Origin of the sequence: Mucilaginibacter galii (genome assembly GCF_014635825.1) — a bacterium.
GTDB lineage: Bacteria > Bacteroidota > Bacteroidia > Sphingobacteriales > Sphingobacteriaceae > Mucilaginibacter > Mucilaginibacter galii.
In genome coordinates this window covers 518787-576457 of record NZ_BMDO01000001.1, presented here as the reverse complement: position 1 = coordinate 576457, position 57671 = coordinate 518787, and the positions used below count along the sequence as shown (strand labels likewise).

48 protein-coding genes and 5 tRNA genes (2 of these 53 cut by a window edge) are annotated in these 57671 nt (G+C 42.6%); 40 read left to right on the top strand and 13 right to left on the bottom strand.

What is annotated here, in order from left to right:
• From murG to IEV61_RS02475, 8 genes are all read left to right on the top strand, one after another.
• Positions 1–781 carry the 3' portion of an undecaprenyldiphospho-muramoylpentapeptide beta-N-acetylglucosaminyltransferase gene (gene murG / locus IEV61_RS02510; RefSeq protein WP_188413470.1) on the top strand. It extends 359 nt beyond the left edge of the window, so the window shows 781 of its 1140 coding nt (coding positions 360–1140); its start codon lies beyond the left edge, outside the window; it ends in the stop codon at positions 779–781.
• A 107-nt stretch (positions 782–888) separates the two neighbouring features.
• Positions 889–2253, top strand: coding sequence for a UDP-N-acetylmuramate--L-alanine ligase (gene murC, locus IEV61_RS02505; RefSeq protein ID WP_188414413.1), 1365 nt, complete (start codon positions 889–891; stop codon positions 2251–2253).
• Positions 2243–3115, top strand: a complete 873-nt coding sequence (locus tag IEV61_RS02500; protein ID WP_188413468.1) for a cell division protein FtsQ/DivIB — start codon at positions 2243–2245, stop codon at positions 3113–3115. Before murC ends, IEV61_RS02500 begins: the two co-directional genes overlap by 11 nt.
• A 6-nt stretch (positions 3116–3121) precedes the next feature.
• Positions 3122–4468 (top strand): cell division protein FtsA, encoded by a 1347-nt coding sequence (gene ftsA / locus IEV61_RS02495; protein WP_188413466.1) that lies wholly within the window; start codon positions 3122–3124, stop codon positions 4466–4468.
• Positions 4469–4669: 201 nt separating this feature from the next.
• Positions 4670–6289, top strand: a complete 1620-nt coding sequence (gene ftsZ / locus IEV61_RS02490; protein ID WP_188413465.1) for a cell division protein FtsZ — start codon at positions 4670–4672, stop codon at positions 6287–6289.
• A 163-nt stretch (positions 6290–6452) separates the two neighbouring features.
• Positions 6453–6872, top strand: a complete 420-nt coding sequence (locus IEV61_RS02485; protein WP_188413463.1) for a hypothetical protein — start codon at positions 6453–6455, stop codon at positions 6870–6872.
• Positions 6873–6941: 69 nt separating this feature from the next.
• Positions 6942–7544 (top strand): hypothetical protein, encoded by a 603-nt coding sequence (locus IEV61_RS02480; protein ID WP_188413460.1) that lies wholly within the window; start codon positions 6942–6944, stop codon positions 7542–7544.
• 168 nt (positions 7545–7712) lie between these two features.
• Positions 7713–9116 carry a serine hydrolase domain-containing protein gene (locus IEV61_RS02475; protein ID WP_188413458.1) on the top strand — a complete coding sequence of 468 codons (1404 nt, stop codon included), beginning with the start codon at positions 7713–7715 and terminating at the stop codon, positions 9114–9116.
• A 92-nt stretch (positions 9117–9208) separates the two neighbouring features.
• Here IEV61_RS02475 and IEV61_RS02470 read toward each other — a convergent pair whose 3' ends face one another.
• Positions 9209–10009, bottom strand: a complete 801-nt coding sequence (locus IEV61_RS02470) for a lysophospholipid acyltransferase family protein (RefSeq protein ID WP_188413456.1) — start codon at positions 10007–10009, stop codon at positions 9209–9211.
• Positions 10010–10366: 357 nt separating this feature from the next.
• Here IEV61_RS02470 and IEV61_RS02465 point away from each other — a divergent pair, with 357 nt between their 5' ends.
• Positions 10367–11611: an aminotransferase class I/II-fold pyridoxal phosphate-dependent enzyme gene (locus IEV61_RS02465; protein WP_188413454.1), complete on the top strand. Its 1245-nt coding sequence runs from the start codon at positions 10367–10369 to the stop codon at positions 11609–11611.
• A 416-nt stretch (positions 11612–12027) separates the two neighbouring features.
• Entirely contained in the window at positions 12028–12210 is a 183-nt protein-coding gene (locus tag IEV61_RS02460) for a BF3379 family histone-like protein (RefSeq protein ID WP_188413452.1), read from the top strand.
• Between the two features lie 266 nt (positions 12211–12476).
• Here IEV61_RS02460 and dapA read toward each other — a convergent pair whose 3' ends face one another.
• From dapA to ligA, 3 genes are all read right to left on the bottom strand, one after another.
• Positions 12477–13361 (bottom strand): 4-hydroxy-tetrahydrodipicolinate synthase, encoded by an 885-nt coding sequence (gene dapA / locus IEV61_RS02455; RefSeq protein ID WP_188413450.1) that lies wholly within the window; start codon positions 13359–13361, stop codon positions 12477–12479.
• Positions 13362–13452: 91 nt separating this feature from the next.
• Positions 13453–15903 (bottom strand): DUF5686 and carboxypeptidase regulatory-like domain-containing protein, encoded by a 2451-nt coding sequence (locus IEV61_RS02450; protein WP_188413448.1) that lies wholly within the window; start codon positions 15901–15903, stop codon positions 13453–13455.
• A 240-nt stretch (positions 15904–16143) separates the two neighbouring features.
• Positions 16144–18159, bottom strand: a complete 2016-nt coding sequence (gene ligA / locus IEV61_RS02445; protein ID WP_188413446.1) for an NAD-dependent DNA ligase LigA — start codon at positions 18157–18159, stop codon at positions 16144–16146.
• Positions 18160–18422: 263 nt separating this feature from the next.
• Between ligA and IEV61_RS02440 the strand changes: the two genes are divergently transcribed.
• The 6 genes from IEV61_RS02440 (at position 18423) to IEV61_RS02415 (ending at position 22965) form a co-directional block, all read left to right on the top strand.
• Positions 18423–19061, top strand: a complete 639-nt coding sequence (locus IEV61_RS02440; RefSeq protein ID WP_188413444.1) for a tlde1 domain-containing protein — start codon at positions 18423–18425, stop codon at positions 19059–19061.
• Entirely contained in the window at positions 19042–19479 is a 438-nt protein-coding gene (locus IEV61_RS02435) for a hypothetical protein (RefSeq protein WP_188413442.1), read from the top strand. Before IEV61_RS02440 ends, IEV61_RS02435 begins: the two co-directional genes overlap by 20 nt.
• Before the next feature lie 314 nt (positions 19480–19793).
• Positions 19794–20273 carry an RNA polymerase sigma factor gene (locus tag IEV61_RS02430; RefSeq protein WP_188413440.1) on the top strand — a complete coding sequence of 160 codons (480 nt, stop codon included), beginning with the start codon at positions 19794–19796 and terminating at the stop codon, positions 20271–20273.
• Positions 20257–20841 (top strand): hypothetical protein, encoded by a 585-nt coding sequence (locus IEV61_RS02425; RefSeq protein WP_188413438.1) that lies wholly within the window; start codon positions 20257–20259, stop codon positions 20839–20841. The genes IEV61_RS02430 and IEV61_RS02425 overlap by 17 nt, the downstream gene beginning before the upstream one ends.
• A gap of 2 nt (positions 20842–20843) precedes the next feature.
• A complete protein-coding gene (locus IEV61_RS02420; RefSeq protein ID WP_188413435.1) occupies positions 20844–21053 on the top strand; it encodes a hypothetical protein in 210 nt (69 codons plus the stop codon).
• A gap of 61 nt (positions 21054–21114) precedes the next feature.
• On the top strand, positions 21115–22965 hold the full coding sequence (locus IEV61_RS02415; RefSeq protein ID WP_188413433.1) for a M1 family metallopeptidase: 1851 nt from the start codon (positions 21115–21117) through the stop codon (positions 22963–22965).
• A 146-nt stretch (positions 22966–23111) separates the two neighbouring features.
• Here IEV61_RS02415 and IEV61_RS02410 read toward each other — a convergent pair whose 3' ends face one another.
• Both IEV61_RS02410 and IEV61_RS02405 read right to left on the bottom strand, forming a co-directional pair.
• Positions 23112–24308, bottom strand: coding sequence for a cation:proton antiporter domain-containing protein (locus tag IEV61_RS02410; protein ID WP_188413431.1), 1197 nt, complete (start codon positions 24306–24308; stop codon positions 23112–23114).
• Positions 24309–24396: 88 nt separating this feature from the next.
• The gene (locus IEV61_RS02405; protein WP_188413429.1) at positions 24397–25095 is read right to left on the bottom strand and encodes a dienelactone hydrolase family protein; all 699 of its coding nucleotides are present in this window, start codon (positions 25093–25095) and stop codon (positions 24397–24399) included.
• A gap of 143 nt (positions 25096–25238) precedes the next feature.
• Here IEV61_RS02405 and IEV61_RS02400 point away from each other — a divergent pair, with 143 nt between their 5' ends.
• The 3 genes from IEV61_RS02400 (at position 25239) to IEV61_RS02390 (ending at position 27667) form a co-directional block, all read left to right on the top strand.
• Entirely contained in the window at positions 25239–26288 is a 1050-nt protein-coding gene (locus IEV61_RS02400; protein WP_229747006.1) for an NADH:flavin oxidoreductase/NADH oxidase, read from the top strand.
• Positions 26289–26334: 46 nt separating this feature from the next.
• Positions 26335–26757 (top strand): OsmC family peroxiredoxin, encoded by a 423-nt coding sequence (locus tag IEV61_RS02395; protein WP_188413425.1) that lies wholly within the window; start codon positions 26335–26337, stop codon positions 26755–26757.
• 322 nt (positions 26758–27079) lie between these two features.
• Positions 27080–27667: a DUF4230 domain-containing protein gene (locus tag IEV61_RS02390; RefSeq protein WP_188413423.1), complete on the top strand. Its 588-nt coding sequence runs from the start codon at positions 27080–27082 to the stop codon at positions 27665–27667.
• On the opposite strand, the gene IEV61_RS02385 is transcribed toward IEV61_RS02390, so the two are convergent.
• The 3 genes from IEV61_RS02385 to IEV61_RS02375 all read right to left on the bottom strand — a co-directional run bounded on the left by IEV61_RS02385 (position 27660) and on the right by IEV61_RS02375 (position 31088).
• Positions 27660–28778 (bottom strand): AI-2E family transporter, encoded by a 1119-nt coding sequence (locus IEV61_RS02385; protein ID WP_188413421.1) that lies wholly within the window; start codon positions 28776–28778, stop codon positions 27660–27662. The two genes, IEV61_RS02390 and IEV61_RS02385, sit on opposite strands and share 8 nt — an antisense overlap.
• A gap of 46 nt (positions 28779–28824) precedes the next feature.
• Entirely contained in the window at positions 28825–29493 is a 669-nt protein-coding gene (locus IEV61_RS02380; RefSeq protein WP_188413419.1) for a hypothetical protein, read from the bottom strand.
• A gap of 113 nt (positions 29494–29606) precedes the next feature.
• A complete protein-coding gene (locus IEV61_RS02375; RefSeq protein ID WP_188413417.1) occupies positions 29607–31088 on the bottom strand; it encodes a glycine--tRNA ligase in 1482 nt (493 codons plus the stop codon).
• A 173-nt stretch (positions 31089–31261) separates the two neighbouring features.
• Here IEV61_RS02375 and IEV61_RS02370 point away from each other — a divergent pair, with 173 nt between their 5' ends.
• The 20 genes from IEV61_RS02370 to rpoC all read left to right on the top strand — a co-directional run bounded on the left by IEV61_RS02370 (position 31262) and on the right by rpoC (position 51839).
• The gene (locus IEV61_RS02370) at positions 31262–31789 is read left to right on the top strand and encodes an adenine phosphoribosyltransferase (RefSeq protein WP_188414411.1); all 528 of its coding nucleotides are present in this window, start codon (positions 31262–31264) and stop codon (positions 31787–31789) included.
• Positions 31790–32058: 269 nt separating this feature from the next.
• Positions 32059–32949: an ABC transporter ATP-binding protein gene (locus tag IEV61_RS02365; RefSeq protein WP_188413415.1), complete on the top strand. Its 891-nt coding sequence runs from the start codon at positions 32059–32061 to the stop codon at positions 32947–32949.
• 12 nt (positions 32950–32961) lie between these two features.
• On the top strand, positions 32962–36531 hold the full coding sequence (locus tag IEV61_RS02360) for an ABC transporter permease/M1 family aminopeptidase (protein ID WP_188413413.1): 3570 nt from the start codon (positions 32962–32964) through the stop codon (positions 36529–36531).
• 160 nt (positions 36532–36691) lie between these two features.
• A complete protein-coding gene (gene rpsU, locus IEV61_RS02355; protein WP_188413411.1) occupies positions 36692–36886 on the top strand; it encodes a 30S ribosomal protein S21 in 195 nt (64 codons plus the stop codon).
• 71 nt (positions 36887–36957) lie between these two features.
• Positions 36958–37851: a tyrosine-type recombinase/integrase gene (locus IEV61_RS02350; protein ID WP_188413410.1), complete on the top strand. Its 894-nt coding sequence runs from the start codon at positions 36958–36960 to the stop codon at positions 37849–37851.
• 14 nt (positions 37852–37865) lie between these two features.
• The gene (hpf, locus tag IEV61_RS02345) at positions 37866–38216 is read left to right on the top strand and encodes a ribosome hibernation-promoting factor, HPF/YfiA family (protein WP_188413409.1); all 351 of its coding nucleotides are present in this window, start codon (positions 37866–37868) and stop codon (positions 38214–38216) included.
• 159 nt (positions 38217–38375) lie between these two features.
• A tRNA-Thr gene (locus IEV61_RS02340) sits at positions 38376–38448 on the top strand.
• A gap of 98 nt (positions 38449–38546) precedes the next feature.
• Positions 38547–38627 (top strand) — tRNA-Tyr (locus tag IEV61_RS02335).
• A gap of 110 nt (positions 38628–38737) precedes the next feature.
• Positions 38738–38810 (top strand) — tRNA-Gly (locus IEV61_RS02330).
• A gap of 88 nt (positions 38811–38898) precedes the next feature.
• A tRNA-Thr gene (locus IEV61_RS02325) sits at positions 38899–38970 on the top strand.
• A gap of 57 nt (positions 38971–39027) precedes the next feature.
• Complete coding sequence (gene tuf, locus IEV61_RS02320; protein ID WP_188413408.1) at positions 39028–40215, top strand: elongation factor Tu; 1188 nt, start codon at positions 39028–39030, stop codon at positions 40213–40215.
• Between the two features lie 155 nt (positions 40216–40370).
• Positions 40371–40441, top strand: a tRNA-Trp gene (locus tag IEV61_RS02315).
• Positions 40442–40461: 20 nt separating this feature from the next.
• Positions 40462–40656: a preprotein translocase subunit SecE gene (gene secE, locus IEV61_RS02310; RefSeq protein ID WP_188413407.1), complete on the top strand. Its 195-nt coding sequence runs from the start codon at positions 40462–40464 to the stop codon at positions 40654–40656.
• Between the two features lie 14 nt (positions 40657–40670).
• Positions 40671–41213, top strand: coding sequence for a transcription termination/antitermination protein NusG (gene nusG / locus IEV61_RS02305; protein ID WP_188413406.1), 543 nt, complete (start codon positions 40671–40673; stop codon positions 41211–41213).
• Between the two features lie 131 nt (positions 41214–41344).
• Positions 41345–41785, top strand: coding sequence for a 50S ribosomal protein L11 (rplK, locus tag IEV61_RS02300; protein WP_188413404.1), 441 nt, complete (start codon positions 41345–41347; stop codon positions 41783–41785).
• Between the two features lie 28 nt (positions 41786–41813).
• Complete coding sequence (gene rplA / locus IEV61_RS02295; RefSeq protein ID WP_188413403.1) at positions 41814–42512, top strand: 50S ribosomal protein L1; 699 nt, start codon at positions 41814–41816, stop codon at positions 42510–42512.
• Between the two features lie 2 nt (positions 42513–42514).
• Positions 42515–43036: a 50S ribosomal protein L10 gene (gene rplJ / locus IEV61_RS02290; RefSeq protein WP_188413401.1), complete on the top strand. Its 522-nt coding sequence runs from the start codon at positions 42515–42517 to the stop codon at positions 43034–43036.
• 62 nt (positions 43037–43098) lie between these two features.
• Positions 43099–43479 carry a 50S ribosomal protein L7/L12 gene (gene rplL, locus IEV61_RS02285; protein ID WP_188413399.1) on the top strand — a complete coding sequence of 127 codons (381 nt, stop codon included), beginning with the start codon at positions 43099–43101 and terminating at the stop codon, positions 43477–43479.
• 149 nt (positions 43480–43628) lie between these two features.
• Positions 43629–47432: a DNA-directed RNA polymerase subunit beta gene (rpoB, locus tag IEV61_RS02280; protein ID WP_188413398.1), complete on the top strand. Its 3804-nt coding sequence runs from the start codon at positions 43629–43631 to the stop codon at positions 47430–47432.
• A 117-nt stretch (positions 47433–47549) separates the two neighbouring features.
• Positions 47550–51839, top strand: a complete 4290-nt coding sequence (gene rpoC / locus IEV61_RS02275; RefSeq protein WP_188413396.1) for a DNA-directed RNA polymerase subunit beta' — start codon at positions 47550–47552, stop codon at positions 51837–51839.
• A 611-nt stretch (positions 51840–52450) separates the two neighbouring features.
• On the opposite strand, the gene porN is transcribed toward rpoC, so the two are convergent.
• Positions 52451–53635 carry a type IX secretion system ring subunit PorN/GldN gene (porN, locus tag IEV61_RS02270; protein ID WP_188413394.1) on the bottom strand — a complete coding sequence of 395 codons (1185 nt, stop codon included), beginning with the start codon at positions 53633–53635 and terminating at the stop codon, positions 52451–52453.
• Positions 53636–53719: 84 nt separating this feature from the next.
• Positions 53720–55096: a T9SS ring complex lipoprotein PorK/GldK gene (porK, locus tag IEV61_RS02265; protein WP_188413392.1), complete on the bottom strand. Its 1377-nt coding sequence runs from the start codon at positions 55094–55096 to the stop codon at positions 53720–53722.
• A 523-nt stretch (positions 55097–55619) separates the two neighbouring features.
• On the opposite strand from porK, the gene rfbD reads away from it, so the two are divergent.
• Entirely contained in the window at positions 55620–56483 is an 864-nt protein-coding gene (rfbD, locus tag IEV61_RS02260; RefSeq protein WP_188413390.1) for a dTDP-4-dehydrorhamnose reductase, read from the top strand.
• Here rfbD and miaA read toward each other — a convergent pair.
• Both miaA and IEV61_RS02250 read right to left on the bottom strand, forming a co-directional pair.
• Entirely contained in the window at positions 56458–57378 is a 921-nt protein-coding gene (gene miaA, locus IEV61_RS02255; protein WP_188413388.1) for a tRNA (adenosine(37)-N6)-dimethylallyltransferase MiaA, read from the bottom strand. The genes rfbD and miaA overlap by 26 nt on opposite strands.
• A gap of 127 nt (positions 57379–57505) precedes the next feature.
• Positions 57506–57671 carry the final stretch of an IS1096 element passenger TnpR family protein gene (locus IEV61_RS02250; protein ID WP_188413386.1) on the bottom strand. The gene runs 491 nt beyond the window's last position, so 166 of the gene's 657 nt are visible here — the last part of the coding sequence; its start codon lies off the right edge, out of view; its stop codon occupies positions 57506–57508.

Genomic DNA, 57671 nt, shown 5'->3' with positions numbered 1-57671 from the left:
GTACGCGGCTTCGGGCAAGGGTATACCAACGCTTATACAAGAGCAAAACTCTTACGCGGGCATCACCAATAAATGGCTGAGCAAAAAGGCGAAAAAAATATGCGTGGCCTTTGATGAAATGGATAAATTCTTCCCGGCCGATAAGATCGTTAAAACTGGTAACCCGGTGCGCAAGCAATCGGTAGATACGGCGGGTAAACGTGAAGAAGCTTTACGAGAGTTTAAGCTTTCGCCCAATAAAAAGGTCATACTGGTAACAGGTGGTAGTTTGGGCGCACGTACGCTGAACCAAAGCTTGATGGCCGGGCTTGATAAATTGATTGCTGCAGATGTGCAGTTGATATGGCAAACCGGTAAAGTATACTATGCAGGTATTTTGGAAAAGCTGGGCGAAAACTATCACCCAAACATCCGTATTGTGGAATTTTTAAATCGCATGGATTTGGCTTACGCAGCGGCCAATATCATTATATCGCGGGCCGGTGCCGGTACCATTGCCGAGTTGTGTATTGTAGGCAAACCGGTTATCCTGGTTCCTTCGCCCAATGTGGCCGAAGATCACCAAACCAAGAACGCCCTGGCGCTGGTGCAAACCAATGCCGCAGTTTTTGTAACCGATGCCGAGGCCGGCGCCACATTAGTGCCTAAGGCGCTTGAACTTTTAAATAATAAAGAAGAACAGGAAACACTGGGCAATAATATTAAAAAACTGGCCCTGCCTAATGCCGATGAGGTGATAGCACAGCATGTGATTGATATAATAAAAGAGAGTAAAAAGTAAACAAAAGCAGCCCCTCCTAAATCCTCCCCGGGAGGGAGGACTTTAAAATTAACAAGCTCCCTCCCTGCCGGGGAGGGCTGGGGAGGGGCTTAGAGAAATAGAAAATGATGGAGTTACGCAACATACAGCGGGTTTATTTGATTGGTATCGGGGGTATAGGCATGAGTGGCCTGGCCCGATATTTTAGTCATTTAGGCTGTATGGTATGCGGCTATGATAAAACAGAAACCCCATTAACCGATGCCTTGCAAGCAGAAAGTATGCAGATAGTTTTTGAAGATAATGTTAACCTCATCCCGGCGGAGTTTACCCAACCTGATGAGCATACGTTGATAATCTACACGCCTGCTATTCCTAAAGATTCGGCTATACTGCATCATTTTAAAAATGCCGGGTTCGAGTTGTTTAAGCGTTCGCAGGTTTTGGGCTTAATTAGCCAAAGCATGTTTACGGTAGCTGTAGCGGGTACGCATGGTAAAACCACTACCTCCAGCTTAATTGCGCACATTTTAACCGAAGCCGGTAAAGACTGTACGGCGTTTTTAGGCGGCATTGCTACCAATTATGAGAGCAACGTGCTTTACGGAAAATCGAATATCGTAGTGGTGGAAGCTGATGAATATGATCGTTCTTTTTTGACACTGTACCCCGATATTGCGGTGATCACCTCTATGGATGCCGATCATTTGGATATCTACGGCAGTCACGAGCAATTGACCCAATCGTTCCAAATGTTTGCTTCGCAGATCAAAGCAGGAGGGAAGCTCATAGCTAAACAAGGCTTGCCTTTAGCGCACACTTTCACCAGCTATACCATTAAGACCGAAGCGGCCGATGCCATTGCACATAATATCCGTGTTGAGAACGGCAGTTTCTATTTCGATTTCGAAAGCGGTGATACCGTTATTGATGATATTGAAATAGGTATTCCCGGCATGCACAATATAGAGAATGCCGTAGCCGCTATACAGGTAGCTTTGTTCATGCAAGTTGAAGGTGAGGTTATCAAGCAAGCATTAGCCTCATTCAAAGGGGTTAAGCGTCGCTTCGAGTACATCGTTCGTAACGAAAAAAACATCTACATAGATGATTACGCACATCACCCTGAAGAATTAAAAGCCTGCATTGCATCGGTAAAAAAGCTGTTCCCTAACCGGAAGTTGACTACCGTGTTTCAACCGCACCTGTTTACCCGCACGCGCGATTTTGCCGATGGTTTTGCCGAGGCTTTAGATATGACCGACGAGTTGCTGATGCTGGATATTTACCCCGCACGCGAGTTGCCTATTGTTGGTGTTGATGCTCATACCATTTTAAGCCGGATGAAAATGCAGGATAAACACCTGTTAAGCAAACAAGCCGTAATAGAACACGTACAAAGGCACCAGCCCGAGTTGCTGCTTACCGTAGGTGCCGGAGATATTGACCAATTAGTTAACCCTTTAAAACAAGCATTAAGCCATGTGGAATAAAATAGCGTGGAAGCGAATTGGGATAGCGTTTGGCTGGCTGGTTAGTTTAGCCGGATTAATTGTGCTCATGAGTTTCATTAGTGCAAAAAAAGCAGGCGTAGTTTGTACCGGGGTAAAAGTTTACATACCGGGTAATGAGTATTTTATTGACCAGGCCGAAGTTGACAATATTTTGCAGGTAAGCAGCCATACGCTGGTTGGTCGCAAAATGGAAAACATCAATATTCAGGATCTGGAAAAGAAGTTGCAAGCCAATCCGTTTATCGAGTCGGCTAAGGTGTATATGGATATGGATGGGGTCATACAGGTGGAGATTAGTCAGCGCCATCCGGTATTACGCATACTGAACCGTTTTGATCAGGATTTTTATGTAGACCAGCATGGGTTAAAAATTCCGCTGTCTAACAACTTTACGGCGCAAGTACTGGTGGCTAACGGCAACATTGATGAGATGTTTACCAACCGTATAGACACCCTGCATACCGGTTTGGCTAAAGATATTTACCGCACAGCGGAGTTTATAAGGAAAGACACGTTATGGAATGCACAAATAGCACAAATTTATGTAAACCAAGCACGCGAAATTGAGTTAATACCACGGGTAGGCAACCATAAAATTCTCTTGGGCCGCGCCGACTCGCTATCAACAAAGTTTCACAACCTCCAGATATTTTATAAACAGGCCATTCCACAGGTGGGCTGGGATAAATACAGGGTCATTAATATTAAGTATGCCAACCAGGTAATTGGCATTAAAGCAGAAGGCTACGTGGATAGTGCCGCTATAAAGCGCCCCGTGCCCGCAAAAATAGATACAGCAATAAAGAAACAAGCGTTAAAAGATACATCATCCCAATTTTAAATAGTTATGGAAAAAAGCATACCGCAGGAAAAAAGCTCTCCAATAGTAGTTGGATTGGACATTGGTACCACAAAAATTTGTGTTATTGTTGGCCGCAGGAGCAAGAACGGAAAGATAGAAGTGTTAGGAATTGGTAAGGCCGAATCGGCTGGTGTTACCCGTGGGATGGTATCAAACATAGATAAAACTGTGCAAGGCATATTACAGGCTGTTGATGTGGCCGGTTCGCAATCTAACGTAGAAATACGTATTGTGAACGTGGGCATTGCCGGTCAGCATATAAAAAGTTTACAGCACCGCGGCTTAATTACCCGTCGTGATTTGAATACCGAGATTGGCCGCAAGGATATTGATAAGCTCATAGAAGATATGTATAACCTGGTGATGCCTCCGGGCGAGGAGATCATTCATGTGTTACCGCAAGAGTTTACGGTGGATAATGAGCCGGGCATTAAAGATCCGATCGGGATGTCGGGTGTTAGGCTTGAGGCAAATTTCCATATCATATCGGGCCAGGTAACGGCTATTAAAAACATTGTTAAATGTGTAACCAAAGCACAGTTGGAAAGCCAGGAACTAATCCTGGAGCCACTGGCATCGTCAGAATCCGTATTGAGCGATGAAGAAAAAGAAGCCGGCGTTGTTTTGGTTGATATTGGTGGTGGTACTACCGATGTAGCCATTTTCCATGAAGGTATTATCCGCCATACGGCAGTTATCCCTTTTGGTGGTAACAGCATTACCGAAGATATCCGCGAAGGCTGTTCTGTAATGCGCAATATTGCCGAGCAACTGAAAGTAAGATTTGGTTCGGCCTTGGCAGATGAGAACAAAGAGAACGAAATTGTATGTGTACCCGGCTTGCGTGGCCGCGATGCTAAAGAGATTTCGGTAAAAAACCTGGCGTATATTATCCAGGCCCGTATCGAAGAAATTATTGAGCATGTATACTACGAAATTAAATCATCGGGTTACGAAAAGAAACTGATTGCCGGCATCGTGATTACCGGTGGTGGTGCACAGTTAAAGCACTTATCGCAACTGGTAGAATACGTAACCGGTTTGGACTGCCGCATTGGTTACCCTAACGAGCACCTGGCTAAAAACGAGGTGTTACCTAAAGGTACTTACGAAGAGCTGCAAAGCCCAACATTTGCTACAGGTATTGGTTTATTGATAAAAGGTATTCAGAAAATGGAATACAACAGCCTGGGCGTAGCACAACAACCTGCTGCCAAAACCGAGAAAGCAAAATACACCGACGAGCGTAAATTTGGCCTGCTTGGCAAAATTTTAGAAACCGGTAAAAAATTCATTAAAGACGACATTAAAGACGAAGACTTTTTGAAATAGAAGCCCCCTCTAAATCTCCCCCCGGGAGGGGGAGACTTTCAAATAATATTAAAAAGCCCTCCCTACCGGGGAGGGTTTGGGAGGGGCTTTATTTTATTAACAATTGCGAAAAATTGATAAAATATCAGCTAAAAAAGTCTTAATATTACATGGCGTAAAATTAAATATCCATCATTACACATACCCCTGAAAATAAGTATCATGCAGTTTGAGATGTTAAAAGAAAAATCGTCGATCATCAAGGTAGTTGGTGTTGGCGGTGGCGGCGGCAACGCGGTAAACCATATGTACAAGCAAGGTATTACCGGTGTCGACTTCATCATTTGTAACACAGATGCGCAGGCGCTTGAGCTTAGCCCTATCCCTAACAAGGTGCAATTAGGTGCAAGCTTAACCGAAGGTATGGGTGCGGGTTCTATCCCCGAGGTAGGTAAAAACTCGGCTATAGAGAATATTGAGGATGTGAAGCAAATGCTGGGCAGCAATACTAAAATGCTGTTCATAACCGCAGGTATGGGTGGTGGTACCGGTACCGGTGCAAGCCCTATTATTGCCAAAGCGGCCCGCGAAATGGATATCCTTACTGTAGGCATCATCACTACGCCATTCTCTTTTGAGGGCAAGCGTCGTAAAATGCAGGCCGAAGAAGGTTTAGAAGAACTGAAGAAATATGTGGATTCGTTCCTGGTGATTTCTAACGATAAAATGCGCCAGATCTTTGGTAACTTAACCTTAGGTTCGGCATTTGCCCAGGCCGATGATATACTGACCACGGCCGCCAAAGGTATTGCCGAGATCATTACACATCCGGGTTACATCAACGTGGATTTTAAGGATGTGCGTACCGTGATGAAAGACAGCGGTGTAGCCATTATGGGTAGTTTTTCGGCCGAAGGCGAAACCCGCGCTTCTAAAGCGGTAGAAGGTGCTTTGTCATCTCCATTGTTAAAAGACAACCAGATAGAAGGTGCCCGTTATATCCTGTTAAACATCAGCTCGGGTACCGAGCAAGAGGTTACTATGGATGAGGTAAGCATTATTACCGATTACATACAGGAAGAAGCCGGTTTAGCGGCCGACCTGATTTGGGGTAACTGTATTGACGAGAGCTTAGGCAATAAAATATCGGTAACTATTATTGCTACCGGTTTTCAAACTAAAGACGAACGCGAAAAAGAGCAAAGCACCAAGAAAGTAGTTTCGATGCTGATGCCGGAGAATGCGCCTTTGGTAAAGCCCGTTAACGAGTTTGTAAAACCATCGGTTAAAGAAGATGTAACCTCAAAAGTAGTTACCTCGGCACAAAAGCAAAACGGTCTGTTCGACATATTGGCCCAAGCCGACGAAGAAACCAACAGCAATGTGGTAAGACACAGCTTAATGATGAATGAGCCTGAAGCAGAGCCGGAAACCGAACAAGAACCGGATGGTTTGGTGTTCAAGGTGACAGAAACTGTAATGAGCTTTGAGCAACCATTACAACAGCCTGCTCCTGCACCAGCACCGCAGCCACAAGCCCAGGTACAGCAGCAACCCGAGCCGGTTGTAAGCCCTGACGAAAATAAAACGAACGAATCTATAGAAGAACAACTGCGTAAATCGCGCGAGCGCATTATGCGTTTGAAAGACTTGAGCATGAAGCTGCGTAACGGCAACATTCAGGAATTGGAAAACGTACCGGCCTACAAACGCAAGGAAATTTCCCTGCAACAACCCCCGGCCAGCAACGAAAGTTCGATCTCTAAGTTCTCGCTATCTGAAAATGACGGTACTACGGAGATTCGCAAGAACAATTCGTTCTTGCATGATAATGTAGATTAAGTATAATAGAATTATATTGAAGCCCTTACGTGAGTAGGGGCTTTTTTTGTGAAGTAGTAATGTTCATAAGCTAATTAATTCATATATAATGGGTATAAGATCTAAACTTTTTGTGTTAGGTGATAATAAGATGAGGTACCAATTTGGAGAGTATGCTCTACTTATGTACTACGCAAAACAACTAAATGAAGCAAGAGCTAAAAAGCTTTTTTATGCAACGACTAGAGAATATTACTACAGGGTACTTAACGACTTGAATACGGAGGGATATAGTGACGTTGATGATACTGCTCATTATGAACCGCAAGACATAATAGATGTAATTAAGTTCATTGAGGATGAGTTAATACCTGCACTGAATGCTGAGCCTACTAACCTGCTTGCAAAGTATGGAGGAATGGAGAATTTTGTCAAGCTGTATGAAGCAGAAGAAAATTTTTTAGACGCTTTGGGCTTGAATGATAATGAATATTACGTTGATGAGCCGGAACAAGTGGCTTATGCATTAGAGGTCTTTAAAAATGAATTCCTGCAAAAATCACTTGATAGTGGAATACCTATGGAAAGTATTTTAGAACACTAATATATTCAACCTTTGATTGGTGTTATTACCGCACCATATGGTGATTAGCTGATGTTATTTAAGTCGTTTATGATAGTTGCTATCACAAAATATACTTACCTTCATTGCTCTATACTCTTTCCAGCTTCATTCGTATTTATGGGCTTTGGTGCTAATTTGTTTTTTGTATTCATCCTGATTCCAGGCACTTTGATTATGCTTATCGCTTGGATCTTCACCAGAAATATACAAATTGGCAGGCTACTGCTGTTTGGCTGGGCTTGTGTTATTGCACTTGTAATTTTGGACATAGTTGTTAGAGTTTTCACGGAGAAGAAACAGCTTGAGCGTGATGATATCTACGGAACCTACGTGATCGACCGATCCAAATTTCCGGGTAAACAAGCTGACTGGCAGTATAATCACTATTGGTTTGCAATAACTAAAGATGGTAAATTAAATTTTCACATAACTAACAAAGCTCGGGTAGTTAAAACCTATCAAGGTTTTGTAAGTTTTAAAGAGGATTATGTAAACCCAAGGCTTGTTATCCAACTACCTGAGCCGCATCATCACATTATGGAAGTAGAGCCCACGCTTTATCGAGATGTTTTTTCTTTCTATTATGTTTTTAAGTCACCGAGATTTGGCAATGTATTCTTCACCAAAGGAGAATGGAAGCCGATTGATTGAAAGTAAATATTTGCATTTTTTACTATTTGTACAACGCTTACTAAGGCTTTGTTCAATAAGCGCCATACTGTTACAGGGCTATGCCCTGTGGTAAGGTAATTAAGCATTTATAAAATGTGTAACAACGCTCAAATTTTTGCGTCTGTTAAGTAAATCACAAAAATTATCATGCGCTTCTTTCAAATAGGTTTGTTAGCTTTCCTGGTGTTGGTATTACAAATAACCATTATAAAGGCACAAAATAAACTCAATTCTATTAATGATTTTGTTAAGTCGGAGATGCAATCCCGCGGTATACCGGGTATGCAAATAGCAATCATAAAATCAGGAAAGATTGTAATGCTCAAATCATATGGCTTGGCTAATATTGAGCATGGGGTAAAGGTTGATGCCAATACATTGTTTTCTATAAATTCTGCCACTAAAGCTTTTACAGGTGTTGCAATTATGCAACTGGTAGAGGATGGCAAGCTTAATTTAGAGCAGCCAATTTCCACCTATATAGACAGCCTTCCTTTAGCCTGGCAAAAAATACCTGTACGCAGATTGTTGGATCATACCTCTGGTATTCCTGATTTTTTGGATGTTAAAAATGGAGGGTATGTATACGGACTAAGTTTTAATAGGGCTTGGCTCAAAATACGCGAGGAACCTATGGAGTTTGTTCCAGGTGAAAAAACCTCTTACAACCAAACCAATTATGTGCTGTTGGGGCAAATAATAGAGCACCTTAGTGGTATGACGTTTGAACAATTTGTTCATGACCGTCAATTCATTCCCGCTAAAATGTATTTGGCTAATTTTGGAGATTCGAGAGATGTTATCAAAGATAAAGCACCCACGTATGCATATTCTAAAAGTACTAAAGGGGCCTTTGTTAAAGGTAAGACCTTGGAACGTACATGGGAGGAGTTTCCGGAATCAAGGGCAGGGGCGGGGATTAATGCGACTGCAGAGGAATTGGCCAAATGGATTATTGCACTGCAAAATGGCATATTATTAAAAAAGAAAAGTAGTTTAAGCGAAATGTGGCAGCCACAAAAGCTTAATAACAAGAGTTACGGCGGCTGGGCAATGGGCTGGGTGGCAAAAAGGAATTTGCCACCGCGGGCGGTTGCCGGTATAGGCGGATCGAGATCATGGTTTTATATATACCCTGACCATGATTTGGCTGTTGTTGTACTTACCAATTTAAAAAGTAACGGACCAGAGAATCTTGCTTCTGAAGTAGCAGGCTTTTATTATCCTCAGCTAAAAGCATCAAATGGCGGTAACTACCCCGATAGCGTAACTCCTTTGCGCACTATACTTGAGCAAAAAGGCTACGAAGATGCATTAAAAGCTTATCACGCCTTACAGGTTAAGAACACAGATTATAATATTTCGGAAAAAGACCTCATTAATTGGGGTTATTATGAACTGCTGTTACTAAATAAACCACTAAAAGCAAAAGCGATATTTATACTTACAGCCTACTTATATCCAACCAGCACTGATGCAAAGGAAGGGATTGAAGATGTGAACAAGGCATTAAATGCTGGTAAAGTAACTAATACGGGGATAAAGAAGTGAACTTGAACACAGTAATGAGTAACGGCAAACGGTTTAAGGATTACGTCCCAACAGGGTCTCTCGTAGAGGACCCTGCGTTTCCTTTCTGCAAATTACTTGCTTAACTCATAGGTGCGTTGTCGTAACCCGGCAAGCAAATCACCACGCTCGCTTAATATAGCAATTTCATCAGCATCAATAGGCTTACCAATGCGAATACGCAGGTACTTGCCATTTTTATTGAACAGTTCGGCCGGAAGCATAGCTGTTTGCAGGGATGGATGCAGGTAGCGCAACAGGCTGAAGCCAAGGCCATTGTTGCCGTGAAAATAGATAGGCACTACCGGTACTTTAGCCTTTTCAATAATCTTGCCCACTACAGGGTGCCATTGGCGGTCTGTGATCGTGCCGGTTTTAAAATTAAAGGCAGCAACTTCTCCCGCAGGGAAAATAGCTACTGGTGTACCTGTTTTAAGCTTATTTAATGTGGTTTTGATCCCGCTAATGCTGGAGCTGTCCCTGACGTTTTCAAAAGGATTTACGGCAATAATATAGTCGGCCAGGTTAGGGATTTTTTTCAATAAAAAATTTCCCATAAAAAGGGCCTCGGGCCTGCAAGAAACTAATAGGTTAAGTAAAGCGAGCGATTCAATAGCCCCATACGGATGATTAGCAATAGCGATAAAGGCGCCATTTGCCGGGATGTGTGAGAGGTCGGAGTTGTCTATATCTAAGGTAACACCTAAAATGTTTAACACATGTTTTGTAAAGGCCAAGCCTTCTAAATTGCCGGCCTGTTGTATCAAATGGTTAAAGGCATCAATTTTCATGACCTTCATTAATAGTGCAGCAAGGCCGGGCAGCTTTACAGTTTTTGTGGCCTTCGAAAAATCATTTAATGATATAACGGTCATGGCGGTAAATGTAACATCACTATGTAAATGCAACAACAGCCCGATGTTAACTTTATTGCAATTAAGTAATAGGAAATCAATGCCTTATTGTATATTTAGTGGTGCGTAAAAAATAGTAGCAATTACAGCACATGGCGAAAGCTAATGCAGTATGAGCGGACGATCTGCGGGGATATGCCCAATCATTAACTAATAAGAGTAATAATACTGCAGCCCAAGTATAGCACGTTTAGGTTAATTAATTCTACTAATAATATTCACATAAATTACGTTATAACCTATCATAAAAAGTTATAACGATTGCTCCGCACCACTTTTAGCACTATATTTGTGTAGATATTAAAGATTAGAAAGCAATTGGATTTATTTGACAAGATATCGAAAAATTTAGGTGGTCCTATCGGGATGCACCAAAAGTGGTCGCACGGTTATTTTTCTTTTCCTAAATTGGAAGGGGAGATATCGGCTCATATGATGTTCAATGGCAAAGAGCACTTGGTTTGGAGCCTGAACAACTACCTGGGCTTGGCTAACCATCCCGAAGTGCGTAAAGCTGATGCACAGGCCGCTGCCGATTATGGCATGGCTTACCCCATGGGTGCCCGTATGATGTCGGGTAACACCAAATACCACGAATCCTTAGAGCAAGGCCTTGCCGAGTTTGTAGGCATGGAAGCAGGCTTCCTGTTAAACTATGGCTACCAGGGTATGGTAAGCATTATTGATACGCTGGTTGACCGTAACGATGTGATCGTTTACGATGCCGAATCGCATGCTTGTATTATTGATGGGGTGCGTTTGCACATGGGTAAACGCTATGTTTACCAGCATAATGATATGGAAAGCTTTGAAAAGCAACTGGAGCGCGCCACCAAGCTAACCGATCAAACGGGTGGCGGTATATTGGTTATTACCGAAGGCGTTTTCGGCATGTCGGGTGCGCAGGGTAAACTCAAAGAAATTGTTGCCTTAAAAGATAAATACAACTTCCGTTTACTGATAGATGATGCGCATGGTTTTGGTACTATGGGCTCTACCGGTGCCGGTACGCATGAAGAGCAAGACTGTATTGAAGGTGTGGATGTATACTTTGGTACCTTTGCCAAATCAATGGCAGGTATAGGCGCTTTCGTAGCCGCTAAAACGGATATTGTAGCTTACCTGCGTTACAATATGCGCTCGCAAACCTTTGCCAAGGCTTTACCTATGCCTATGGTAATGGGTTTACATAAACGCTTCGAACTGCTTAAATCAAAACCTGAACTGCGCGAAAAGCTTTGGACCGTTGCCCGTACTTTACAGCAGGGCTTAAAAGAACGAGGCTTTGACATTGGTAACACCAACACCATGGTTACCCCGGTTTTCCTGAAAGGCGACCTCTACGAAGCCACCAGCTTAACCCGCGACCTGCGCGAGAACTATAGTATATTTTGTTCCATTGTGGTATATCCGGTTATTCCTAAAGGTTTAATTGTACTGCGACTGATACCAACTGCCACACACTCGTTAGAAGATGTACAACGCACTTTAGATGCCTACAGTGAGGTAGCACAAAAACTTAAAGACGGCGTATACAAGGAAAGCAATATGGCCCTGGCCTAATATGTAATATAACTTTTTAAGAAACCTCTTACCTAGGATAGGCAAGAGGTTTTTTTATGGTATCACATGCCGGTATTATTAAATACACAGCAATATGCCGCAAGGGTAAGCCTGTATTGTTGGCAACATTAAGCAGAAATTTGAATTTTATAGGTGATCATGCTGTTGAAATCGATTGTATTTTCGCTGCAAAGTGTTCAAAGTATTCAATTTAAAGGTTGTTATTATTGTCAATATTTAATTAATAGTCTATTAAAAATAGTATAATTAAATAAATTGGTTCAATTAGATGAAAAAGTGCTTAAAACACGTTTAAACCGCATTTTTAAAGGCGTAAATTTTTTTATATTCGAAAAACGCTTTAGATTAGCTTTAGTTAAAACAATAAACCTCAATCTTTAAAAGGAGCACTAAAAATGGAAAAATTTAACCAGGTTAAAGAACTTATTGCATCATTAGAAGCCGATGCCGACAAATTTTACGCTAAAGGCAATAGCGCTGCTGGTACACGCGTACGTAAGGGTATGCAGGACTTAAAAAACTTAGCTCAAGCTATTCGTTTAGAAGTTCAAGATTCTAAAAACAAAACTGAGAAATAGGTAGTAATCTTTACTTAGTATTTCTATAAAAAAAGCCGGTTCTTCACGAGTCGGCTTTTTTTGTGTTCGTAGATTTTTGCTTAAATTTAATGCTTCTGAGAGCGAGTCAGCCAAACTTTTCCCGGCTCAATAAGCTATTTCGATATATTAAGAAATATGAAGTTTTTTGAAGAAATAAAGAGGTTTCCCGCAACTACATGAAATTTTTGGAACACAAAAAAGGCCTGGTTTAACATCAGGCCTTTATAATTCTATCGCTATAACTACTAATTTGAAGTGATCATTTTTAGCTCGGCTCCAATTTTCGCAGCCGTACTTTCGCTCACCTGCACCAGCGGTAGGCGCAGCGTATCGCCGCAAACACCTAACTGTTTCAAGGCGGTTTTTACACCACCCGGGCTGCCTTCAACAAACATTAAGCGGGTAAATTCAATTAGTTGATAGTGAGCCTTGTGTGCAGCTTTAAAATTACCGGTCATGCAGGTGCTTATCATGCCCGAAAACTGTTTAGGGAGCGCATTGCCAACAACAGATATGACACCTACAGCACCCATGGCCATCATTGGCAGCGTTACCGGATCATCGCCCGAGATAAACAGAAAATCAGCAGGCTTATCGCGCATAATCTGATTAAATTGCTCAAAATTGCCCGAAGCCTCTTTAATGGCAATAATGTTCTTAAAATCATGAGCTAAACGCACCGTAGTTTCGGCACTCATATTGCTGCCCGTACGTCCGGGTACATTATATAAAATAATGGGTAGTGGAGCAGCTTCGGCAATAGCTTTATAGTGCTGATATATACCTTCTTGTATGGGTTTGTTATAATGCGGGCTGGCCGATAATATGGCGTCGTAGCCAGTATTGTCAAACTCTTTAACCTCTTTAACTACCTCAAGGGTGTTGTTGCCGCCAATACCGGCTACCAGGTTTACACGTTTATTTACCTTTTCAGCAGTAAAAGCCCACACCTTATTCTTCTCATCCTTACTCAATGTGGCGCTCTCGCCGGTTGTACCTAATGATACGAGATAATTTACCCCACCATCGATAAGGTAGTTGATCAGGTTTTCCAGGCCGGCATAATCTACCTGTCCCTGGGCATCAAACGGAGTCACCATGGCTACTCCGGTTCCGTGAAACATTTCCATTTTATATACTTAAAAGGGTGCTAAGATATGATTTTAGCTGTTGAATTGCAGGATAATTTTAGGCCTGTTCACCAAAGTTACAAAAGCGGTTTTAGAAGCCGATATCTATCCTGAATGCCGATTTGGAATTAGTGCTGCTATTGAACGACCAGCCATACAATACCCTGAAAGCAAGGTATTTGAAACCTAAGCCCAACTCGGTATAATTTTTAATATCGGGGGTGGTTAAGTAATTTAATTCAACCAGCTCCTGTAGTTTAAACTTACGTATGACGGGTATCTTGCTTAACAGGATGCCTCCAAAGTTTTGTTCAAGATGACCTTCCAGGTATTGTTTAGATGTGCTGCCATCATAGTAATCAAGCATCAGGAAGGCATTTGTGGCGTTCTTGTATAAGATAATCTCGTTGCCTAAAAAGTGCTTGTAGTCAGTAAAGTAAACCTTGTTGTTATTTAAAAACTTACCTGCTCCTACATAAAAGGAGATATTACCTAACAAGCCCAGGCCAATTTCTTCTTTAGACAAGCTGGCGCTTAACAGGTCATAATCAACATCAGAGCCAAATACATTTTTTATTCCTTTGGTATATGACAGTGCAAGCGTAGGATACTTTGATGGTAAATAATACCGGCCCGAGGGGTAAGTGACGTACTTGTTACTGAAGTTATAGCTGGTACGCACATTTACCTTGAAAGATTGATTGCGCTCGAATAAGGGTGTGTTAACATCTGGCGTAAATGGGTTATTAGCGCTGTATTTCAGGTCTTTATTGAAAAAACTGAAGTAAGAGGTGTTGTCGAGCCAGCGACGGTCGGCCATTTCGGCGGTAAGGGTAGCCTGCCAATTGCCGGCAATACGGCGCGATACCGATGCCGCTGCAAAATGCTTATCATACAATTTTTGGAAGTTACGCCTGAAAAATAAGCTGGACGTTGTATTAGAAAATGGTGTAATGGGGAGCAAATTATTAAGGTCTACCACATCCGAGCCTGCATTAAAGCTAAAGGTATACTCATTAACCGGTATTCGGCCGTTAATGCTGCCGTGCAGTAACTGGTTGGTAAAGCCGTAACGTATGCGGCCCCCTAAAACAAGGTATTTATTTTGTAAACTATCTATTTGCTTTACATACGATACGCCATAGTTAATGGCCACACCTTCAACGGTATTGTAAAGAAAAGAGGGCAATAAACCGTCTGTATTAAAGTATGATTTTTTATATCGGTTACGTATGTGAATGCCCGACATCAGGAACTTAGAAAGCGATAACTTATTGTTAGCCTTATCCAGCGAATCCAGGTAAGGTTTCGACTCGCGTTTTTTGGCTAGCACGGCTTTCTTTTCGTAATCGATTTTCTCTTCGTCGGTTAATGGGATAGGGCGGGATTGTACCCAATAAGCCGAATCTTTTTTATTGACATCTGCCGTAACCCTCATTACTTCGGCAAAGCTTTTTTGGCTTAAAGAGGGGTTAATTTCATAGTTTTTAAATATTGCCACAAAGTAACCACCTATTTTAAAGCCCAATAGCCCCCCGGTAAACTCAAATTTTACCGAGGCAGGCAGCCAGGTTTTGCGCTCTACAGGAATGTATTGCTGCTTCACCGTTATAGTATCTACGAAGTTTATTCCGGCCGATTTGGTGAGCATCAAGTCGACGCTGTGTATGCGCCAGCTATCTTCCATAATGTAAATGTAGCCGGTAAAAGTAGGCTCATACAAACGTTTGGGAGTTACCTTGATGCGGTTAATAGTTTCGCCGTTTTCTGCGGTGAAGCCCATGTATTTGTAGTTATAGTAGGAGAGAGCATTGTCTGCAATAGGTGATATCAATGGCCTGTTACTCAAACCTTCCCAGTTTTGCAGGTTATGGTAAAAGTTTACATCTAAGTCTGATGCCCGGTTAAAGCTAAACGCCCTGTTGCTGCCCGATACCTTCGACGATACCATTTCCTCATGGTACTGGTCGGGCTGCATAAAGCTTAGTTTCGATTCTGACTCGGATAGGTAAATGATGCCCCGGCGGTTAGAATCAAGCCCTAGTTCGCGGGCAATTTGGTTAATGTCGCGGCCTAAGAATTTTTTGGGGGCGGCCAGCATTTTTTGAAGTCCTTTGATGTAAGTATCACAGGTATAGCTTCTTACTTCAGCTAAATATCCCTTGCGCTTGCGGATGGCATTGCGGACAATTTCATAGGCAGGATCTTCACCACCGGCTTTAACTACCACATTTTGAAGTTGATAGGCCTCGGGAGAAAGTGAAATATTGATGACCTGGTTACCCTTAATGTTAACGTTTCGGGTTTCTTGTTTAAAGCCTATAGCTTTGAAAAGCACATCATAAGTACCTGATGATAAGCTTAATGTATATTGACCATCACTATTAGCTGATGAGCCTTTACTGGTATTTTTAACCAGGATAGTGGCAAACGGAACGGGCTCGCCGTTACTATTGGTAATGGTACCGCTAAGAGTGAACGTTTGCGCCTGTGCAGCGGTTTGGAGTATTAAACAAACTAACAATAGTAGATACCGCTTCATAATTGCAATAAAAGGATGAGCCTTAAAGATGCAAATATTTATGGCATATGACGTTAGTATGACTTGTTAAATAATGTTAATACCTCATTTAACCTCATGTACTCTTCAAAAAACTTCATATTTCCTCATTTAATTAGATTGCTAAATTAGCGACATAGTTCGCCCACAAGTGAGCTAAAAAAGATAGCGTGAGCACCTTTAAGATTTCGGAAATATGAAAATGAAGAACTTTTAATAATGCTATGATAGCATCTTTAAAAGTTCTTCGTCGGTAATGATGGGTACGTTGAGTTTGTTGGCTTTCTCTAATTTGGCCGGGCCCATATTGTCGCCCGCTACCAGGTAATTCAACTTGGCCGATATACTGCTTAAAATTTTGCCTCCATTTTGCTCTATCATTTCCTTGAGTTCATCGCGCGAGTACTTTTCAAATACGCCCGATATTATGAAAGTTTTTCCTTCAAGCTTGTCGCTCGCTAACGTAATCTCTTTTATTTCAGCTTTAAATTGTAATCCCTGTGCTTTTAACTTTTGAAGTTCGGCCCGGTGCACTTCGCCGCTCATATACTCGGCCAGGCTTTGGGCTATGCGTTCGCCAATTTCTTCAACAGCAGTTAATTCTTCTACCGTAGCCGCCTGCATGTTTTCGAGCGTTTTAAAATGAGCTACCAGTTTGCGGGCCACGGTTTCACCCACGTAACGGATGCCCAAACCAAACAATACCTTTTCAAAAGGTTTTTCTTTCGATTTTTCTATCCCCGCTAACATGTTAGCAATACTGCGCTCGCCAAAGCGGTCCATTTGCTTCAACTCATTGGCATGGGTATGTAGTTCATATATATCGCTGAGGTGTTTCAGGAATCCTTTCTGGTATAGGGTTTCAATGGTTTCATCGCCCAATCCGTCAATATCCATAGCCCGGCGGCCTACAAAGTGCTGCATACGGCTCACAATTTGCGGCGGACAGCCTTCATCGTTAGGGCAATAGAAAGCTGCCTCGCCTTCCTTGCGTTCCAAGGCTGTACCGCATACCGGGCAGTTGGTTAAATAGGCAATTGGCTGCGCACCGGCTACACGCTTATCGGGGTTTACGCTGATAATTTTGGGGATGATCTCGCCGCCTTTTTCTACATAAACCGAATCGCCTTCGTGCAAATCCAAACGAAGTATCTCGTTAGCGTTATGCAGGGTGGCTCGTTTAACCGTAGTGCCTGCCAGCAGTACCGGTTTCAAATTGGCTACCGGGGTAACGGCACCCGTGCGGCCTACGTTGTAGGCTACGCTTTGCAGCACGGTTTCCACCCGTTCGGCTTTAAATTTATAGGAAATAGCCCAGCGCGGCACTTTAGCGGTAAAGCCCAGCTCGTCTTGCTGGGCGTAACTGTTCACTTTAAGCACAATGCCATCAATATCAAAGCTCAGGTTAAAGCGTTCCTCATCCCAGTATTTGATAAACTCCAGCACTTCGGTAATACCTGCACACAGCTTACTGTGCTCGCTTACCTGGAAACCCCAGCTTTTTACGGCCTGCAAACTTTCCCAGTGCGTTTTAAACGGCGACTTGTCCATATACAAACCATACAAAAAGCAATCCAGCGGACGCCGGGCCACCTCTGCCGAATCTTGCAGTTTCATGGTGCCCGAGGCAAAGTTGCGTGGGTTGGCATAAGCCACCTCACCGGCTTCAATACGTTCGTTGTTCAGCCGTTCAAACGCTTTGCGGTGCATAAATACCTCGCCGCGTATCTCGAATAGGTCGGGGTAATTACTTCCCGGCAGCAGTTTTTTGGGGATGGTATGTATGGTGCGTACGTTGGTGGTCACGTCATCGCCCTCAACACCATTGCCGCGGGTTACGGCGCGTGCCAGCTTACCTTGTTCGTAGGTAAGGCTCATGCTCAGCCCGTCAAATTTAAGTTCAACCACGTACTCAAAATTATCGCCCATGGCTTTGCGCACGCGCTGGTCAAAATCAAGCAGTTCCTGTTCGTTGTAGGTATTGCCTAACGAGAGCATGGGCCAGCGGTGCCTAACCGTTTTAAACTCCTTGGTTACCTCACCGCCAACCTTTTGCGTGGGCGAATCAGGGTCGGACAGCTCGGGGTGCTGCTTTTCCAGTTCGGCCAGTTGTTTAAGCTTATGGTCAAAATCAAAATCGTTTATGGTGGGCTGGGCCAGCACATAATAATTGTAATTATGCTGTTTCAGCTCAGCGGTAAGGATTTCAATAAGGTGTTTAGCCTGGTTAGTTGCCATATGGCGAAGATAGGAAGTTTAGCTAATGAGTGAAGGAGCGAAATAGTGATTTAGTGAATTAGAAAGCAATGATCAGAAGCTTCTTTTTCGCTATAATAAGGTGTGGAAAGAATGCAATGTTAACATATGCTGGCGTAATGAGCTGTAGGAAATAGTGCATAGCAAGGAATAAACTTAAGCCTGATTAGAAGGGATTTTCTGCAAACATTATACTTTGATATAAGTTATATAATACATACCACCAGTTACTTAAATCAAATTTTATGGAAGAATTGACCGATTTAGAGAGCCGTAACTTAAATGCTATTTTAGGTACGAACCCTCATTCTTACGGCATGGAGGATCTGTTTCAGGATAATGCCTCTATTTGGTTTAAGTATGATGGTCAATTTGTTTATTGTTTTAGTGGGGCTTACGGCCAGTCGGGTTCTCCTGTTGCCAAATATAAAGCTTCTTCAGGATTGCCAAAGTTTCAAAATTCCAGCTTTGTTCAAACAAAAGACAAAGGTCCGGTACCTGAAGGAAAGTATTGGATTTTTTTATTACCTAATCCGGCACGGATAGCAAAAAGTGACAAGGCTTCAGGTGCTCTTGTGCCCAGTTCGGCAGGCGGTATAGAAAAAATCCCTGCATTTACCCTTAACAGTAAGGGCCAATCAATCATTTATCCGGGTTGGGGAAATACGCGGGCAAGGTTGTTTGCCGATAGAAGTACTCAAACTTTTGGACGAAATAATTTTTACTTGCACGATTCGCACAAAGGTTATTCGCACGGATGTATAGAAACCAGTTCTATGGTTTTCGATATGCTGATTAAGGCACGTCAATCATTTACAAAAGTGGCATTCATGGTTGATTATAAAGATAACAATACAAGCACATATGGACAAAGCGATAAATAGAGCTTCTTTTAAAGTTCTTATATTTTTATTTATAACGTTAATATTTTCTTCGTGTAAAGCACAGCCTGTTTCAATTAAGCTATTAAACGGACCTGTATTTGCAAAGGGAAATAGTATTAAGTATACAGTATCAAGCCCTAAAGTTGTTTATTACTACGCAAGCCTTGAATCGTATATTGACGGTAGGTGGCAGGAGATTGTTCTTGACATCATATCTACTGCACCACAGCAAGCCGCGGTACTTCAAAAAATATCGGCCAAGGTGTCAAATCACGAGTATCGTGTAAACGCTATACCTGCAGATTACGTTGGAGACAAAGAGCCTTTCCGTTTAAAACTTACTTATGGTGAATCTCCAACCACAGCGAACAAAGTTGTATTTTCCGAAAAATTTACAATTAATCTTAACGGAAAATAAAAATCTAACACGAAGGAAATTTGATAGCCATAACTGAATCAATATCTGTAAGTTGCCATTGAACAAACTTCATATTAGCCAGTGAGTCAATGTTACTGCTCCTAAAGAATTTAAGGCGGTATTACTGCAATTAGAAGAACAACATCGCTAATTTTTGTTGAGTTATTTGCAAGGCCTGATCGGGCTAAAAGTCGTGAATAGCAAATTTATATATCACTAAGATTTCTCAAAAAACATTCTTGATTAACCTGTAACATTCCACAATCCCCCGTATCTAAACCGGCATAAAACAAATACATACCTGCACTGCCGGCATGACCCATTTTGAAGATTTATATAACCGTTATGCGCCCCAAATATTCAGGGTGTGTTTGGGCTATACCAATGATGCCGATCAGGCTAAAGATCTGGTGCAGGAAACTTTTATATCAGTATGGAAAAATCTGGATGGCTTTCGTAACCAGGCGCAGGTGAGCACCTGGATATTTAGGATAGCTACCAACCATTGTTTACGCGCCATAGAGGTAGCCAAACGTATGCCCGCTGCCGAACTGCCTTTTGATATAGCCGAAACGGTGGAGGAATCGCCCGAGGAGAAATTGGCTTTTTTGTACCGATGCATTGCCGAACTGGAAGAAACCGAGCGCATCATCATATCGCTCGAACTGGAAGGCTTGCCCCAGGCGCAAATTGCCGAAGTGGTAGGATTGAGCAGTGGTAATGTAAGGGTAAAGGTGCATCGCGTTAAAGAAAAACTGGCTCAAAAATTTAAAGCATATGGACAATTTAGATGATTTGAAAGCCATATGGCACACTGCAAAAACAGATGCTTTGCCTTCATCGCAGGAGATGTTGCAAATGATCAGGAAATTTCGTGGCCAAAAACTGCGGAACAAGTGGCTGATGATTATATCGTCATTATCGCTTTCCGCTTTTTTGGTTAGCGCGCTTTTTACCGGGCATACTGAATATATAAGCACCTATATAGGGGGCTTATTAATGGCCTTATCGGGTGTGCTGATAGCGGCAACAAACGCCCGTTCGCTTAAACGTTTTTACCGGTTAGATGATTGCAGCAATCTTGATTTTGTAGCTTTTATTGAGATAACCCGTCAAAACCAGGTTTATTATTACAAAAAAACCATGGTGGTTATTGTTGTGCTTTGCCTGGTTGGCTGGATGCTCTATATGTACGAGCCTTTGGTTAAGCACTGGTTATGGATGGGAGGTGTTTATAGCGCGTTTTTGGTTTATATGGCCATAATGTGGTTTGTGGTGCGCCCGCGCTCTTTCAAAAAGGATCAGGACAAATTAAATACTATGCGGCAACGACTCGAAAATATTTCTAATCAACTCAAATAAAAATGAAACTCAACACTATTCCAAAACCGGCTTTGATCTTGCTGATTGCCGGTTTACTCATGACTACTACCATGCCTATAATTAGTAAGCACTTTCTGATGCCCGATTTTGTTAAAGGATTTATGACCGGGCTAGGCCTCACGCTTGAATTGATGGCACTTGTAAAAATACAGCGTAACAGAAGCAGAAAATGCACAATGGGTAAATACTAATTGCAGGCTTATTACAGCCTAAAGCTATTGTTTTTTATATTCGCAGCTTAACAATAAGCTAATGTTCAAATCCATATTATTCTCGGCCTGCCTAGGCATTTTCGCTTTGCAGGCCGGCGCACAAACCCTTACCATGCCGCCCGAAGTGCAGGCTGCATTTCAAAAAGGCACCCGCGCCGGTAACGGCAAGCCGGGTAAAAAATATTGGCAAAACCGTGCACGGTATACCATTTCGGTGAGCATGGCTCCGCCAAACAATCTTATTAATGGCGTGGAGGAAATTGTTTATGTAAACAACAGCCCCGATGCTTTGCCTAACCTGAACATGAAATTGATTGCCAACGTGCATGCTGCGGGCCGTAACGGTAAAAAAGAAGATGCTATACAGGTTGATGACATTCAGGCCAACGGCGCTAAAATAGCTTGGGATAACGCCACGGCTACCACCACTAATCAATTGATTACGCTGGCCAAACCGCTGATGCCGCACGATTCGGTAAAGCTGAACATCAAGTGGCATTACCAGCTTTCCAAAAGCCCGGGCCGCGACGGAATCATTGATCCGACCACCTTCTTTTTAGCCTATTTCTACCCAAGGGTATCGGTTTATGACGATTACAAAGGCTGGGATACGCAGCCGCATACCGGTGGTTTAGAGTTTTATAACGACTTTAACGATTATACGCTGAACGTTACCGTACCTAAAAACTACATCGTATGGTCTACCGGTACCTTGCGTAATCCATCGGCCGTGCTGCAACCTGAGGCTGCCAAAAAACTGGAGGCATCCATGACCAGCGATTCGACCGTGAATATTGCCACGCCGCAAGACCTGGCCAATAACAGCATCACTGCACAAAATGCTACCAATACCTGGACCTGGACCGCTGCCAATATTAGCGACATGACCGTGGGCGTGAGCAATCATTATAACTGGGATGCGGCAAGTGTAGTGGTAGATGATAAAACTAATCGCCGTGTGAGCATGCAGGCCGCATACCCCGATGCTTCTCAGGATTTTCATCACTCGGTGCAGTTTGGCCGTAACTCTTTACGTTACTTCTCTACCAAATGGCCGGGCGTACCTTATCCTTTCGAAAAATCGACCGCTTTCCAGGGTTTTGCCGATATGGAATACCCAATGATGATCAACGATAGCCATGAAGAAAATTTAGGCTTTGCACAGTTAGTGCAAGATCACGAACAAGCGCATACCTATTTTCCGTTTTACATGGGTATAAACGAAAGCCGTTATGCCTTTATGGATGAAGGTTGGGCTACTACCTTCGAGTACCTTATTGGTATTGAAGAAAAAGGACAAAAAGCGGCTGATGAATTTTACAAGCAGTTTAGGGTTAACGGATGGATCAAATCATCGCACGACCGCGAAATGCCTATCATTACACCATCGCCCGAGGTAACTTATGGTGCGGGTAATAACTCTTACGGCAAGCCATCATTAAGCTACCTGGCGCTGAAAGATCTTTTAGGCGACGAACTGTTCATAAAAGCCTTGCATACCTACATGGACAACTGGAATGGTAAACACCCTATTCCATGGGATTATTTTAACTCGATGAACAGTGGCTCGGGTAAAGATTTGAACTGGTTTTTCAATAACTGGTTTTACACCCCATCATACATTGATCTGGAGTTGACAAAGGTTGAAAACTCGGGTAGCAATTATACCTTAAACATCAAAAACACTGGTGGCTTTGCTGTTCCGTTTAACGTAAACGTTACCTATGCCGATGGTACTACCGGTACTTTTCATCAAACCCCTGCAGTTTGGGAAAAAGATCAGAAGCAAATAGCGGTGAAACTAAAAGCTGGTAAAGAGGTAAAGGATATTACACTTGACGGTGGCATATTTGTAGATGCCACCCCTAAAAATAATTTGTGGTCTAAGTAAGAACCGCTGTAAGAGGGTTTAAAATAACCTTTAATGTCATCTCGAACGATAGTGAGAGATTTTGTTTAGCCCTGTTTTTAAATGATGCAAGGCGTAACAGGATTTCTTCTTATCATTCGAAATGACATTTTTTTTCGCAATAATTCTTACACGTTTTCAAATTCTTTACCGTTGCTTCGGCGGTTATAAAAGAACAATCCAATACTCATAATAATACTGGTGGCTAAAATAACAACGAATAGCAAACTGGTTTCTACACCGGGTAGGCGTAATGCTGGCGGCAGGTTGTAATAGAGCAGCACGCTAATTAATCCGCGCGGGACAATAACCAGTTCGGGCATTAAGTCGGTTTTAGATACTGCTTTAATGTAAACAAAACGGATGAGGTAAATGGCTAACAAAATTAACCCGCCTACAATTAACACCGACCATTTTTGCAATTGCTCAATATTCATGGTGAAGCCGAATATGATAAAGAAGAATGTACGCATCAGGAAAGCGCTTTCGGCCGATAGTTGTAAGAGTTGTTTTAGGTCTAAGTTTAGGCCGTGGTAAATAAAATATTTACGAAACCAGGGCAGCTTAATTTGATCGGCGTTATTGAGGAATAAACCCAGTGCCAGCACAATAATAAGCGACGAGAGGTGATACGACTGCCCTATGGCATAAACCAGGATCAGGAGCGCTATAATAAGGAAGAATTTAACGTGATGCGTTATACGTCCTATCAAGTAAAGCAGCAACAGGCAGGCCCCCAAAGCAAAAGCCAGTATGGTAAACAACTCGGCACTCAGCTTGGCAAACGAGCCCACATTAATGTGCTTATTGTTCAAAATAAAATTGAACAGTATAACCGTGAGGATATCCGAAAACGACGACTCGTAAATAATAAACTCCTTCTTATGCTTATCAATAGTGGAGGCCGACGGTATGGCAATGGCCGAACTTACCACACAAAAGGGGATGGCGTTGGCAAAGCAGCGGTAATAATCGGCACCGCTCAACTGCCACAATAGCCATGAAATGCAAAAGGTGGTACAGAGTAAAATGACCAGTGCCGAAAAAAAGGAACGCTTAATAACTGAGTTTTTAGCGGGCGTGTATTTAAGCTCTAGGGCTCCTTCTAATACAATAAGGATTAGCCCCAGCGTACCCAGTGTAGGCAGTATGGTAGATACATCGAATATGGCAATGTGAAAATACTCCACTACCTGTTTAATACCAACTCCTAAAAACAGCAGCAGCAGTACCGAAGGTATCTTGGTTTTACCCGCAATTAAATCGAACAGGTACGAAAATATGACCAGTCCGCTCAGGACAATTAATGTGGTGTAAGTACTCAATATAACCCCCTCTAAATCTCCCCCCGGGAGGAGAAGACTTTTGAATAAACTTTTAAGCCCTCCCTCCCGGGGAGGGTTTGGGAGGGGCTTATTTCAGAAAAGCCATGGTCAAAGCCCATGCTTCTTTAGAAGCCGTTTCATTGTAGCTGGCACGCTCATCACAGTTAAAGCCATGGTCGGCATAAGAGAACTTAACGTTCACATAATCCTTGCCGGCATCTTCCACGGCTTGTATAATGGTGTTGATGTTTTCGGGCTTAATGTGCTGGTCTTTGCCTCCCCAAAAAAATAAATGCCGGCCATGAAGATTGGGTGCTTGTGTAGCTAATTCATCTAAGCCGCCACCGTAATAAGATGCCGCAGCTTTAAGCGGTACTACGGCATTAGCTAAAAATGATACCCTGCCACCCAGGCAATAGCCTACACTAAAAATATTTTCCTTGCTAACCGGCTGTTGAGTAAGCCATTGGTAGGCAGCCTGCACATCAAGCGTTAATCCATCAACCGTTAAAGCCTGCATATGCGGCATGGCCGAAGGGAAATCAGTGTAGCTGATTTCGGTTCTCTCTGGTGCCGTGCGGTGGAAAAGTTCGGGTGCAATGGCTAAGTAACCTTCTGCAGCAAAGCGTTCGGCCACTTTGCGGATGTGGCCGTTTACACCAAAAGCTTCCTGCAATACAATAATGGCCGGCGTTTCGGCAGTTATATTTTCTGGCGAAGCGGTATAGGCCAGCATAGTGCTGCCATCGGCTACTTCCAGGTTAATATAGTTAGAATTTATGCTCATGATAGCTCAACTGTAAAGCTCGTGTAAATGTTCAGGGTAAATATCATATAATTATCAGGTATTGTACAAATAACCAAACCGATGTTGTTTAGCGAGGTTAATGCACATACATTTGAGACTATATGACAACGCTTTTTTCTCCCTTGACAATAAAAGATATAACACTAAAAAACCGCATCACGGTATCGCCCATGTGCCAGTACAGCAGTGAAGATGGTTTTGCTAACGACTGGCACTTGGTGCATCTGGGTGCTTTTGCCACAGGCGGCTCGGCATTGATTATTAGTGAAGCAGCAGCCGTATCGCCAGAGGGCCGTATCACTTATGCTGATTTAGGGATATGGAAAGATGAGCACGTAGCCAAGCTTAAACAAATTACCACTTTTATAGAGCAGCAAGGCGCCATAGCCGGTATACAGCTGGCGCATGCCGGCCGTAAAGCCAGCCATGATAAACCTTGGTTAGGTGGTAAGCAAATAGCATCTACTCATGAAAAAGGTTGGGAAACTTTTGGGCCCAGCGCATTGCCTTTCACCGATGGCGAAGAAGCTCCCATTGAGTTAGACAAAGCCGGCATTGAAAAAGTGAAAGCCGATTTTAAAGCAGCAACCCTGCGTTCGGTAGAAGCCGGTTTCAAAGTGGCCGAAATACATGGCGCTCATGGCTACCTGTTTCACCAGTTTTATTCGCCGCTTAGTAACCAGCGTACCGACGAATATGGCGGCTCGTTTGAGAACCGTATACGCTTATTGTTAGAAGTAACGGATGTAGTAAAAGAGGTTTGGCCGGCCGGTTATCCGTTGCTGGTGCGCATCTCTTCTACCGACTGGACCGAAGGTGGCTGGACCATTGAAGATTCGGTAAAGCTGTCGGCCATTTTAAAACAAAAAGGTGTAGATTTGATAGACTGCTCATCGGGTGGTAATGTGCCAAAAGCCAATATTCCGAATAAACCCGGCTATCAGGTAGAATTTGCTGAACGGATAAAAAAGGAAACCGGTATTTTGACAGGTGCGGTTGGTTTGATTACCGAACCGCAACAGGCCAACGAAATTGTAACCAGCGGACAGGCCGATTTAGTGTTGCTGGCCCGCGAAATGCTGCGCGATCCGCATTTTGCTTTGAGGGCTGCGCATGAATTAGGGCAAGAGATTACCTGGCCTGCACAATATGAGCGTGCACAATGGCGTTAACCAAATAGCAACTAATTTCAACCTTAAATACATTTAACTCTAAAACATGAAACGTACAGCAACAGCACACTGGAACGGAACTTTAAAAGATGGTAAAGGCGAATTAACCACACAGAGTACCACCTTAAACAAAACTCAATATTCTTTCAAAACCCGTTTCGAATCGGGTGTGGGTACTAACCCCGAAGAACTGATAGCTGCTGCGCACGCAGGCTGCTTTACCATGGCTGTAGGCGCTGCCTTAACTCAGCAAGGTTTTACTCCCGGCAATTTAGACACTGCCGCTGTATTAGACCTGGACATGGCCGCCCTGAGCATTACCGGCATTCACCTGGAACTTAAAGCCAGCACCATTGACGGTGTAAGCGAAGAGCAGTTTAAAGCTGTAGCCGAAGACGCCAAAAAGAATTGCATTATCTCTAAAGCCCTGAGCGTTCCCTTTACCCTGAACGTAACCTACGGTATTTAATAAAATAAAAATCTGCCATTCCTGCTGAAGGGGTCTCTGTAAGATGCCTTTGTATAGTTAGGAATGGCAGTGCCAATTCAATAAATAAAAGAGCAGGTAGTGATATTTGCTCTTTTGTTGTAATTATAAGGTAGGCCAACATAAACTACCCTTAGCAGTGGAATTTATAAATGATCTGTCAGTCTGAGTTTGTCGAATACTTATAAATGTGTATTGGTCTTCGACAAGCTCAGACTGACAATATTTACAAGCTGTACTTACTACACTATCGCTCGCACAGGCGGTTTAATATAATGCATACTATCAACAAGAATTACATATCATGTCCCGTTCGCGTACCTCTTTAAGTCTTATCATTTCCCTTGTTACCGTTGGTTTCTTGGTTTTTCTGTTCTTTTACATGAAGCACCAGTTTTCTACCGTGCGCACCGAGGTAAAGGAAGATGTAATGGTGGAGAAAATTACCAGTATGGGTAAGCTTGAACTGGTAAAGTACAGTATGAAGGATGTGATTGAAAAAAAGCAGATCCACACCCTGTTGCCCGACGAACGCGTGCTGTTTGTTGCAGTAGGAGAGGTCACCGCTTGTATTGACCTTACCCGCGTACGCAAGCAAGACATTAGCCGCGACAGTTCGGAAAACCGCATTACGGTGATCTTACCTCAGCCCGAAATTTGCTATACCAAGCTCGATCATCAAAAATCGAAGGTTTATGATGTTAGCGGCGTTATATTGCCCAGCACTACCAAGGCTATGGTGGAAGACATTTACAAACTGGCCGAAAAACGACTGTTGGAGAATGCTAACGAAATGAATATCCTGAACAAAGCACGCGAAAATGCACAGACCATTTTCAAGCCTCTGCTCGAAAGCATATCAGGAAAAACGGTAGTGCTTAAATTTAAGTAGTAGTAACCTTAACTTCTTTTTCGGCTGCTTTACGCTCACTGCGTAGTTTCCATATGTGGCCTATACTGCGAGTAGGTATATTATCGCCAAGTATCTTACCCCAAGGTTTCAAGCCATCTATACGGTCAAAAACAATTTTTAGCACTGCTATGAAAGGTATAGATAAAAACATGCCCGATATGCCCCACAACTGGTTACCCAGTAACACGCCTATAATTGATATCAACGCATTAATTTGCACTTTAGATGATACGATGCGCGGCACTAATATATTATTATCAATAAACTGGATAAACAAATAAGCGCCAATTACACCCAGCTGGGTTGTGTAACCATCGTGCGATATTGTGGCCATTAATACCGGCAGGGCTATAGCCACCAGCCCGCCTATATAAGGCAGCAGGTTTAGCAAAGCACCTATAACACCAATTAATATAGCATATGGAACACCCAGTAATAGAAGGGCTGCCGAGTTCATGACGGCTACAATGGCGGTCTCGGTAAGCAAGCCTACAATATAGCTTTGTATGGCCGCTTTGGTTTCCTCTAAAATTTCGGCAACCCTGGCCGAGTTTTCTTCAGAAAATACCTCGAATACAAAATTTACAATAAGTCTTTTGTATAGCAGCATTAAAAATATGTAAACCGGTATTAAAAATATAAGGCTTAAAGTACCCAACACGGTATTCAGCGTTTTACCAACCAGCTTTTTGCCGCTATTCATCGCATCGTTAATGTATTGTACCTGTTTTTGGGCATTGATGCCAAAATGCTGGTGCACAAAGTTCTTCAGGTCATTGATGATTTGCCCGAACTTGGCTTTTAATGTGGGTATGGTATCGCCAAAAGATACAATTTGTGATGATAAGAAGAAAAATATGCCGGCAACAACTGCGGTCGCAATAAATAACGTGACGCTGATGGCCACTATTTTAGGTAATTTTAGCCTTTCCAGCCGGTTACATAACCGGTTAAGTAGCACTGCAAAAAAAGCTGCGAATGCCAGAGGTATCAATATATCGGCCAGTTGAGCCATTACGTATACCGTGAGTATCAGTCCAAACAGTACAACGGTAGCTTGTAAGTAAAAGGGGTATTGCTTAGTTTGCATAGTGAATTAATGCAATATTCCCGCTAATGTTTGCTGCTATAATAAATTAAAACTTAATAGTATAAGTTCCTTTTTGCCCGGCCGGTACTGTTAGCGAATCTTTGTAACGCACTTTATCAATATCCCAAAATATGATGGTTTTCATGTCGCCGGCTGTAGTTACGTTATAAAGCTTGCCTGCATCTTCTGGATTTACGTTGTAACCATGTGCCGTTTTGCTTCCATAATCATAATAAAAGCTAAAAGTGTTAGGTGCAAAAGGCCGGCTAATTTCCAGTTTAATATCCATTGTAGCCTGCCTGAACATGGCTGCATTAACGGTAATTGCACTGTCGGGCTTAAACTTAGTATCATACAAGCCTAATTTTTCATCGGGTGTCCGGTAAAAATAGGTCGTTTTTTTTAGCACTACCGATAAGTAGTTCCTGTTTAGGTCCACTGATCCCGACGGTACCGAGAACCGGTATTTGCCATTATTATCGGTAACAGTTTTAGCCAGTATGTTCAGCGGATTGTGAAAGGTATATCCGCTATATGTACTGCGTAGTTCCAGTTCAACCCCGGCCAACCCAAATTTGCCCGGCGTATCAATGATGGTGCCTGCCAATATATAACAGGAACTACGGCAGTCATTGCCAGTTACCGGCTTGGTACGGTCTTTTCTGCAAGCCGTTAACATATAAAGTAATAAAATAAGAAAATACCAAGGTTTCATAGCGTTTTGCTGTTTTGGTAAACCTAACGATATTGCACAGCATAACGCTACAGGCAACATAGAAAAAGCCAGACTTTTGGCCTGACTTTCAATATGATGATAACCTGTTAATCTTATTTTAACACATTTCTCCAACTCACCAGATCGCCAATGATCTTATTTAACTGGTCGGCCGCTACGCGTTCTTGCGCCATGGTGTCGCGGTGACGGATGGTTACTGTATTATCCTCTAAAGTTTGATGATCTACCGTGATACAGAAAGGTGTACCAATTGCATCCTGACGGCGGTAGCGCTTGCCAATAGCATCTTTTTCTTCGTACTGAATGTTGAAATCCAGTTTTAGGCTGTCCATAATTTCGCGGGCTTTTTCGGGCAAACCATCTTTTTTGGTAAGCGGGAAAATAGCGGCTTTAACCGGGGCCAGGCAAGGGTGCAGGCGTAACACGGTACGGCTGTCCTGCTTTTCTTCGGTGCTCAGGTCTTCTTCCTCGTAAGCATTTAATAAGGTAAGCAGGAACATACGGTCTAAACCTATCGAGGTTTCGATAACGTAAGGGATGTAGTTACCAAAAGGCTTGCCGGTTTCAGGGTCAACCTCAGGGTCAAAGTATTGCATTTTTTTACCTGAGAATTGTTGATGCTGGCTCAGGTCGAAGTCGGTACGGCTATGGATACCTTCTACCTCTTTAAAGCCGAATGGAAATTCAAATTCAATATCGTAGGCAGCATCGGCGTAATGTGCCAGTTTGGTATGCTCGTGGTAACGGTATTTTTCGGCAGCTGTGCCTAAAGCTAAGTGCCAGTTTAAACGGGCGGCTTTCCATTTTTCAAACCATTCTTTTTGCGTTCCCGGGCGTACAAAAAACTGCATTTCCATTTGCTCAAATTCGCGCATACGGATAATGAACTGGCGGGCAATTACCTCATTACGGAAAGCCTTACCAATTTGGGCAATACCAAACGGTATCTTCATCCGGCCTGATTTCTGCACGTTCAGGTAATTTACAAATATACCCTGTGCAGTTTCGGGGCGCAGGTAAACCTTATCGGCATCATCGGCAATGGCGCCCATTTGAGTGCTAAACATAAGGTTAAACTGGCGCACTTCGGTCCAGTTGCGGGTACCGCTTACAGGGCAGGCAATTTCATGTTCAATGATCAGATCGCGCAAGCGGTTCAAATCATCGGCTTTCATGGCATTATCCAACTCCAATTGCAGTTGCTCGGCTTTATCGGTTTTGCCGTCTTTATCATAACGGTCTATCTTGTCTTCCAGCAATTGGTCGGCACGATAGCGTTTTTTCGAATCCTTATTGTCGATCATCGGGTCGCTAAAGCCACCTACGTGGCCACTGGCTTCCCAAATTTTAGGGTGCATAAAAATAGCCGAGTCAATACCCACAATATTGTCGTTCAACTGCACCATGCTCTTCCACCAGTAGGCTTTGATGTTGTTCTTTAGCTCGGCACCGTTCTGGCCGTAGTCGTACACAGCGCTCAGGCCGTCGTATATCTCGCTGGATGGAAACACAAAACCATACTCTTTGGCATGGGCAATCACATTTTTAAACAGTTCGTCGGTATTTTTACTCATAGCGCGTCAAAGATAAAATTTTTTTGATGTGCAAATTGTCCGAACCGGAATTTAAAGAATTGATTGAATTGTCAGAATTGATATAATACCGATTTCATCTTATTTGAATGGGACAAAAATTCTGTCCGTTCTTTAATTCTATAAATTCCGGTTCAGACATTATCTTTACTGCCATGATTGACCTGCAGATCAAAAGCGCCATCCGCGATATACCTGATTTTCCTAAACCCGGAATTGTATTTAAAGATATTACCCCTATATTAAAAGACCCATCTTTATGCGAGGCTATCGTCGATAATTTTGTAGCACGGGTACAAGGCCTTAAAATTGATGCCGTAGCAGGAATAGAAAGTCGTGGCTTTTTATTTGGCCTGCAACTGGCCGGTAAATTAGGGGTGCCATTTGTGCCGGTACGCAAAGCAGGCAAGCTTCCCTTTAGCGTTAAGCAAAAAGAATATGAGTTAGAATATGGAACGGCTACTATTGAAGTACATACCGATGCCTTTAAGCCGGGCCAGCATATTTTAGTGCACGATGATTTGCTGGCCACAGGGGGCACCGTTACTGCAGCCAGCGATTTGATCATAGAAATGGGCGGAATTATAGCCGGCTTTACCTTTGTGGTAGGCCTAAACTTTTTAAACGGTAAAGAAAAAATTAAGCACTTTGCCGATAAGGTGGTAGTGCTGGCGGAGTATTAAGAAGCCCCTCCCAACCCTCCCCGGGAGGGAGGGCTTTAAGAAATTTAAAAGGTCGGTGTTAAGTACGCGGCCTTTTTTTGTTGCTGATATTTCCTTGGGTAATCATTTAATGGAAGCTCTACGACATCATTTTTTTAGTAGTTAACCGGCTTTTCTGTAACAATTACTGCTTTACGTACTCCATGTAGATATAGGGAAATGTTAAAACTGTTAAACCAGTCGCTTTATCTTTTTCTATTGCTTAAATTGCTCAAAAACAACCTTTCATTATGCAGTTAGTTATTCAATCCCTTTCCAAAACGTACGATAACGGCGTTCAGGCGCTCAAAAACATCAGTCTTACTATTAACTCGGGCATGTTTGGGTTGCTGGGGCCAAACGGTGCCGGTAAATCGAGCCTGATGCGCACCATATCCACCCTGCAAGAGCCCGATTCAGGCAGTATTACCTTGGGGCCAATCGATGTGCTGAAACAAAAAGAAGCCGTACGTAGAACGCTTGGCTACCTGCCGCAGGAGTTTGGAGTTTATCCTAAAATATCTGCCGATGATCTGTTGAACCACCTCGCCGTGCTCAAAGGCATCAGCAATAGCAAAGAGCGTAAGGAACTGGTTACTTCACTATTACATAAAACCAATTTGTATAATGATAGGAAAAAGCATCTGTCGGGTTATTCGGGTGGTATGAAACAGCGTTTTGGTATAGCCCAGGCTTTACTTTCTAACCCTACGCTTATTATTGTAGATGAGCCCACCGCGGGCTTAGACCCTGCCGAGCGTAACCGTTTCTTAAATTTACTGGGCGAATTAAGCGACGAAACCATTGTGATCCTTTCCACCCATATTGTGGAAGATGTAAAGGAGCTATGCACCGATATGGCTATTATTAATAAGGGCGAGGTACTGATGCAAGGGAACCCGCTGCAATCTTTAGAAACACTGAAAGGGCAGATTTGGAGCAAGCGTGTGGAAAGGGGTGAGGCTGCTGCTTACAAAGAACGCTTAAACGTAATATCAGATAAATTAATTGCCGGCAAACCCACGTTGCATGTTTATGCACCGCAACAGCCCGAAGAAGGCTTTGAGCAAATTGTGCCCGACCTGGAGGATGTTTATTTCTCTTACATATTTGGCCGTCAACAAGAATTAGCCACCCTTTAATCTGCCGCCATTATGCTTTGGGAAGTTTTTAAATTTGAGATCAAATACCGGCTCAACAGGCCGGCCACGTATATTTATTTTGTAATATGGTTCTTGCTGGCCTTTTCTGTTATGTGCTGGGATGGTATAACGGTGGGCGGCGACATTGGCAAGATCAAGCAAAATGCTTCGGTGGTGTTGTTCAATATTGCGGGCATACTGAGCTTGCTGCCCGGCTTGTTTTTTGCCTCGGCGGTAATGGGCGTGCCCATTCTGCGCGATTTTGAACATAAGATGGAATCGCTGGTGTTTACCACCAATATTAACAAAACCAGTTACTTATTAGGGCGCTTTTTAGGCTCGTTCGTGGTGCTGCTCTTCATCAGCTCGGGTTTTATGTGGGGCGGATGGCTCGGTGCTCACATGCCCTGGAACGATGCCACTAAGTTTTTGCCCATCACGCTCATGCAATTTGCCCGGCCCTGGCTCATCCTCATCGTATTTAACATGTTCGTTTTCTCGTGCCTGTTTTTTGCCATAGGTGCGCTTACCCGCAAAATGCTGTTTGTGTATTTACAGGCCATTATATTACTGGCTATCTACATTGTGGTTGAAACCTTGGTGGGCGATGTAGAGAACTTGAAAAAGGCCGCCCTTTTTGATCCTTTCGGGTCGTACAGTATATCGGCGCTTACCCGGTACTGGACCGTAGCCGAACGTAATGTTTTGCAGGTGCCTTTCAGCGGAGTGCTGCTGTTAAACCGCTTGCTTTGGATTGGTGTGGGTTTCTTGTTTTTCGCAATAACGTTTGCCGTATTCAAATTCAGGGCAGTGTATACCGGTTTATTTAAAAAGCGCTTCTTCCAAAGTAATAAAGTAGTTGCGGCCGATAATAGCCCGGTTCCCTTTGTTAAACCAAGTTACTCGGCTGGTACCTGGCTAAGCCAAATTAATGTGCTTACGCGCCTTTACTTTAAAGAGGTGGTCCGTTCTATACCTTTTATAGGCATTGGCTTAGTAGGTATCATATTAATAGGTATCGATGCCAACTTCGCGTCCAGTTATTACGGACAAGAGCTTTATCCTGTTTCCTCGCTCATTGCCAGTTTTATAGCCGATGAGGTGGTGCTTATCATCAGCATTATGGTGCTATTTTACTCGGGCGAACTCATATGGCGCGAAAAGGAAGTCCGCTTCAGCCAGATATTTGACTCATTGCCGGTAGGCTATGCGGCGCCCATAGTCAGCAAGTTTTTGGCTATGGCCGGTATGTTGCTGGTTTACCTGGCTTTCATGATTCCAGTAGGTATCATTATTCAGTTGGCTAAAGGATTTACTTTTATTGAGCTGGGTGTATACATCAAGATACTGTTCTTCCAGGTGTATATTCCTATGCTGATCTATACCGCCATGACCTTCTTTTTGCAAAGCTTGTTCAACAATAAATTTGTGGGTTATGCGGTGTCCATCTTGTTTTACATCTACATTTTGTTTGCCGGGCAAATGAAGATCTTTTACAACCTGCTCATCCCCAACAGCGGCGGCGTAGGGCAGTATTCGGATATGAACGGCTTTGCAGCATCAATGGATAAATATCTGGTGCTTAAATGTTTTTGGATAGCCATTGGCGGTATACTGCTTACACTGGCTATATTACTCTACCAGCGCGGAACCTCTACCGGATTTAGAGAACGCTTAACCAGTATGCGTCAGCGTTTCGGCCGCGCACAGGCGGTGTTTATGGCGGCTTGTTTGGTTGTGGCCGTTGCTTCGGGCTTCTACTACTATCAAAATGCCAACGTATGGAATGAGTACAGCAACCCCGAAGAGCAGAAAGATTTGCAGGTAAGCTATGAGAAGCAGCTGAAAGCCAAATATGAAAAGGCATTACAGCCAAGCGTGGTGAATGTAGTTGGCTCTGTTAACATCTACCCTGAAAAAGAGGGCATGGATTTAAATGCGATGGTAACCTACAAAAACTTGATGCGGGTGCCTATTTCACTATTACTGGTGCAACAACCTAACGACCCGATGTTAAAGTATAGTGAGTTAAAGTTTTCGGTACCAATGACGGTGGTTAAAATGTATCCGAAATTTAAATTCACAGTTTATAAACTCAGCAAACCTTTACTCCCCGGCGATTCGATGCTACTGCATGTGGTGGGTGCACGCTTGCCTAAAGGGTTTACCAACAGCGGCCCAAATTACAGTTATGTAGAAAACGGTACGTTTTTCAACAATACCGATGTTTTTCCATTCTTGGGCTATAGCACCGAGTACGAACTGGGCGATACCGACGACCGTAAAAAACGCGGGTTGAAAGAGCAAAAGGGCTTACCTTCCCGTACCGATAGTGTAGGGCGCATGCTAAACCTATTTGGTCAGCGTGGCCGCACCGGGCTCGATTTGACGTTGAGCACCTCGGCCGATCAGATTGCCATATCGCCCGGTTACCTAAAGAAACAATGGAAGCAAAATGGCCGTGCCTATTTTCATTACCAGATGGATAAGCCGATCTTTAATTTCTTTAACATAACCTCGGGCCGTTTTGAAGTAAAACGCGAAAAGTGGAAAGGCGTTAACCTGGAAGTATATTACCATAAACCGCACAATTTTAATCTGGGCATCATGATGGCTGCTTTAAAGAACGGGTTAGAATATGATAATAAAAATTTTAGTCCGTACTTGTACAGGCAAATGCGCATTATCGAATTTCCTAAATACCGGGGCTTTGCGCAGTCGTTCCCTAACACGGTGCCGTTTTCAGAAAACATAGGCTTTTTGTTCCGCAAGCAGCCCGAGAAGCTGGACATGTGCTATTACGTAACCGCACACGAGTTGGGGCACCAATGGTGGGGACACCAGGTTTGTGAGGCCAATACTGTGGGCGGGCAAATGTTTTCGGAAGGTTTGGCACAATACAGTGCTATTATGTTGCTCAAAAAGTCATTAAGTGTAGAGGAGTTGCGCCGCTACCTGAAGTATGAGCTGGATCAGTATCTGCGCGGGCGTTCGTCTGAACGTAAGGCTGAAAATCCGCTCGACCAAACCGATCAGCAGCAATACATCCATTACCAAAAAGGAACACTGGCTTATTTTGCCCTGCAAGATTATATCGGCGAAGATAAAGTGAACCAGGCCCTGCGCAAACTCATCGCCAATTATGGCAATGGCGATAAATACCCTACCTCAGATGTGCTGACCGGCTATTTTAAAGAAGTAACGCCCGACAGCTTGAAATATGTGGTAGATGACCTGTTTAGCAAAATTACCCTGTTTGAGAACCGCGTGGTAGAACCTACCGCTAAAAAAGTAAAAGACGGCTATGAGGTAACCATCCCTATACAATCTATAAAATACTACGCCGATAAAGCAGGCAACGAAAAACGTACCACGCTGCATGATTATATTGATGTAGGTGTATTTGCCATGCAAAAAGGCAAAGAAAAGCTGGTATACCTGCAACGGCAAAAGCTGACCTCCGAAAAGAACACCATTAAAGTAATGATGAAAGAGAAGCCCGTACGTGCCGGTATTGACCCTGTTTACAAACTGGTAGACCGTAATACGGAAGACAATACAGCAGTGGTAGAAATTAAATAAAAAAGCCCTCCCAACCCTCCCCGGGAGGGAGGGCTTTTTTATAAAAAATAGCTAAGCCTGAACACCTTAAAATGCTGATAAACAATATTGAAAAAAGAAATTAAAAATTAAATCTTTTGTCTTACCTTTGCTCTCCCTGAAAGGAGGTATTTAGAAGGATATGATCATTATTAATGTAAAAGACGGCGAATCATTAGATAAAGCGCTGAAACGTTTCAAAAAGAAATTTGAAAAAACAGGTGTTTTACGCGAATTACGCAGTCGTCAGGCTTACGAAAAGAAGTCTGTAGCTCGTCGTCACGAAATCAAACACGCCATCTATATTCAAAATATGCATAAAGAGGAATCTTTATAATTTAAAGTTCCTGTTTTGATATAATAAAACTATTTGTACTTTGCCCTCCCGGCATAGCGCAAATAGTTTTTATGTTTTTAGAGCAGTTTATAGCATACATTAAATACGAAAAGCGGTACTCGCCGCATACCGTAGCTGCCTATGAGTCTGATCTGGCTCAGTTTTATACTTTCCTTAATCATCCCGAAGTAGTTATCGGCCATCCGTCCGAAATTACACATCACCACATTCGTAACTGGATGGTGGAACTGATGAACCAAAAACTTACCAGCCGTTCCATTAACCGTAAGGTGGCTACCCTGCGCAAGTACTTTAAGTTTTTGCTGCAAGGCAATCATATAGCATCTACGCCAACGGCACGCATCCAAACGCCCAAAATAGCTAAACATCTGCCAGTAGTGGTCGAGGAAGAAAAGCTTTCGCGTATGCTTGATAATAATGAAATCTTCACCACCGATTTTAAGGGCCGACGCGACAAAATGATCGTTGAACTGCTGTTTGGAACCGGCATGCGCCTTTCCGAACTGCTGGGCATAACCGAGGCTGATATAAACACCTATGAAGGTACGGTTAAAGTGCTGGGTAAGAGAAATAAACAACGCATTATCCCCCTTAATAAAGAGCTCAAACTCTTACTGCAAGAATACCTCCTGTTAAAGAAAAGTGAAATTTTTGCTAACAAATCATTAAAACTAATCGTTACAGATAAAGGAGCCGATGCTTACGCCAAGATGATTTATTTGATTGTGCAGAAATATTTAAACTATATATCAACCCAGGATAAGAAAAGTCCGCATGTGCTTCGGCATACGTTTGCAACCAGCTTATTAAACAAAGGGGCCGACCTTAATGCCATTAAGGACTTGTTAGGCCACGCCAGTTTGAGCGCCACGCAAGTGTACACCCACAACTCCGTTGAACGACTTAAATCTATTTATAAACAAGCCCATCCAAAGGCGAATTAACACAGGAGGAACAAATGAAAATTACTGTTCAAGCAATTCATTTCAGTGCAGATCAAAAATTAGTAGACTTTATACAAAAAAAGGCAGATAAGTTGGAGCAGTTTAGCGACAACATTATTAGCGGAGAAGTTTACTTGAAACTGGAGAATACCGGCGAAGAAGCCAACAAAATAACAGAGATTAAATTAATTGTACCCGGTAATATGCTTTTTGCAAGCCACCAGTGCAAAACCTTTGAGGAGGGAACCGACCTGGCTATTGAAAGCCTGCGTAAGCAAATTCAGAAGCATAAGCAGAAACAAAGTGCTATAACCGAAGAAGCGAGAAAAGCAGATCCGCTATCGGTTGAAGAGGATGATTATTGATAATCAGCATGATATAGAAACAAAAATCAGCAGGCAAAAAACCTGCTGATTTTTTTTGTAAATTTATTTTGCACGGTAGTAAAAATGTGTACATTTGCATTCCCTTTCGGAGAGGTACTTAACAAAAGGGAATGGTTCTTTAAAAAGATAAAATATTAAGCCTCCTTAGCTCAGCTGGTAGAGCAACTGACTTGTAATCAGTAGGTCATTGGTTCGATCCCGATAGGAGGCTCAGTTTTAGATTTCGAAATTCGAATTTTCGATTTCGGATGTTCAAGTCAGGATGTAAATCCACATTCGAACATCCGCGACTTTGAAGTCAAAGAACCCGGGGGGATACCAGAGCGGTCAAATGGGACGGACTGTAAATCCGTTGCTTCGGCTACGAAGGTTCGAATCCTTCTCCCCCCACACTTGAGAAATGAGTGAGTTGATGAATGAGTGAATGAGTGATTGCAGTAATGCAATTTAATTCATCCAGGATATTCACTAACTCACTCATTCGCTCATTAAAACAAATTGCGGAAGTAGCTCAGTTGGTAGAGCGATAGCCTTCCAAGCTATAGGTCGCGAGTTCGAACCTCGTCTTCCGCTCAGTGAGGGTTATTAAGTAATTGAATTATTAAGTTGTTTCTATATCCATCAGCTAATAACACAATAACTCAATAACCAAAAAGATTAAGCCGACGTAGCTCAGGGGTAGAGCACTTCCTTGGTAAGGAAGAGGCCAAGGGTTCAAATCCCTTCGTTGGCTCAGCGCCTTAGGCGTTATAAATAAAGAGTAAATTAACCTACAAATAATTAATAAATCATGGCAAAAGAAAAGTTTGACCGCAGTAAGCCGCACTTAAACATCGGTACTATCGGTCACGTTGACCACGGTAAAACAACCCTTACCGCAGCTATTACGAAAGTATTATCTGACAAAGGTTTCTCAGAAGCTCGTTCATTTGATTCAATTGACTCTGCTCCTGAAGAAAAAGAACGTGGTATTACAATCAATACAGCACACGTTGAGTACTCTACAGCTAACCGTCACTACGCACACGTTGACTGCCCTGGTCACGCGGATTACGTAAAGAACATGGTTACTGGTGCGGCTCAAATGGATGGTGCAATCATTGTGGTTGCAGCAACTGACGGTCCAATGCCACAAACTCGTGAGCACATTTTGTTAGCCCGCCAGGTAGGCGTGCCTTCATTGGTTGTGTTCATGAACAAAGTTGACATGGTTGATGATCCGGAATTATTGGAATTAGTTGAAATGGAAGTTCGTGAATTATTATCATTCTACGATTTCCCTGGTGATGATATCCCGGTTATCCAAGGTTCTGCCTTAGGTGGTTTGAACAACGATCCAAAATGGGTTGAAAAAATTATGGAATTGATGGATGCTGTTGATAGCTACATTCCAATTCCTCCACGTTTAACTGATCTTCCATTCTTAATGCCTGTTGAAGATGTATTCTCGATCACTGGTCGTGGTACTGTTGCTACCGGTCGTATTGAGCGTGGTATCATTAACTCTGGTGAGCAAGTTGATATCTTGGGTATGGGTGCAGAAAACTTAAAATCAGTTGTTACTGGTGTTGAGATGTTCCGTAAGATCCTTGATAGAGGTGAAGCTGGTGATAACGTAGGTTTATTGTTACGTGGTATTGAGAAAGAAGCCATCCGTCGTGGTATGGTTATTTGCAAACCAGGTTCAGTAACTCCACACACTGACTTCAAAGCCGAAGTTTACGTATTATCAAAAGCAGAAGGTGGTCGTCACACACCATTCTTTAACAAATACCGTCCTCAGTTTTACTTCCGTACCACTGACGTAACAGGTGAAATTACATTAGCAGAAGGCGTAGAAATGGTTATGCCTGGTGATAACGTTACTATCACAGTATCTTTAATCAACGCTATCGCAATGGAAAAAGGTTTACGTTTCGCTATCCGTGAGGGTGGTCGTACAGTAGGTGCCGGTCAGGTAACTGAAATCTTAAAATAAGCCCCCTAATATCTCCCGATAGGGAACAAAAAGGTAGGGTTAATTTCAAAACAAAGTACTTGATATCATATCAAGTACTTTGTTTTAATAACATCATCAAGAGTTTAGGTTAAAGTCCATTTGCGTGGTATTTCAAACCATATCTCTTCATATACACGGGAATAGTTCAACGGTAGAATAGAGGTCTCCAAAACCTTTGATCAGGGTTCGAATCCTTGTTCCCGTGCATTTAAGTAATTCAAACACATGTCTGCAGTAACTGAATATCTAAAAGAATCATACATTGAGTTAACCGAAAAGGTTACCTGGCCAACCTGGCGCGAACTGCAAAGCAGCGCTGTATTAGTATTGGTTGCTGCCCTGATCATCGCTATGGTTATATTCGGTATGGATCAGATCATCAGCTATGTGTTACGTCAGTTTTACAGTTCACTTGCTTAATTAGTTAACGAAGAATGAGTGATCAGTTAAAATGGTATGTGGTAAGAGCCGTTAGCGGAAAAGAGAAAAAGGTTAAGCAATACTTAGATGCCGAAGTTAACCGCTTAGGCATTTCTCATCTAATACCACAAGTACTAATACCAACAGAAAAATATTACCAGATGCGCGATGGAAAAAAAATTGCCAAAGAGCGTAACTACTTCCCCGGCTATGTAATGATCGAAGCTCAGCTTGATGGTGAGTTAGAACACGTGATAAAAGGTATCAACAGTGTAATTGGTTTCCTGGGCGATAAGGCCGGTAATGCCATTCCACTGCGCCAGAGCGAGGTTAACCGTATATTAGGTAAAGTTGACGAGATGGCCGCGCAAGGCGAAACCGTGAACGTACCATATTATGTGGGCGAGAACGTTAAAGTAATGGACGGACCTTTCAACGGCTTTAGTGGCGTAATTGAAGAGGTTAACGAAGAGAAGAAGAAACTTAAGGTCATGGTGAAGATATTCGGGCGCCGAACGCCGCTTGAATTGAACTACATGCAAGTAGAAAAAGAATAAATCAAAATTTATTAGGAATCAGCCCGTAAAGTTCATATCTTTGCGGGCTGAATTTTTTATAGATACAGCGCTTAAATGTTACTTTGCTTCCAAAAACTTACTAACATTAAGTACAATAAATTAAATTAAAGATGGCAAAAGAAGTCGGTGCGTTAGTAAAACTACAAGTTAAGGGTGGCGCTGCAAATCCATCACCTCCAATTGGCCCAGCATTGGGTGCGAAAGGGGTGAATATCATGGAATTTTGCAAGCAATTCAATGCACGTACTCAGGATAAACCTGGTAAAGTGTTGCCGGTAGTAATTACTGTTTATGTCGACAAGTCATTTGATTTTATCATTAAAACTCCTCCTGTTGCCATCCAATTATTGGAAGCTGCAGGTTTAAAAGGTGGTTCGGCCGAGCCCAACCGTAAGAAAGTTGCCAACGTAAGTTGGGAGCAGGTTGCCAGCATAGCTAAAGATAAAATGCCTGACTTAAACGCGTTTACAGAAGAGTCTGCCATGAAAATGGTAGCTGGTACTGCTCGCAGCATGGGTATTACCGTATCCGGTACAGCGCCCTGGAATTAATTATTAACACACAAATCAGTTTAAGACAGTGGCTAGATTAACAAAAAATCAAAAAGCAGTACTCTCCAAAATTGAGGCTAACAAAGCGTACACATTACAAGACGCAACTAATTTAGTGAAGGATATTACCACCACTAAGTTTGATGCATCAGTTGATATCGATGTACGTTTAGGTGTAGACCCACGTAAAGCCAATCAAATGGTGCGTGGTATTGCAACTTTACCTCATGGAACCGGTAAGACTGTACGTGTTTTGGTGCTTTGTACTCCAGACAAGGAGCAAGAAGCTAAAGACGCAGGTGCAGATTACGTAGGTTTGGACGATTACATCGCTAAAATAGAAGGCGGATGGACTGACGTTGACATTATCATCACCATGCCAAGCGTTATGGCTAAGGTAGGTCGTTTGGGTCGTATTTTAGGCCCGCGTAACCTTATGCCTAACCCTAAATCAGGTACAGTAACTCCAGAAGTGGGTAAAGCTGTAACTGACGTAAAAGGCGGTAAGATCGATTTCAAGGTTGACAAAACCGGTATCATCCATGCCTCAATAGGTAAAGTATCTTTCCCTGCTGAGAAAATTTATGAGAATGCTTTAGAAGTATTGCAAACTATCTCTAAATTAAAACCATCATCAGCTAAAGGAACATACTTCAAGAGTATTCATGTTTCTTCGACCATGTCGCAAGGAATCCAGGTTGAAACTAAATCAGTAGCGGGGATCTAATCATGAATAAAGAAGAAAAATACGAATTAGTTGCCGCGCTAACTGAGCAGATTAACGAGTATGGTAATTTCTATATTACCGATACCGCTGATTTAACAGTAGCTAAGATCAACAACATCCGTCGCAAGTGCTTTGAAAGCGATATCGTTATGCAAGTTGCCAAAAACAGCTTGATCGAGAAAGCTTTAGAAGCTGCAGAAGGTGATTTTTCACCCCTGTATGATGTATTGAAAGGTACATCTACTATTTTATTTTCTAAATCAGCTAAAGCTCCGGCTAAACTGATCAAGGATTTGAGAAAACAAGGCGATAAGCCGGTATTGAAAGCAGCCTATGTTTACTCATCAGCATTTGTTGGTGATAATCAGCTTGATGCGTTAATGACGCTGAAATCGAAAGAAGAGTTGGTTGGCGAAATCATTGGATTATTGCAATCACCTGCTAAGAATGTACTTTCTGCCCTACAATCGGGTGGAACTACTATTGCAGGACTGGTAAAAACATTACAAGAAAGAGAAGGTTAGTCGAACGCCTCGTTAAAGTTCGAATAAAACACAAAGTATTTAAAAGCTAAAATTAAAATAAAATGGCAGATTTAAAATCGTTTGCTGAACAGTTGGTAAACTTAACAGTAAAAGAAGTTAACGAATTAGCTCAGATCTTAAAAGATGAGTATGGTATTGAGCCTGCTGCTGCAGCTGTAGCTGTAGCTGCTCCTGCTGCTGGTGGTGATGCCCCTGCAGCTGCTGCAGAACAAACTTCATTTGATGTTATCTTGAAAGAAGCTGGCGGCGCTAAATTAGCAGTTGTTAAATTAGTAAAAGACTTAACTGGTTTAGGTTTGAAAGAAGCTAAAGACTTAGTTGATGGTGCACCAAAAGAAGTAAAAGCTGGTGTTTCTAAAGAAGAAGCTGAATCTTTAAAGAAAGCCTTAGAAGAAGCCGGAGCTGTAGTTGAAGTTAAGTAATTTAACTCAATAGAGCCCTTAGCATAAGACTCCGACCGTATTTGGTCGGGGTCTATTGCTGTTTATAACGTTTTCATTTTTGTTTGAAGTTCAGGAACAACTTTAAATAAACCGGTAAGAGTTTAATACAATATTAAAATTATAATCCCTTGGCAAACAAAAATAACCAAAGAGTGAACTTTGCAACCAGCAGGCACGTCCTTGACTACCCTGACTTTCTGGATGTACAGTTGAAATCTTTTCAGGAATTTTTCCAGCTGGAAACCACTTCAGACAACCGTCATAAAGAAGGCTTGTTTAAAGTATTTGCCGAAAATTTTCCAATTTCCGATTCTCGTAACATTTTCGTGTTAGAGTTTTTGGATTACTTTATTGATCCGCCACGTTACGATATTCAAGAGTGTATCGACCGTGGTTTAACTTACAGTGTGCCTTTAAAGGCAAAGCTTCGCCTTTCATGTAATGATGAAGAGCACGAAGACTTTGAAACCATTGTGCAGGATGTGTACTTAGGTACTATTCCTTACATGACGCCTAAAGGTACTTTCGTAATTAACGGTGCCGAGCGTGTAATCGTTTCGCAGTTGCACCGTTCACCAGGTGTGTTCTTTGGCCAAAGCCGCCACACTAACGGTACTAAATTATACTCTGCCCGTGTTATCCCTTTCAAAGGATCATGGATTGAGTTTGCTACAGACGTTAACAACGTAATGTATGCTTACATTGACCGTAAAAAGAAATTCCCGGTTACTACCTTGCTTCGTGCCATTGGTTATGATTCAGATAAAGACATCTTAGAATTATTTGAACTTGCCGATGAAGTGAAAGTAAGCAAATCTGGCCTTAAGAAATTTGTTGGCCGTAAGCTTGCTGCAAGGGTGCTTAAAAAATGGGTGGAAGACTTTGTGGACGAGGATACCGGTGAAGTGGTATCTATCGATCGTAATGAGATCATCCTTGAGCGCGAAACAGTACTGGATGATGATAACATTGATCAAATCATCGATGCTGGTGTGAAAACCATTATCCTGAACAAGGAAGATGCCTCAACCAGCGGTGATTATACCATTATATATAATACCTTACAAAAAGATACTTCGAACTCTGAGAAAGAAGCGGTGGAGCACATCTATCGCCAGTTACGTAACGCCGAACCACCTGATGAGGAAACTGCTCGTGGTATCATCGATCGTTTGTTCTTCTCGGATAAAAGATATGATTTGGGAGATGTAGGTCGTTACCGCATCAACCGTAAACTTAAGCTTGATACATCAGACGAGATCAAAGTATTAACCAAGGCAGATATTATCGCTATTGTTAAGTACCTGATCAAGTTGATCAACTCTAAAGCTGAGGTGGATGATATTGACCACTTGTCTAACCGTCGTGTACGTACGGTAGGTGAGCAGTTATACGCTCAATTTGGTGTTGGTTTGGCCCGTATGGCCCGTACCATCCGCGAGCGTATGAACATCAGGGATAACGAGGTGTTTACACCAACTGACCTGATCAATGCGCGTACTTTATCATCAGTAATTAACTCGTTCTTTGGTACCAACCAGTTATCTCAGTTCATGGATCAAACCAATCCATTAGCCGAGATCACTCACAAACGCCGTCTTTCGGCGCTTGGGCCCGGTGGTCTGTCTCGTGAGCGTGCCGGTTTTGAGGTACGTGACGTGCACTATACCCACTATGGTCGCTTGTGTACCATTGAAACACCAGAAGGACCAAACATTGGTTTGATCTCTTCACTTTGTGTCCACGCTAAGATCAATAGCTTAGGATTTATCGAAACTCCATACAAACGTGTGGATAACGGTACTGTAGTTATGGATGAGCCGGTTATTTATTTATCGGCAGAAGACGAAGATGGTAAAACCATTGGTCAGGCTAATGCCGTGTATGATGATAAAGGTGTGTTTGCTACGCCACGCGTAAAAGCTCGTTTTGAGGGTGACTTCCCGATTATTGAGCCTGAGCGTTTGGATTACATGGACATTGCACCTAACCAGATCACTTCGATTGCAGCTTCATTGATTCCGTTCCTGGAGCATGATGATGCTAACCGTGCGTTGATGGGTTCGAACATGCAACGCCAGGCCGTGCCGCTTTTACGCCCTGAGGCGCCAATTGTAGGTACAGGTTTGGAAGGCCGTGTAGCGAAAGACAGCCGTACCTTGGTTAACGCCGAAGGTAATGGTGTGGTTGAGTATGTAGATGCCAACGAAATTAAAATCAGATATGACCGTACAGAAGATGATCGTTTAGTATCATTTGATGACGATACCAAATCTTACCGCCTGATCAAGTTCCAAAAAACTAACCAGAGCACTACCATGAACTTGAAGCCTATTGTAACCAAAGGCCAAAGAGTTGAGAAAGGACAAGTGCTTTGCGAAGGCTATGCAACGCAGAACGGTGAACTGGCTTTAGGTCGTAACATGAAGGTTGCGTTCATGCCTTGGCAAGGATACAACTTTGAGGATGCGATTGTGATTTCTGAGCGTGTGGTATCGCAAGATATCTTTACCTCTTTACACGTTGAAGAGTTTGAACTTGAAGTTCGTGACACTAAACGTGGTGAGGAAGAGTTAACACCGGATATCCCTAACGTATCTGAAGAAGCCACTAAAGACCTGGACGAAGACGGTATTATCCGTGTAGGTGCCGAGGTTAAAGAAGGCGATATCCTGATTGGTAAGATCACTCCTAAGGGTGAGTCTGACCCATCACCGGAAGAAAAACTGTTACGTGCTATTTTTGGTGACAAAGCCGGTGACGTAAAAGATGCTTCTTTGAAAACCCCGCCATCAATTGCCGGTGTGGTTATTGATACCAAGTTGTTCTCACGTGCTAAGAAAACTACGAAAGCAGAAGAAAAAGCACAGTTAGAAAAACTGGATGCTAAACATGACAGGGCTGTAAAAGAGCTGAAAACCCGTTTGGTTGATAAATTATTTGAAATTGTGAATGGTAAAACTTCACAGGGTGTGTTCAATGTTTACAAGGAACTGTTAGTAGCTAAGGGTGTTAAGTTCACTCAGAAGATATTAGCCGAGCTACCATACGAAAACATTAACCCAACTAAGTGGACAACCGACGATGACAAGAACGATCAGATCAAGTTGTTGTTGCATAACTACAACATCAAAATCAACGAGGAACTGGGTGCTTACCGTCGCGATAAATTTGCGATCAGCGTAGGTGACGAGCTTCCATCGGGTATCGTTCAAATGGCTAAAGTATACATCGCTAAAAAGCGTAAGCTTAAAGTGGGTGATAAGATGGCCGGTCGTCACGGTAACAAAGGTATTGTGGCACGTATTGTACGTGACGAAGATATGCCGTTCCTGGAAGATGGTACTCCGGTTGATATCGTGTTGAACCCACTGGGTGTACCTTCACGTATGAACTTGGGGCAAATCTACGAAACTGTATTAGGTTGGGCAGGTAAAGAGCTGGGTGTTAAATTCGCTACTCCTATTTTTGATGGTGCAACCTATCAGGAAGTGGAAGACTGGATTGCCAAAGCAAAATTACCGGCTACCGGACGTACTTACCTGTACAATGGCTTAACCGGAGATCGTTTTGACCAGCCAACTACCGTAGGTATTATCTACATGCTGAAATTAGGTCACATGGTTGATGATAAGATGCACGCCCGTTCAATCGGACCATACTCATTAATCACACAACAACCATTGGGTGGTAAAGCCCAGTTTGGTGGTCAGCGTTTTGGTGAGATGGAGGTTTGGGCACTGGAAGCATTTGGTGCTGCCAACATCCTGCAAGAGATCCTTACTGTGAAATCTGATGATGTTATTGGCCGTGCTAAAACTTACGAAGCCATTGTTAAAGGTGAAAACTTGCCTACACCATCTGTACCGGAATCATTCAACGTATTGGTTCACGAGTTAAGAGGTTTAGGTTTGGATATCACATTAGAATAATATTGATTAGTGAGGGATTGAGTGGGTAACCATTCAATCCTTTGTTAACTTTTACGTGCAAGAAGAGAGATTGAATCTTTATTAATCACTCTCCACTAAATCATTTAAAAAATAAATATGTCTTATAAAAAAGATAATAAAATAAAAAGCAACTTCACCACCATTACCATCAGCTTAGCCTCTCCGGAGTCTATTTTGGAGCGTTCAAGTGGTGAGGTGTTAAAGCCAGAAACCATCAACTACCGTACTTACAAACCCGAGCGTGATGGTTTGTTCTGTGAGCGTATTTTTGGTCCGGTTAAAGATTATGAGTGTCATTGCGGTAAATACAAACGTATCCGTTACAAAGGGATCGTTTGCGACCGTTGCGGTGTTGAAGTAACCGAAAAGAAAGTACGTCGTGAGCGTATGGGCCACATTAACCTGGTGGTTCCTGTTGCGCATATTTGGTACTTCCGTTCGTTGCCAAACAAAATTGGTTACTTACTGGGCTTACCAACTAAAAAATTAGATTTAATTATATACTACGAGCGTTACGTAGTTATACAACCGGGTATCAAAGAATCTGACGGTATTTCCAAAATGGATTTCCTGACAGAAGAAGAGTACCTGGATGTGTTAGATACTTTACCTAAAGAGAACCAGTATCTTGACGACAAAGATCCTCAGAAATTTGTTGCCAAAATGGGTGCCGAAGCTTTAGAGGAATTATTGAAGCGTATCGACCTTGACCAGTTATCGTACGATTTGCGTCACCAGGCTGCTAACGAAACTTCTCAGCAACGTAAAAACGAAGCTTTAAAACGCCTTCAGGTGGTTGAAGCTTTCCGCGATGCTAAAAGCCGTATAGATAACAACCCGGAATGGATGATCGTGAAGATCGTTCCTGTTATACCTCCTGAATTACGTCCGTTAGTACCACTGGAAGGTGGTCGTTTCGCAACTTCAGATTTAAATGATTTATACCGTCGTGTAATTATCCGTAACAACCGTTTAAAACGTTTGATCGAGATCAAAGCACCGGAAGTGATTTTACGTAACGAAAAACGTATGCTGCAGGAAGCTGTGGATTCGTTATTTGATAACTCACGTAAAGTTAACGCGGTAAAAACTGAAGGTAACCGTGCCTTAAAATCACTTTCAGATATTCTGAAAGGTAAACAAGGCCGTTTCCGTCAAAACTTATTAGGTAAGCGTGTGGATTATTCTGCCCGTTCGGTAATTGTGGTTGGACCTAACCTTAAGTTACACGAGTGCGGTTTACCTAAGGATATGGCTGCCGAGCTGTTTAAACCATTTATCATTCGCAAGATGATTGAGCGTGGTGTGGTTAAAACAGTAAAATCTGCCAAAAAGATTGTTGACCGTAAGGATCCATTAGTTTGGGACATCTTAGAAAATGTATTGAAAGGACACCCTGTGTTATTAAACCGTGCGCCTACGCTGCACAGGTTAGGTATCCAGTCGTTCCAGCCAAAGCTGGTTGAAGGTAAAGCAATTCAGTTGCACCCATTAACTTGTACGGCATTCAACGCGGATTTTGACGGTGACCAGATGGCTGTGCACGTACCACTTGGTAATGCCGCTATTTTGGAAGCCCAGATCCTGATGTTAGCTTCACACAACATTTTGAACCCTGCCAACGGTACGCCTATTACAGTACCATCGCAGGATATGGTTTTGGGTCTTTACTACATTACTAAAGGCCGTAAAACTGATGAGGAGCGTGTGGTTAAAGGACAAGGTTTGTCTTTTTACTCTGCCGAAGAGGTGATTATCGCTTACAATGAGAAGAAAATTGACCTGCATGCCTTTATTAAAGTAAAAGCAAAAATTAAAGAACGCGATGGCAGCATCGCTCATAGATTGATTGATACTACCGTTGGTCGTGTGTTATTTAACCAACACGTGCCCGAAGAAGTAGGTTACATCAACGAACTGTTAACCAAAAAATCACTGCGTGATATTATTGGTGAAGTAGTGAAGAATACTGGTATGGCCCGTGCAGCACAGTTCCTTGATGATATTAAGGAATTAGGTTTCAGAATGGCATTCCAGGGTGGTTTATCTTTCAACTTGCAGGATGTTAATATTCCTGAGCAAAAGGTTGAACTGATAGCCCAGGCGTCTCGCGAGGTTGAAGAAGTAATGAATAACTATAACATGGGTTTCATTACCAACAACGAGCGTTATAACCAAATTATCGATATCTGGACTCGTATCAACAATCGCTTAACGTCGAATGTAATGGAGATCTTGTCTACCGATAACCAGGGCTTCAACTCGGTTTACATGATGTTGGATTCTGGTGCACGTGGTTCTAAAGAGCAAATCCGTCAGCTTGCAGGTATGCGTGGTTTGATGGCCAAGCCTCAAAAATCAGGTTCAGGTGGTGAGATTATCGAAAACCCGATCTTATCAAACTTTAAAGAAGGCCTGTCGGTATTAGAGTACTTTATCTCTACCCACGGTGCCCGTAAAGGTTTGGCGGATACGGCGTTGAAAACTGCGGATGCGGGTTACTTAACCCGTCGTTTACATGATGTTGCCCAGGATATGATTGTGGGTGAAACTGATTGCGGAACATTACGTGGTATTTATACAACAGCATTAAAAGACAACGAGGATATTGTTGAACCATTATACGATCGTATTTTGGGCCGTACCTCGCTTCATGATGTATTTGACCCGTTAACCAGCGAATTGTTGGTAAGCGCCGGACAAGACATTACCGAAGATATTGCTAAGAGCATTGAGAATTCACCATTGGAAGGTATCGAAATCCGTTCGGTATTGACCTGCGAAAGCAAGCGTGGTGTGTGTGCATTGTGCTACGGACGTAACCTTGCCAGCGGTAAACGCGTTCAGCGCGGTGAAGCGGTTGGTGTAATTGCAGCCCAGTCAATTGGTGAGCCGGGTACACAGTTAACACTTCGTACGTTCCACGTGGGTGGTACTGCCTCTAACATTGCGGCGGAGTCTCAAATTAATGCACGTTACGACGGTATCATTGAATTTGAAAACGTGCGTACCGTACCATTTGAAACTGCCGAAGATGGCAGCGTAGAAGTAGTATTAGGTCGTTCGGGCGAATTCCGTATCGTTGAAGAAGGTACAAACAAGGTGATCGTGACCAACAACATCCCTTACGGTTCTTACCTGTATATTAAAGATGGCAGCAAAGTAACCAAAGGCGATCGTATCTGTTCATGGGATCCGTACAATGCCGTTATTATCTCTGAGTTTGCTGGTAACGCTAAATTCGACGCTGTATTGGAAGGTATTACCTTCCGTGAGGAATCGGATGAGCAAACCGGTCACCGTGAGAAAGTAATTATTGATACCCGCGATAAAACCAAGAACCCGGTTATCCAGATAGCAGAAAAAGGTGGCGATATCATTAAAGGATACAACATCCCGGTAGGCGCCCACATTGCTATTGAAGAAGGTGAGAAAATACAAACCGGACAGGTAATTGCTAAAATACCTCGTTCGGCAGGTAAAACACGGGATATTACCGGTGGTTTACCACGTGTAACCGAATTGTTCGAAGCACGTAACCCATCTAACCCGGCCGTTGTGACCGAGATTGATGGTGTGGTAACCTTAGGTGGTGTTAAACGTGGTAACCGTGAAATCACTATCGAATCGAGAGATGGTCAGGTAAAAAAATACTTGGTGCCATTGTCTAAACACATTCTGGTACAGGATAACGACTTTGTTAAAGCCGGTATGCCACTGTCTGACGGTTCAATATCGCCAGCCGACATATTGTCTATCAAAGGCCCTGCAGCTGTACAAGAATACTTAGTAAATGGTATACAAGAGGTTTATCGTTTACAAGGTGTGAAGATCAACGATAAGCACTTCGAGGTTATTGTTCACCAGATGATGCAGAAAGTTTCTATTGAGGATGCAGGAGATACCACGTTCTTAGAGAAGGAAGCGGTTGATAGCTGGGACTTCATGATAGAGAACGATGACATATTTGATAAGAAAGTGGTTATGGAACCAGGTGATTCCACTACACTGAAAGCTGGTCAGATCGTATCTCTGCGTCGTTTAAGAGATGAGAACTCGAGCCTGAAACGTAAGGATCAGAAATTGGTAGAAGTTCGTGATGCTATTGCGGCAACCTCGAGCCCTATACTGCAAGGTATTACCCGTGCATCATTAGGTACCAAGTCGTTCATCTCGGCTGCATCGTTCCAGGAAACTACCAAAGTATTGAACGAAGCTGCCATTGCAGGTAAACGCGATATGATGTTAGGTTTGAAAGAGAATGTTATCGTAGGTCACTTAATACCTTCGGGAACAGGTTTACGCGCATACGACAATATCCGCGTAGGTTCACAAGAAGAGTTTGACCGCCTGATGGCTTCTAAAACTGAAGAAGTAGAAGCGTAATAGCTCACTCATAAATATTCAAGGCTACCCTTTATGGGTAGCCTTTTTTGTTGGTGGCATACGAGGAAATAGGAGCCGTATTTCAAATGGGTATTAAGGAAAAGAATTGCCCTATGAATAATCAGTTTTGTAAAGCGGCCAGAACATAGACATTTATCGCCTGCTTGAATAGGAGAGGCCCTAATGTGCAGGTACTCACTCTATCCGGGCATTTGCACACAAACAGGCTTATTTACTTTATTTACGTTACATTGTAAGACATGCCAAGGCTAATTGAGGTACAGGGGCTTGTTTCCGATGCATTAAAGCCTTAAGTTATGTTTAACACACCAACATTCGGGAGTTCGTTGGGTAGCTTATAAAGCTTAACCGGGCTAACTACTATTATTATCAAACCCTTACTTCCCTGGTATTGTCATATTGTATTACGACGGCTCACGCTAATTTAGAATTGATTATGGCATTAGAAAGATGTTGAGCGTAAAAGGTATCTAAAAGGGGCCTAAATAACTTCCTGTACACTTAAATAAAAACCGTTAGGTAAGCAATAAAAAAAGCTGCTTCCAGTTACTGGAGCAGCTTTAATAAGTGTTAGCGTTATTGTTTAGAAGCTATTTAGATTTTGCAGGCTTAGCAGCTTTATCTGCATTCTTTTTAGCGTTCTTTTCAGCATCTCTTGCTGCTTTCTCTGCCTTTTCAGCAGCTTTCTTTTCAGCAGGAGTTTGTCTTTTCTGGATTTCGTAGTTCCAGGTTTTGTCTTTAAAGCCTTGGATCTTAGCTTCAATTTCTTTGGAAGTAGCAGCTTTATCTTTATCAGCATTAAGTGCATCGGCTGTAGTTACACCTGGTATGGAAGCCGCAGCAATTTGCGAAGTGGTACGGAAGTTTGACGAACCGGTAGCACGCACAATAGTGCTGGTATATTTTCTCTGTACAAAGATATCATCTAAGCTGGTGTCATATAAATTACGATCCGGATCGGATACATCTTTGGTCGCAAAGAAGTCGCGGCATTGAGGGAAATATAACCAGAACACAGGAGCCTCACCTACTGTAGTACCAGCTGCCATAATGGCTTTCAAAGGTGCAATGCCAATAATGCGGGTAACCACCATCGAACGTTTTTTATCGAAGTAGATATCTTCTTTAGTTCTGAACTTAACGATTGATGCCGGGTTAAAATCGTTCAACACCATTTTTGAACCAATTTTGTTGCCATTGCTGTCAAACTGGTCTACCAGTGTACTGTCCTGAAATCTTGATAAAGCATTAACCATGTTAATACGTTTAGCAAATGTACTGTCGCCGTTGGTAGCGCTGGGCTCGTAGGCGGTTAGCTTACCGGTTCTCAAGCCTTCTAATACAATTTCGGCTAAAGTGGCACCAGGCGTATTGAAAAGAGAATTCTTAGGATCGTTTACATCAATATCGCGCCAAACACGTTTGTAAAATCTTACATCGCGGGAATCAATGGCAGGGTAGTTAAATGCCTTGGCATTATTATACATTTCGTTGCGGTAAAAGCCATCCATTGGTGGTAAAGAGTCTGCAGGCAGTGAATCTTTTACGGCAGGTGCTAAAGCAGTAACAGGCGAGGTAGATACCGGCGTTGTGGTTTCCGGCATAGTTTCAACAGGGGCTACGTACTTTGCTTTAGGTTTCGCTTTTGCAGTTGTACGTGCTTTAGTGCTCTTCTTCGTTGTTTTTTTCCTTTGCGCATCGGCCGTAGTGCTAACAGATAGTATAGCCAAAAGGCAAAATGCTGCTGTCAGGGTTTTATATGCTGATCTTTTCATGAGTCGTTGTTTGTGTTGTAGGCCTGTTTGTTAGCTAAGTAAAAAATTTACCGACCTTACAACGGCTACCTAATATTATTACTGTTAATTTTTAGCGATTTTACGTGTCTTGGTTTGCTCAACAACGATGTCTGGTGCAGGCATCACACATCTGAAACCGATGTAAGAGTGCGATACATCCTGGATTTCGTAATTGCGGGTAGAAGGTGTAAGTAAATTGGCGTTATCTTTCCATGAACCACCTCTAACTACTTTACGTTTCATCGCTTCGCTGTCGGTATCAGCCGCATCGTATAACAATACCGGGTTAAGGTCATGTACAAATTCTTTGTAAGAAGGGCTAAAAGCATCCAGTGTCCACTCAGAAACGTTACCCATTAAATTGTAAAGTCCTAAAGAGTTTGGTGCGTAAGATTTAACGTGCATGGTAAAAGTACCACCATCTTTACGATAGTCACCCTCTTGCTGTTTGAAGTTTACCGCCAGGGCATCTACATCTTTCTTGGTTTTCTTATCTTTTAAAGTAACTGTAGAAAGTTTGTTAAAATCTTCAGGCTTCATATCCTTTGAAGCTGCATATTCCCATTGTGCTTCAGTTGGCAGGTTATATTGCAGGTTATATTGTTTTACCAATGACCTATCGCCTGTGGTTGAGTAGATCATTTTGCTGCGCCAGTTGGCAAAAGCGCGGGCTTGTTTCCAGTTAACACCTATCACTGGGTAGTCATCGTATTGCTTGTTGGTATAGTAGTTGTTATCCATAACCTCCATTTGAGAGTTAGGGAAATCTGTTGACCATACTTTTTGGTCTGGTGGTACACCTACGGTATCAGTAACATATTTAGTTCCGCCCGAACGGTTAACTGATAAGCGTTCGTAACGATAAAGAACTGCAGACTTAATTAAAGTAGGCTTGCCATTGATCATGGTATAAAGCTTTCCTAATAATTGGCCTTTAAGTTCAGGGCTTTGCCAAAGCGGGGTTCTACCTCCAACTTTGCTCCATTCTATGCTTTTGCTGGTGTCGCCGGCTACAGCTATATCATTAACCGGTGCATTTTTGCCTTTACTTCTTTTAGCAGGAGCTGCTTTTTTAACTTTCTTAAAGTATTTTTCGTCTTTAAGGTAATCGGTAACTACTACAGAATCGGCAACCCAATCAACAAATAAACGGTATTGCTTATTAGTTACCTCGGTTTGATCCATAAAGAAGGCACTTACAGTAACCGTCTTTGGTACAGTGTCAACAGCCATAGATGTGTCTGTTACAGCTTCTTTTTCAATAATTGAACCCGCCGGCACGAACACCATGCCATGAGGAGCTAACGGAGTAAGATCTTGCAAGGTAGTGCGGGATTTTGAAACTTTATCCATTCCCTCTAATCGCTTGTTGGTTTGACATGAGGTAATTGCCAGTGCTGCTGAAAGCGTAATAGCAAAGTAAGTAAACTTAATATTCATTGATGATGAAATTATATTCAGATATAAGTAATTTGTTTAGGCTATTTAAGATAATTAAATTTTGTTTAAGAATAACTTAAAAAGTGATAAGTGATTTGGATTGAAAAGGTTTTAATAAATCGAATAATTAAATGTCCATTTAATAAACTATATCATTTCTTAAAACTTAATAATTAATTAGCGCATATTCTTACAATAATAATAATAAAAAGTTCCCTTGTTGAAAATATTTATAAAATAGGTATTTTCCACGTTTTTTTCTTTCATCGTATAATTTTTAAGTTAAATTAATTGTTTAATTGTAAAAAATGTGTTGCAATTGCCCTTTGAAGAACTTTCATTACAACTAAATCGAATACTAATACGGATTGTTTACGCATATGTTCCACTTACCACGTTAATTAATCATTAATATTTTGTATTTATTATCATTAGAGTCTAATCCTGCGCATTTTCATTAAAAATCGGACAGACTTTATCGTATTTTATTAACTTGGCGGCAGTAAGCATCAGTATAATTGTAATGAGTAAAATTATTGTCTTTGGGGCATCGGGCCAGTTAGGCCATTGTTTAAAGAAGGTAGCTGCCGATGAGCAAATTACCGATATCTATTTTCCGGTTGAAGGCGAGGCCAATATTCTGGACGAACCAGCCTTGGAAGCTTTGTTTGAAAAGAATAAACCACAATTCTGTATCAATTGCGCTGCTTATACTGCTGTAGATAAGGCAGAGGAAGATATGCATACGGCACGTAAGGTTAATGCCGACGGTGCTGCTAATTTGGCAAAACTATGCAAAGCTCACGGTGCAACCCTGGTGCATGTTTCTACTGATTTTGTGTTTGAAGGAAATACGCCATACCCGCTTACCGAGGCAGATGCTGCTAATCCCATCAACGTATATGGTTTAACCAAGCTGGAAGGTGAGCATGCTATTGCCGAAGTATTGCCTGAGCACTACACCCTGCGTACCAGCTGGCTGTATTCGGAGTTTGGAAATAACTTTGTGAAAACTATGCTGCGCCTGGGTGCCGAGCGCGATGAACTTAGAATTATTGCTGACCAGGTGGGTACACCTACTTATGCTATCGATTTGGCTAAATGTATTTTAGATATCATCGCTGCCGATAACAAGCAGTATGGAATTTATCATTACAGCAACGAGGGGGTAACTTCGTGGTACGATTTTGCCCAGGCTATTTTCGATATTTCAAAAACCCAGGTAAAAGTTTACCCTATACGCACTGCCGAATATCCAACGCCGGCCATCAGGCCAACTTACTCGGTAATGGATAAGGCTAAAGTGAGATCAACTTTTAATATTCAAATACCTTACTGGCGCCACAGCCTCGAAACCTGCATTAAGCGTTTGAGCGAGCAGCAATAGTTTCGTCGATATAATTGATCATAGCAGAGACATCGGTGGGTAAAAACCATTGGATGTCTTTGTCTTTTCTAAACCATGTTAGTTGCCTTTTGGCAAAGCGCCTTGTATTTTGCTTGATCATTTCAATGGCCTTATTCAAGTCGGTTTTATCATCGAGGTAATCAAATATCTCAGAGTAGCCTACCGTGTTGAGTGCATTGAGGTGACGGTAGGGTAGCAGTTGCTTAACTTCATCTACAAGGCCGGCGGTGATCATCGCGTTTACCCGCTGGTTTATGCGAGCGTATAGTTCCTCACGGGGCATGTCTAAACCAATCTTAATACTGCTGAAAGGCCGTTGCTGCGTGCTTCCCTTACGATAGGAGGAGTAGGGCTTCCCGGTGCCTTCACTAACCTCCAGGGCGCGTATAAGGCGCTGTGGGTTATTAAGGTCAACCTGGAGGTAGTAGGCGGGGTCAGCAATTTTTAAACGCTCCTGCAAAGCAGCTACGCCCTTTTCGGCAAAAAGCTTATTTAGGTTTTCGCGAATTAAAGGGTCAATATCAGGCAAATCGTCAAAGCCTTCAGTAATGGCTTTGAGGTACAAGCCCGAACCTCCTGCCATCAACACAATGTCCTGCCTTGTAAAGAGATCGTCTAACAGCGCTAAGCCTTCCCTTTCAAAATCGCCTACGTTAAAGGCATCTGTAATACTATGCGAATTAATGAAATGATGTGGCGCGGCGGCCAGTTCTTCGGTAGAAGGTTTGGCGGTACCAATGCTCATTTCACGATAAAACTGGCGGGAATCGGCCGAGAGTATGGCTGTTTGATAGTAGCCGGCCAGCGCAATGGCAGCAGCAGTTTTACCAATAGCCGTAGGGCCGGCTACACTGATAAGGTATTTGCTGCGCATTGAAAAGTGTTAAATTATAAAACGTCATTGCGAGGTACGAAGCAATCTCTGCGTTTGATACCTACACATCTGCATAGTTCAGAGATTGCTTCGTAACTCGCAATGACGAAGTGTGAGAAATTGTCTGTTAATAATCGTCACTCTTACCGCGGCTGCTGCCATGGTCATCATCGTCGAAGCCGTCGTTATCGGCAAAATCGCCGCCAAATTCGTCTTCTTCATCATGGCTTTCTTCTCCTTTATCTACCACAAGTTCGCCTGTGTCTGATACTTCGGTAAAGTCTTCGGTTTCC

What these genes read in the sequence shown, in the direction of transcription:
- nusG (WP_188413406.1), top strand. Translation starts at nt 40,671, where the DNA reads ATGAGTGATCAGTTAAAATGGTATGTGGTAAGAGCCGTTAGCGGAAAA.
- IEV61_RS02450 (WP_188413448.1), bottom strand. Translation starts at nt 15,903, where the DNA reads ATGAAGCGGTATCTACTATTGTTAGTTTGTTTAATACTCCAAACCGCT.
- IEV61_RS02420 (WP_188413435.1), top strand. Translation starts at nt 20,844, where the DNA reads ATGAAACTCAACACTATTCCAAAACCGGCTTTGATCTTGCTGATTGCC.
- IEV61_RS02380 (WP_188413419.1), bottom strand. Translation starts at nt 29,493, where the DNA reads ATGAAACCTTGGTATTTTCTTATTTTATTACTTTATATGTTAACGGCT.
- ftsA (WP_188413466.1), top strand. Translation starts at nt 3,122, where the DNA reads ATGGAAAAAAGCATACCGCAGGAAAAAAGCTCTCCAATAGTAGTTGGA.
- IEV61_RS02430 (WP_188413440.1), top strand. Translation starts at nt 19,794, where the DNA reads ATGACCCATTTTGAAGATTTATATAACCGTTATGCGCCCCAAATATTC.
- IEV61_RS02405 (WP_188413429.1), bottom strand. Translation starts at nt 25,095, where the DNA reads ATGAGCATAAATTCTAACTATATTAACCTGGAAGTAGCCGATGGCAGC.
- IEV61_RS02425 (WP_188413438.1), top strand. Translation starts at nt 20,257, where the DNA reads ATGGACAATTTAGATGATTTGAAAGCCATATGGCACACTGCAAAAACA.
- IEV61_RS02350 (WP_188413410.1), top strand. Translation starts at nt 36,958, where the DNA reads ATGTTTTTAGAGCAGTTTATAGCATACATTAAATACGAAAAGCGGTAC.
- IEV61_RS02365 (WP_188413415.1), top strand. Translation starts at nt 32,059, where the DNA reads ATGCAGTTAGTTATTCAATCCCTTTCCAAAACGTACGATAACGGCGTT.
- IEV61_RS02470 (WP_188413456.1), bottom strand. Translation starts at nt 10,009, where the DNA reads ATGACCGTTATATCATTAAATGATTTTTCGAAGGCCACAAAAACTGTA.
- miaA (WP_188413388.1), bottom strand. Translation starts at nt 57,378, where the DNA reads ATGCGCAGCAAATACCTTATCAGTGTAGCCGGCCCTACGGCTATTGGT.
- ligA (WP_188413446.1), bottom strand. Translation starts at nt 18,159, where the DNA reads ATGGCAACTAACCAGGCTAAACACCTTATTGAAATCCTTACCGCTGAG.
- IEV61_RS02370 (WP_188414411.1), top strand. Translation starts at nt 31,262, where the DNA reads ATGATTGACCTGCAGATCAAAAGCGCCATCCGCGATATACCTGATTTT.
- rfbD (WP_188413390.1), top strand. Translation starts at nt 55,620, where the DNA reads ATGAGTAAAATTATTGTCTTTGGGGCATCGGGCCAGTTAGGCCATTGT.
- porN (WP_188413394.1), bottom strand. Translation starts at nt 53,635, where the DNA reads ATGAAAAGATCAGCATATAAAACCCTGACAGCAGCATTTTGCCTTTTG.
- IEV61_RS02485 (WP_188413463.1), top strand. Translation starts at nt 6,453, where the DNA reads ATGTACTACGCAAAACAACTAAATGAAGCAAGAGCTAAAAAGCTTTTT.
- rpsU (WP_188413411.1), top strand. Translation starts at nt 36,692, where the DNA reads ATGATCATTATTAATGTAAAAGACGGCGAATCATTAGATAAAGCGCTG.
- IEV61_RS02435 (WP_188413442.1), top strand. Translation starts at nt 19,042, where the DNA reads ATGGACAAAGCGATAAATAGAGCTTCTTTTAAAGTTCTTATATTTTTA.
- IEV61_RS02395 (WP_188413425.1), top strand. Translation starts at nt 26,335, where the DNA reads ATGAAACGTACAGCAACAGCACACTGGAACGGAACTTTAAAAGATGGT.
- IEV61_RS02360 (WP_188413413.1), top strand. Translation starts at nt 32,962, where the DNA reads ATGCTTTGGGAAGTTTTTAAATTTGAGATCAAATACCGGCTCAACAGG.
- rplJ (WP_188413401.1), top strand. Translation starts at nt 42,515, where the DNA reads ATGAATAAAGAAGAAAAATACGAATTAGTTGCCGCGCTAACTGAGCAG.
- IEV61_RS02390 (WP_188413423.1), top strand. Translation starts at nt 27,080, where the DNA reads ATGTCCCGTTCGCGTACCTCTTTAAGTCTTATCATTTCCCTTGTTACC.
- murC (WP_188414413.1), top strand. Translation starts at nt 889, where the DNA reads ATGGAGTTACGCAACATACAGCGGGTTTATTTGATTGGTATCGGGGGT.
- hpf (WP_188413409.1), top strand. Translation starts at nt 37,866, where the DNA reads ATGAAAATTACTGTTCAAGCAATTCATTTCAGTGCAGATCAAAAATTA.
- IEV61_RS02415 (WP_188413433.1), top strand. Translation starts at nt 21,115, where the DNA reads ATGTTCAAATCCATATTATTCTCGGCCTGCCTAGGCATTTTCGCTTTG.
- rpoC (WP_188413396.1), top strand. Translation starts at nt 47,550, where the DNA reads ATGTCTTATAAAAAAGATAATAAAATAAAAAGCAACTTCACCACCATT.
- ftsZ (WP_188413465.1), top strand. Translation starts at nt 4,670, where the DNA reads ATGCAGTTTGAGATGTTAAAAGAAAAATCGTCGATCATCAAGGTAGTT.
- tuf (WP_188413408.1), top strand. Translation starts at nt 39,028, where the DNA reads ATGGCAAAAGAAAAGTTTGACCGCAGTAAGCCGCACTTAAACATCGGT.
- IEV61_RS02375 (WP_188413417.1), bottom strand. Translation starts at nt 31,088, where the DNA reads ATGAGTAAAAATACCGACGAACTGTTTAAAAATGTGATTGCCCATGCC.
- rplL (WP_188413399.1), top strand. Translation starts at nt 43,099, where the DNA reads ATGGCAGATTTAAAATCGTTTGCTGAACAGTTGGTAAACTTAACAGTA.
- IEV61_RS02475 (WP_188413458.1), top strand. Translation starts at nt 7,713, where the DNA reads ATGCGCTTCTTTCAAATAGGTTTGTTAGCTTTCCTGGTGTTGGTATTA.
- dapA (WP_188413450.1), bottom strand. Translation starts at nt 13,361, where the DNA reads ATGGAAATGTTTCACGGAACCGGAGTAGCCATGGTGACTCCGTTTGAT.
- IEV61_RS02385 (WP_188413421.1), bottom strand. Translation starts at nt 28,778, where the DNA reads ATGCAAACTAAGCAATACCCCTTTTACTTACAAGCTACCGTTGTACTG.
- IEV61_RS02440 (WP_188413444.1), top strand. Translation starts at nt 18,423, where the DNA reads ATGGAAGAATTGACCGATTTAGAGAGCCGTAACTTAAATGCTATTTTA.
- rplK (WP_188413404.1), top strand. Translation starts at nt 41,345, where the DNA reads ATGGCAAAAGAAGTCGGTGCGTTAGTAAAACTACAAGTTAAGGGTGGC.
- IEV61_RS02500 (WP_188413468.1), top strand. Translation starts at nt 2,243, where the DNA reads ATGTGGAATAAAATAGCGTGGAAGCGAATTGGGATAGCGTTTGGCTGG.
- porK (WP_188413392.1), bottom strand. Translation starts at nt 55,096, where the DNA reads ATGAATATTAAGTTTACTTACTTTGCTATTACGCTTTCAGCAGCACTG.
- secE (WP_188413407.1), top strand. Translation starts at nt 40,462, where the DNA reads ATGTCTGCAGTAACTGAATATCTAAAAGAATCATACATTGAGTTAACC.
- IEV61_RS02460 (WP_188413452.1), top strand. Translation starts at nt 12,028, where the DNA reads ATGGAAAAATTTAACCAGGTTAAAGAACTTATTGCATCATTAGAAGCC.
- IEV61_RS02480 (WP_188413460.1), top strand. Translation starts at nt 6,942, where the DNA reads ATGATAGTTGCTATCACAAAATATACTTACCTTCATTGCTCTATACTC.